Origin of the sequence: Arachnia propionica (genome assembly GCF_037055325.1) — a bacterium.
Classification (GTDB): domain Bacteria; phylum Actinomycetota; class Actinomycetes; order Propionibacteriales; family Propionibacteriaceae; genus Arachnia.
Window position 1 is genome coordinate 1778538 of record NZ_CP146373.1, and the last position, 57671, is coordinate 1836208.

Consider the following 57671-nt stretch of genomic DNA (forward strand, 5'->3'; position numbering starts at 1 on the left):
TTGCCGAACTCGCTGGCGTTGACGATCTCGATGGCCTCCGCGTAGTTCTTGGCGTCGACGATGCACAGCACCGGGCCGAAGATCTCTTCCTTGTAGGCGGGGGCGTCGAGCGGGACGTGGGTGAGGACGGTGGGGCCGAGCCAGAAGCCGCCCTCGTAGCCCTCGACCTTCAGGCCGCGACCGTCGAGCGCCACCTTCGCTCCACGCTTCTCGGCGTCGTCGATGAGCCCGACGATGCGGTCGCGGGCCTTGGCGGTGATGACCGGACCCATCTGGACGCCCTCATCGAGACCGAAACCGACCTTGATCTTCGCGCCATTGGCGGCAACCAGTTCGGCGAGCTTGTCGGCAACACCACCGACCGCCACCACGACGGGCAGCGCCATGCAGCGTTCACCTGCCGCACCGAAGGCGGCGGCGGCGATGTGCTGGGCGGCGAATTCGAGGTCCGCGTCGGGCAGGACGATGGCGTGGTTGTTCGCGCCACCGAGAGCGTGGACGCGCTTGCCGTGGGCGACGCCCGTGTCCTGAATGACGTGCGCCACCGGGGTGGAGCCGACGAAGGAGATGGCGTCGATCCCGGGGTGGGTGAGGATGTTGGAGACCAGCTCGCGGTCACCGGCGAGGACGTTGAACACGCCGTCGGGCAGGCCGGCCTCCTTGTAGAGGCGGGCGATGATCAGCGATGCGGTGGGCGTCGGGGAGGCGGGCTTCAGGATGAAGGCGTTGCCGGTGGCCACGGCGATGGGGTGCATCCACATCGGCACCATGACGGGGAAGTTGAAGGGGCAGATGCCCGCGACCACGCCGACGGGCTGGCGGATGGTGTGGATGTCGACGCCGGTGGAGATGTCGTAGGAGTATTCGCCCTTCAGCGCGACGTTGATACCGCAGGCGAAGTCGAGGGTTTCGCGTCCGCGCTGGATCTCGCCGATGGCGTCGGAGTAGTCCTTGCCGTGTTCCTCGACGATCGCCTTGGCCAGCTCGTCCTGGTGGGCGAGCACCAGCTCGCGCATCTTGAACATGATGGCGGTGCGCTTGGCGAGGGAAACCTTGGCCCATTTCTTCTGGGCCGCCTTGGCGCTGGCGACGGCGTGGTCGAGGTCGGCTGGGCTGGCCGACATCAGCTCACCGATGACCTTGCCGGTGGCGGGGTTCTCGACGGGAATCATGTGGGAAGGCTGACCCTCGTAGGGGGCGCCGTCGATCCAGTGGGTGATTGTGGTCATGTACCTCTCCCTGGTTTCTGGGGCATTCAGGCTGGTCCGGCGGATTGCGTCGTCCCCACCGGCAGCAGTGCCGACTGCACCGCGTTCGGGTCCGTCCAGTCCGCTGGCCCGACGACCGGAGCCGCCGGGAGCTTTGTATACACAATAACCCTCCGACGCGGGATGCGCCACCTTGTATGCAGTCGGGATCGCCCGGGAAAGTCGGGTCCCGGCGAACCACCACCGCGGGTCGTGGAACTTTGTGCTGACAACCGGCGGGACGTTTCATGAGAACTTCCTCACGAAGATCTGCGCCATTCCTCATCCTCATGGGGTTCACTTGAATCATTCGGAAGGAGAAGCATGATGAAGTCGGAGCGAGACCGCCTCACCCTCACCCTGGTGGGCATAGGCGCTGCGGGACTGCTGACGGCTGGGCTGTTGTTCCAGCTCGCGCACCCGACGGAGCCCGAGAGCACCTCACCGGCAATTGTCGTCTCCCCCGCGACGGCCAGCCTCTCGCCGGAGCCTTCCCCCAGCGAGCCCCCGGCGCCGACGGAGAATTCCTCGCCCGAACCGACGGTCCCCGCCGCGACGGAGACCACCGCGGCCACGCCGCCTCCAGAAACGACTGGCGCCGCACCTCGGACCACGACCCGGGCCACGAGCGCCCCGTCCACCACGAGTCGCGCGAGGACCACCACGGTGGCCCCCGCACCCCCGAAGAAGGTCGGCGACGACGATGATGACGACGACAGGAAGACCACGACGAGGACGACCAAGAAGGACAGCGACGACGACGACCGCGACGACGACTGATCGCTGAGCCCGGTTCACCGGCCCCTGCCCCAGAGACCCACGTGGTCGCAGACAGGCTCCACGTCTCACCGGCCCCACCATTCTGTTGTCAGGGCAGCGCCGGGGGGAGCCAAGGATGTCGAAACGGTCCACGCGATCATTCGACCCCGGCACGTCGGTGTGGTGGTTGCTCTTGCCGCTCGTCGGGGCCATCGTGGGCGCCGCAATCCCCCTCCTTAGCCCCCTCGGCGGGGTGTGGAATGTGCTCGGTCCACTTCTGGGAGCCTTTGTGGGCGTTGTCGCGGATTTCACGCCGCAGGTTAGGGACTGGATCTCGACACGGGCGCGCAACAAATGGATCGCCGAGGTGTCTGGTGATTCCGGCCCGATCGGCAAGGCACATCTGGATTCGCTGCGCATTCACAGGTCTGACAGGGAGGTCGATGACTACGTCCGCCGCGATGTGCACGACAAGCTTCACGATTTTCTGAAAGACCGCGCCCCCGTCCTGGTGGAGGGCCCGTCGATGGCTGGCAAGACCCGCCTCGTGGTCCAGGTGCTCCGCGAGGAATGGCCCGACGCCCGTGTCCTGTTTCCCAAGAGCGAAGACGACGTGGAGAAGCTGCTGAAAAATTGGCGAAGGCCCATTCGCGGCGCCATCATTTTCCTCGACGAACTGGAACGCTTCCTGGGCAAAGAGGAGTTCACGCTCGGGGTCCTGAACACGTGGATCGATGATTCCTGCACCGTGGTGGCCACCACGACCCGCATGAACTACACCAGATGGCGTGCAGAGCTGGACAGCAAGTTCCCCGGCTGGGAGATCGTCAACAGATTCCACCCGCTTCCCCTCGAAGCCAAGCTGTCCGACGATGAACTGATTGCGGTGGGGAGCACGAGCTACGCCGGGGATCTGGCATCCATTGAGCAGCTCGGGCTCGGTCGCGTGCTCGGCAGGGCCGAGGACATACGCCGACGGTTCACGTCGGCACTCGACAGCCACCAGGGCCGGGCCGGCCTGGTGAAGGCCGCGGTGGACTGGAGCCGTGTCGGCCTGGGGTCCGCGAGCAAAGAGGCCCTCCTCACGCTGGCGAAAACCTACGACGACGATCTCTGGGAGGATCCCGACTGGGAGACAGAATGGTCCTGGGTGATCGGCAAAACCACCGATGCGCCACTCGTGCTGCGCACCGGAAAGGACGCCTGGGAAGCCCTGGACCTCATAGTGGAGGAGGCGGACTGGCCCCTAACCGAGACCACGCTGACGACCATGGCCACCTGCCCACACACAGCACGCCAAGCCGTGACGCTGGTTTTTGAAATGCACTCCAGAAACCTGCTGACAGGGGATACGGTGACGGAGAACCTCGTGCAAGAAGCAGCAGACCTGGTACAAGAAATCTCTTCCGCAAATCCCTCCGACGCCAATCTTCTCGGCATCTACGCGTCCTTCCTCAGCGCCATTCACCAGAAATATGACCGCGCCGAGGAAATCTACGAGCAAGCCATCAAAGCCGACCCCAACAACGTCAATATCCTAGGCATCTACGCCATCTTCCTCACCACCACTCGCCAGAAATATGACCGCGCCGAAGAAATCTACGAACAAGCCATCAAAGCCGACCCCAACAATGCCATTATCCTCCGGAATTATTCTCAGTTTCTGTTCTTAACGGGCCGGGATGAGAAAGGGATGGAGTTTGCCGAGCGCACGCCGAGACTTGCCAGGCAGGGTCAGGAAGCGCTGTGTGCGGAGTGTCACTTCTATTTGTTCATGCACTCCCCGCGGCACCGAATCACGTCGGGGAGGGCACTCAAGGCCCTGCTGGCCGATGGGGTCACAACCGGCGACTGGTCGTTTGAGGGAAACCTGGAACGCCTCAGACAGGAGGAAGACCCCCGGTATGAGCTCGCCCGGGCGGTCGCCGAGGCGCTGCGAACCGGCGATACGAGCGCGCTGAATGACTTCGAGGAATGGCGCGACCTCGATCTTCCGGACCGGGAGGAATAGCTCGGGCGGTTTCGGCACGGGCTTTCACCCAGGGGATCACGCCCGGCTCAACCGGCTTCATGCGGGCAGCCCGGAATGCCGGTCAGGTGGCGAGGATCCATGCCGCGGTGGCCCAGGCCTCGGTTTCCAGCGACCGCTCCGCCTCTGCTGGGGGCGGTTCCTCCCAGCCGGGCGGGGGTTCGGGTTCCCGGGGCCGGGGCGGCGGGGATGCGATGCGGATGGTTCCCTGCGCGGCGACCAGGTACTGGTATCCGGCCGGGGAGATCCAGTGGAAGATGCCCGGTTCGGGTTGGGTCAGGTGCCAGCCGCCGTGGGTTTTCACCCGGTGCGTGAATCTCGACAACGGCCCGAGGTTTCCCCACCTGGTCTGGCCCGGACCGCCGTCGTCGGCGTAGGGGATGGTGTGGTCCAGGTCGCAGCTCCGTGACGGCGTCGCCCCGTAGGGGAACACGTCGTGCGGCATGAGGGTTTCGACCGCCGTGCGCAGCGACACAGAAGGATGGTGTGGGGTCTCGGGGCTGATGGCCCAGGGATCCACGACGGGCCGGACCGTCACCCGCGAACCGGCCAGGAACTCGGGGATCCGAGCGGTCAGGAGAGCACCCCAGCGCTCCACCACGGCGGCACCCGATGCGACAGGACTCGAACCTGCGATCCCACCGGCCCCATCCGTCGGCTCCACGAGCCCGAGGGCGGGGTCGGTGGCGTTCACGTGCACCACCACGGTGGCCGCGGGCAGCGCGTCCTGACCGCTCACCCGCCGGGCCAGAACACCGACCGCGGCGGCGCGCCGCTGCCTCATGTCGCCCTCCTCGGCGGGCAAGGTCCGGGCGACGGCGGTGAGGGCGTGATCGAACGCGACGCCGTCGGCGGCGTCCACGATGCCCCAGATCGTGCAGTGCCCGTCGGTGATCCCGGAGACCTCCACGTCCCGGCGGTGGCGTTCCGCCTCGGCCCGCTCCGCGGCGACCGCGGGATCGGCCTCCACGATCCACCGATCAATGTGCTTGAGGATCCGCTGCCACGACCAGACCTTCATCGCCCAGGCGAGCTGCCGATCCAGCCACTCCACCGCCTTCACGCCCAGCACGGCGGCCCGGTTGGTGACGTCAACCACCTGCCACCACCGCAGCTCCCCGCCCAGGAAGGCCTCCCACAGCCGCGGGAACCTGAAGCGCACATCCAGCACGTCGGCGATCCTCTGCAGCGCCGAACCGGTGGAGATCCCGAGGATCCCGGCAATCTCGGCGGCGAGGAACTCCCCCACCCCGGGGGTGCCCGCGTGACCGGGAAAGATCACGCGCTCCATCCCCTCGAACACCGCTTCCTGATCAACCTCGTAGAGTTCGGCGGCCTTCGCCACGGCCACCACCGCGGCGACCTCGGCGGCCCGGGCATGGCGATTCGCCTCATCAAGCGCGGCAAAAGCCTCTGTCACACACCCGGGAACCATCTCGAACATACATACGATTATACCCAACCTCGCTCCCACGCAGAAGCTATGTTCGATAACCGTTCGATAACTTCTTCGCAAGGCTGGGCTGCGGTCGCCGTGGTTTCGACACGACCCGCTCGATACGCCACCAGGCCTTGTTCACGGGCGGCGTGCCTGTCAGCAAAATCCCTGGTCAAGAAACACTTGAAGATAGCTGTGAGTAAACCTGAACCATATTCCAGGTATCTCACTGCTGCCCACAAAACCATGTCAGTCCATTTTATTGTTGTTCGAGTGTGTTGGTGACCCAGTTGATCAGATGTTTCGTGTCCACGCGGGTGCCGGTGTTGTGGGTGCCGTTGGGGTCGTACCAGAGGGTGGTGTGTCCGCCGAGTGTTCGGGTGTGGAGTGTCCAGGTGAGTCCTTGGCGGGGGTTGACGCGGGTGTCTTTGGCGGAGATGGCTATCAGGGTTGGTGGTGGGGTGGTGGTGAGTTTGCGTAGGGGGGAGAGTTTCTCGAGGGTGTGTCGGTGGTGGGGGTTGTGTTGGGGGTCGCCCCATTCGTCGTGGTCGGCTTGTTCGGTGAGTGAGGGGTGGTGGAGGAGTGATTCGAGGGGGTCTATGTAGCCGTTGACGATCACGGCGGCGTCGATGTGTGTTGTGTGGTCGGCGAGGAGGGATGCGGTGAGGAATCCTCCGGCTGATGCGCCGATGACGCATATTGTGGTGGCGGTTGCTGCTCCTCGTCCGGAGCGTAGCCATTGAATTGCTGTGACGGTGTCGGTGAGGGAGCGGTCGCGTCTGTCTTGGGAGCCGGCGTGGTGGCGTTGGGGGTCTCCTCCTCCTCGGACGTGGGGGGTTGCTACGGCGTAGCCGCGGTTTAGCCAGTGACCGAGTTCCGGGTCGGCGTCGAGGTCGATGTCGAGTCCGTAGGCTCCGTAGACCATGACGATGACTGGTCCGTGGAAGGTGGCCGAGTCTCCGTGCCATCGGATGTCGAGGTCGAACTGGTATCCGTCGGGGGATGTGATGCGTTCTCGTGTGGCCTGGATGACTGGTCGGGGTTGCCGGTTCGTGGGGTTGAGTACTTGTCCGGTGCCGTCGAGGTACCAGGTGGTGGGGGGTGTTCCCACGATCATTTCGGCGATGACGAACCCGGTAGAGGTTGCGCCGGGGCTTGGGGTCAGCTGGAACATTCCTGGGGTAGTGAGCAGCCTGCGGGGCTCAGCGGTGGTTGCGGGTGTCAACGCTATCCACAGCAGGTCCTCGGTGTGACAGGTGCCCTGTGTCTGGCTGATACGCGCGAGTACGGCTTCATGGGCACCGATGAGGTGGTGGAGTTTTCCCTGCCCGGCCGCCACCCGCCACCGATTCTGTACCTGGCCGTCGCTGATGTGGCTGGCCTCGATACGCCACTGGTGAGCGTCATTGACCGCGTGGATGAGCACATACCCGTCCTCCAGGGGGGCGACATCGAACAGGTCGGGATCATGCACCGACTCTGGCATGGCAATGGGCTGCAGCTGCGGGGCGGTGAGGTCGAAGATCTGCCAGATTCTGTTACTGCGAACACCGTGACCGACTTTGACGAAACGCCGCACGGAACACGCTTTGATGCTGACCCCACCGGCGGGTCCCTCGGCAAGTACCCGCGGAGGATCATCCAGACGGGTCGTGGTGACCGGTAGCAGGCGGGCCCTGGCCCTGCCCGGCTCGTTGGGATGCGGTTCCACGAACACCACAACCGGTTTGTCTGCCTGACACAGCGCCACGTCAGGGTACAGTCCCACCAGTACGAGTTCGGGTTCTGGATCACCCCACCGGTGAACCGCCACCGCGTAGCGTTCCCGCTCAGGGTCGCCCAGAAGACGACACCACCACCCCAATTCCATCGACAGGTCACGCCTGCCCGTCACCCAGCCCGGCAGCTCCTCGATGTCGTTTTCCCCGGTAACCACAGGGGCACCAACCGGATGCTGCTCCACCGGATCCGAGATGAACTGCCCTACCAGGTCCCCACCATCCCCCGCGGCCAGACGTAACCAGCCCCCAGCCAACGGCACCACCTCACCACCAGCATCCCGCTGCTCACCCAAGTCGCGCCCACCCTCACCGTTCTGGTTCTCGAGTGTGGTGATGTCTTGGCCGTGTTCTTCCAACAACTGCATGAGTGTGGCGTCATCAACCTCCATCCACTGACTCCACGAAGAGGAAGAACCACCCACAACCCGGCCTACAGGAATATCCATCACTTCCCTCTCATACGTCACAACTCATCAACACATTCACCAGCAAACCCCATCGACCAGAACACATTCAAGAATACCCATGAACAAAGAAGCTTATTCACAGGCAACACCTCGACCAGCGAAACCACTAGTCAGACAACACTTGAGGACGGCTATGAATTAAGCCTCAAAACCCCTTCTGCCTGTTTGATGTTTCATCAGGCTGCGACGAGAGACCGGAACAGTGCGGAGCGTCGGTGTACCTCGGCGGGCGGCCCGAACTCAACCAACCGCCCCTTATCCAACACCAACACCAGGTCGGCGATGTTCATGCCGAAATGGCCGTGTCCGGCAGCGAAAGTGGTGATCCCACCCATCGTGGTTCGAATGAGGTTCATAATCTGTTCCCGGTTCACAACATCAAGACCCGAGGTAATCTCATCCAACAACAACATCCGAGGCTGACCAACAAGGGTCCTAGCTATCGCCAACCGCTGCCGCTCACCACCAGAAAACGCATACGCTGACTCCCCCACCGGGGTGTCCAACCCGCCCTCACGAGCACTGATCGTCTCACCCAAACCAACCTGATGAATGATCTCCCAACACCGATCATCATCAATATCACGCCCCAACAACAAATTGTCACGCACCGTCCCACTAAACAACGGACACGCCTGCTCGATGTAACCGACCTGACGCCGGTACTCATCATCATCATGCTCACCAAGCGGCACCCGATCCACCATGATCGCCCCCTCGGTGGGAACAATGAACTTCTCCAACAACGACAACACCGTCGACTTACCCGAACCCGACGAACCAGTCATCGCCACCCACGAACCAGCCGGAACACTGAACGTCACCCCCGCCAACGCATACTCACGATTCCCACCACCCGCCTGCGGGTACCGCACCGACACATCACGGAAACCAACCTCACCCACCAAACCAGCCCTCACAGGCACACCACCAACCTCGGCAACAACTGGCTGCTTAACCTGGACCCGAGAGGCAGGCTGATCCGTCACCGCACGCAAATCAATAATCCGCTGCAAAGCCCCCAAACACTCCGCCATGTCCATCACAGTTCCCGCGCTCCCAGTGATCGGAGTGATGATCAACATCATATACATGAAAAACGACACCAACTGCTCAACAGACAAAACCCCCGCCTGCACCCGCACCACCGCAATACACACAACCACCAACAACGTCGCCTGCACACAAATCGTGACCACCGGAGTCATGAAAGCATGCGCCCGATCCCCCCGATTCGACGCCTCGAGAAGCTCACCACTCGACTTATCCAAACGCCGCACAGCAAACCTATCAGCCACGAAAGCCCTCAACGTCAACACCGAATCCAACGCCCTGGTCACCTCCGCAACATACGCCCCCTGAGCCTCCTGACGATGAAACGAAAACGATGTCAACCTATTCGAAATGACAATAATGAAAACCAAACACACCACCGTCAACCCAACCGCAGAAATGGTGAGCACCGGATCCAACACAGCCATCTGGAACAACGCCCCCACCACCATCACAACCCCACCCAAAGCCTGCACAGGCCCCTGACTGAAAACCTTACTCAAATGCTCCGAATCAATACTGCACCGAGCAACCAAATCAGCCGTAGGATGCTGCACAAGCTTATCCGCAGGAACCCGCAAAGCAATCGCAGCAGACTCATCCCGGAAAGCACGCACCGTACGATTACCAGCCTTCGCACCCACAACATTCACAACAGCCGTAATCCCGGAAGCAAAAACAGCCAACCCAGCCAAAAACACCCCATACGGAAGCGCAGCCAAAAAACCCCCACTCTGCAACACCCCCACAATCGACCCCGCCAACAAAGGCTGCGCCAACGACACAAGAGACGACAAAACCGTACCAACAAAAATCAGAACCAACGCCCGCGGCTCCAACCGCAAAACCCTCACCAAACGACGAAGACCACCCCTCGGCGGATCAGCAAGAAAATTGGCGACCGGCTCACCGCCCCGAGAGCGACCGCGCGGCTCTCTGTCGGGAGCTGGATCCCAAGATTCTTCGGTCAATGGCATCCGAGACTCTGGCAGAGTCCGAGGAATTTCAGGCATAGCGCGTCGGGGAACCATGCCACGGCCGAACGAGTCTGCACGTAACGAGTCCAGCCGTTTCGCCAAGCCCGAAGCCACAGCAACTCCCCTGTCTCTACCCATTACTCCACCCTCAAGCCGGTTGGAAAATATCTAAAATATTTTTCACAATAAATACAGATGGATAACGACACACAACTCTCACCACAGCCCACCCATTCAACGGACATCTCCCTCAATTAATCAGCAAAGAAATAATTTTAAAAGCCGGGGAAACTCTTCAACTTTCACCAGATAGTCGTCTCCTTTGGACATCCTCGACGACATCGGTCTGAAGGTTCAAAACGTTGGCCATGGTTTTCACCTCCTCCCACACATTGCACTGACCAGACAATTGGGATATGCTCTCCAGCGCCGCCTAGTTCAAGAACCGACTCGAGCGGCACTCATCGAACCAGAGACGGACGGTTGGCGAACGGCGACACCCATCGCCAACCACCCGCCACATACGGGAAACCAGAGTCGAAACCCCGATCAAGGTCACCACTTCACCCATCCAGGCAAACCAGCTTCCTCGCTCCCCTGCTGCGTGGTACATGCTGAACTATCATCCCCAGCAAACCCACCGGCTGACCCAACTGGACCGCCTCTTGGTTTCCTGGGTCACCTCGACGACATCGGTCTGAAGATTCAAAACGTTAGCCATGATTTGTCACCTCCTCCCACACACTGCACTGACCAGACAATTGGGATATGCTCTCCAGCGCCGCCTAGTTCAAGAACCGACTCGAGCGGCACTCAACGAACCAGAGGACAGGTGGTTGGCGAACGGCGACACCCATCGCCAACCACCCGCCACATACGGGAAACCAGAGTCGAAACCCCGATCAAGGTCACCACTTCACCCATCCAGGCAAACCAGCTTCCTCGCTCCCCTGCTGCGTGGTACATGCTGAACTATCATCCCCAGCAAACCCACCGGCTGACCCAACTGGACCGCCTCTTGGTTTCCTGGGTCACCTCGACGACATCGGTCTGAAGATTCAAAACGTTAGCCATGATTTGTCACCTCCTCCCACACACTGCACTGACCAGACAATTGGGATATGCTCTCCAGCGCCGCCTAGTTCAAGAACCGACTCGAGCGGCACTCAACGAACCAGAGGACAGGTGGTTGGCGAACGGCGACACCCATCGCCAACCACCCGCCACATACGGGAAACCAGAGTCGAAACCCCGATCAAGGTCACCACTTCACCCATCCAGGCAAACCAGCTTCCTCGCTCCCCTGCTGCGTGGTACATGCTGAACTATCATCCCCAGCAAACCCACCGGCTGACCCAACTGGACCGCCTCTTGGTTTCCTGGGTCACCTCGACGACATCGGTCTGAAGATTCAAAACGTTAGCCATGATTTGTCACCTCCTCCCACACACTGCACTGACCAGACAATTGGGATATGCTCTCCAGCGCCGCCTAGTTCAAGAACCGACTCGAGCGGCACTCAACGAACCAGAGGACAGGTGGTTGGCGAACGGCGACACCCATCGCCAACCACCCGCCACATACGGGAAACCAGAGTCGAAACCCCGATCAAGGTCACCACTTCACCCATCCAGGCAAACCAGCTTCCTCGCTCCCCTGCTGCGTGGTACATGCTGAACTATCATCCCCAGCAAACCCACCGGCTGACCCAACTGGACCGCCTCTTGGTTTCCTGGGTCACCTCGACGACATCGGTCTGAAGATTCAAAACGTTAGCCATGATTTGTCACCTCCTCTCACTGGTTTTCAGTATTGGATTTGGGTAGCTCACCCACCGTCCCTCGTTGTTGAGGGGGGTTGGGGAGCTAGTGACTCGGTACGACCCCGATGAGGTCGCGTGTTTCCGAGCCAAGCTGTGAAATCGCCGGCTGCTGTAACAGCCCGGCCGTGCGGGCACTGATCGGCAAACCCACATAGGGTTGCCGGGATTGGTAGGCGTGCAGCGCCAGCGCGACCCCAGCAGCACCGGTACCCAGATCAGAACTGAGACGAATCAACCCCTCACCGACCACCAAGGCATGCTCGTCGTGGGTCAGGAGACTGTCGAGCAACAAACCCGCCTGCCGATCAGCCTCTACCCGGCATTGTTCTCCGGCGGCTGTCAGCGTGACCAGGATGCCAGCGCGACCGTGATCCAAACCCGGATAGATGTAAAACTCCGAGGAGCAGGCTTTGATGATCCCGTCACGTTCCTGCGATGTCAGTACCGGTTCACCCGTGACGCGTTCAAGCGCTGAAGCGATCAGCAACACACCAGCAGACCCCCACTCGGTGTAGGGAAGCACCCGATTCTTGGATGGGTCATCGATCATCACCTCACCAGTAGCCATGGTCACACACGCATCCAGATCCGCACGCAACCGAACCCTCGCCCTGACAAGAGGCTCCTCAGCGCCGGTGACGGCATGGGCAACCAGGTCCGTCAACGCAACCCCAGTCAATCCCCAGAACAAACCCCGACGACGACACAACACAGCCCACGCTGATCCATCCGGAGTGAGGCAGGCATCCAACCTGCGATACGCCGCAACCGCACGATCCATCAACCCCGAATCCCCGCTGGTTTTCGCCACCTCCAAAGCAGCCAAGATCACTCCCGCCTGACCCGCAGCCAGATCCAACCTACGACGCCCCAAAGCCGACTCAAGCGCCTTCCCGGCAGCAGCCACAGCATCCTGGTGGGCGTCCACCTCGCTGAGCGTCAACGCCACCCCGGCCACACCATTCAACAACCCCGGAGCCTCCCGCCCCGGCCACTCCCGAGCGGTCTTACGCAACGCCTCCACATCACCATCAGCAGGAACAACACCCACACGCTGCTGAGCCAGCACCACACCAGCACGCCCGGTCGTGATCACCTCATGAACACCCGCCGCCAGCTGGCTGATATCACCAGGAAACGCCCCATCCGGACCAAACTGCCGCGACCATTCAATCCCACTCAACAACCCAGCAATCCCAGAATCCACACTCAACCGCTGTGATGGCACACCCACAGTGACATCACTAGCCGTCACCGGACGAACACCAGCCGCATAGCGGCCCTCCACCAACGCCAACTGCTCAGCCGCCCGTTCGCCATACACCTCGCGAACCCTGTGGCGACACCGCTCCCAAAACGCCGGCGACACCGCCTCAATCTCAAAATCAGGACAATACAGCATCATGATGCAGCGAGCCACCGCAAACCAGTCAGCCTGCCTAGCATCCGCCGACTTGTCAGCACAATACTGAAACACCCTGACACCAGGCTCACGCGGCGAGTCCACCCTGCTGGCATCCTCCAAATCAAGCATCGTCACCGCCCCATCATCAGACACCAACACATTCCCAGGATGAAGATCACCAAACGCCCACCCACGCTGATGAATCCTTTCAACAACACCAATCAGCTGATCCACAATAGCCACCACCTGACGGGCATACTCCACCGGATCACTCTCCTGCAAACGGTCATTGTGTGACATCCACGACGTCAACGTCGCACCAGGGATGTAGTCCACCTCCAAATAGCGATGCTCCCACGCGGTGAACACCCCCCGAAGCTGCTGCACACCCTTCACACCAACAAGATCCCGCAGCACCTCCTCCTCAACTAACTGACGCTGCAACGCACACCGATTCCTACCATCCAACCCGGCATGCGGCCTAGCCTCCCGAAGAATCCTGACCTCACCATCAGGCAACTCCGCACGATACACCCCACCCGCATTACTGAAACTCAACGGCTTGATACTCACAAAATCATCCAACCGAGACTCACACGACTGCCGTGATGCCTCATACGCCGCCCGAAGAAACTCCGGAACCTCCACCCCATCAGGAATCACAACACGCGGATCACGATGATCCGGAATCAACCGCATATCACGAGGATCAACAATCGACTCAACCAGCTCATCATCCACATCAGGAGCCTGCATCCCCAGGAACGCCCCATACCGAACGAACACAGGAGCATCCGGAACATACCGAAGATCAGACAGAATATAAGGCCCCTCCTGACCCCTCAACACACCAGCCAAAACACCCAGCAACTCACCCAACTGGCCATCATCATCCGGATAAATCGTAATGAACTTACCCGCCGCACCACGAGCCTGATTCTTCGACGACGACTCCATCAACTCCGCCAACGTTGGCAAGAACTTAAACGAAACCCCAGCCTCCACACACACCCTCGTAGTCCGCGCCAACGTCTCCACAGCACACTCAGGAGTCGCCGACACATGAACCTTCCACCCCTGCAACCGAGGCTCCCAATCCCGAGGCGACCACCCCTCCCAACCGCCCCCACACTGCACCAACCACCCAGCCGGCAACTCCACCGACTGCAACCGCCGATCCAACGAACCACCCTGCACCTCAGCAAACGGCCTCGGCCGACCATAAAAAGGCGAACCCTTCACCGCACCCTGAAAATACTCAACACGCACAGCCATTTACTTCTTCCCCTTGTCTTCCAAACAGGTTTAATGATTTGCCGAGCATCGATCACTAATTTTCCTCGCATCCAAACGAAAAGAACGTTTGATCTTTCATACAACTAGCATGGCATCATCCCCGTTTTCTGCCCCTCGAAGAAAACCACATGTCGTAAAATTATATGCCCCCTCTTGAGAGCACAAAGATCGCTCTCCTGAGCCATTCAGAAACCTCGCGAGAGATTTCTATTTTGCTACACCCCCATTTCTGATGATTGACATCTCACTTGACTCCAACCCTAGCATGGGTCGAAATCGTAGCAACAGCTCCTAAAGGACAGGATTGCTAGCCAAAAGTTACTCCATCGAGCAAACCTCACGGAGCACCAACCGCAACGCACCCGGACGCCTTTCTATTCAGTTTCACATCTTCACATCAACACACTCTACAAGCCCATGTCAACCCCCACGAGGCCATCAAACCAAATTCACCCCGAGGTCACCCATGATTCACGGAAGATCCCCACCCAATTCACCCCATCCGCCGCACCTTATTCACGACCCTTAACAAACAATTGCCAACCCGAAGAATCTCCCCGACTAGGGGTTTCACTGACAACTAGACATCTTTTCGTTGAGGATTCATCAAATTGATTTGAGCAATCAATTTTTCAGTCAACTTGGCGATCGATTCTTCATCACACAGCGTGGGCATGATGCCGGAACATCACCCTCTGTCCTCAAGGCGGCTGTTCAGTTGAGTACGAAACACACGCAAGCACCTTAACGCTCGTTAACTAACCAAGGGTATTGCAACGAAATGGCACCAGTCCTTGAAGCTTATTCACGGACAACACCTCGGCCAGAGAAACCCCTAGTCAGACAATGTTTGAGGGCGGCTATGAATAAGCCTCCTTGGTCAAGGAAACCAGTTGCTGGCGCGACGGATCTGGCACTGCATGTCCCAGCCACCTCGACAGCGCGGCACACCAAAGGCCCTATCCGCACACCCGGAAACTATATCGAACTTACATACGTTTCTAATTGGTCTCGCTCATACATAGAGGCCGGCTCGGTAACTTCTTCGTGGGGTCGGAGGACTTGTGGTCAGGTCCCCAGACACGGTCACCATGGTTTTCGACACACCCAGCTCCTTCGTCGCCGGTCGGCTCAACCGGCTTCGAGACACGACATCCAGTCGACTTGGGGGACGACCCCCTCACACCAGGCGGTAGCCCATCCCCCGGACTGTTTCGAAGCGTTGCTTGCCCAGTTTGTTGCGCAGGTAGGAGACGTAGACGTCGACGACGTTCGAGCCGGGATCGAAATCGAAGCCCCACACGTTGCTGAGGAGCTGCTCACGGCTGAGCACCTGGCCCGGGTTGCGCAGGAACACCTCCGCCAGGGTGAACTCGCGGGCCGATAAATCCACCCACTGGCCGTCGACCTGGGCGCGACGGGTGCGGTAGTCCAGCACCAGGCCGCGATGCTCCAGGTGATTCGCGGATGTCCTGGCGGGTTCGGGTTCGGCCCTGAGCCGCAACCGGATCCGGGCCAGCAGCTCCTCAAAGGAGAAGGGTTTCGGCATGTAGTCGTCGGCGCCACCCTCTAGTCCCGCCACCCGGTCGGCCACCGACGAGCGGGCCGTGAGCATGATCACCGGTGTCGCCACGCCCTGCCCGCGGATGCGTTCCAGCACCTCGAACCCGTCGATGTCCGGCAGTCCGACGTCCAGAATGATCAACGCGAAGTCGCCGTGCACCGCCAGCGTGGCCCCCGTCTCACCGGAGGGTGTGGTCTCGGATGTGAATCCCGCCGACTTCAACCCCTTGGCTATGAATCCTGCGATCCTGGGTTCGTCCTCGATGATCAATATACTGCTCACTGCTGTGGTTCCCTCGATTCGGATGCGCCCTCCGGGAGTGGCCCGATGGGCGAGGCGTGGGGACTCGCGGGGTTCATCGGAACCCGCAGCGTGAACACCGATCCGCTCTTCGGTACGGATTCGATGTCCAGGTGCCCACCATGGGCCTCCACGATACTGTCGACGATGTTGAGCCCCAATCCTGACCCCGATGCCCGCTGCGCCGCAGCCGCCGTCCGGGCAAACCGTTGCCGCACCGTGGCAGTTTCCTCCGGTGTCATGCCGATGCCCTGGTCGCGCACCCACAGCAGCACCGACGTGTCTTCGACCCGGGACCCGATGCCGATCCGGGTTCCCTCGTCGGAGTATTTGACGGCGTTGGCGGCGAGTTGGAGCCACGCCTGGGTGATTCGCATCGGGTCCAGCACCGCCTGCACCATCGCGACGTGTTCCAGCTGCCAGTCGCGGTTCCCCAGCGCCTTCGACTTCTCCAACACCTGATCGGTCAGCTCGGCGACATCGCAGGTGACGGGGGTCACGAAATCACTCTGGGAGGCCTTCGCGAGCGTGAGGAGGTCATTGACGAGCACCCCCATGCGGTCGAGTTCATCGATGGCGAGTTCCCGGGTCTGGATGACGTCGGTGGGATCGTGCTGGTCGATCAACTCGAGGTGTCCGCGCACCACCGTGATGGGGGTGCGCAGTTCGTGCCCGACGTCGTCGAGGAGCCGACGCTGCCCCTCGACCGCGCCCTGCACCCGGTCCAGCATCCGGTTGACGGCCTTCGCCAGGGCGGTCAGGTCGTCGTGGCCGCGCACAGGAACGCGGGTGGTCAGGTCGTGTTCGTCAATCTGGTCGGTAGTCAGCCGGAGCTCCCCGATCGGTCGCAGGAGCCTGCCGACGACCAACCACGTGGGGGCGATGAGCAACGCCACCGTCAGCGCCGCCGCCCCCGCGTAGAACGCCATGGACTGCTGCAGCTGAGCCCTCGCCTGATCCATGTCAATGACGCGCAGCAGGGTGGCACGCTGGTTGCCGATGATCACGCTCGCCACGAGCACCCGGTAGCTCGTCCTGGACGTCCGGACGAATTTGATGACGTTGTCGCCCCCCGCCAGGTTGTCCTGGACGGCTGCCAGGAGCTCGGGGTCATCCTCGGGTTTGATCACATCCAGGGGGGTGATGAACTGGTGCACACCGTCGATGAACCCTGCCTCCCCGGAGTCGTGGCTGATGACGCTGCGGCTCATGAAGGTTTTCAGCACGTTGGGGGCGGAGGTAAACGGTTTCCCGGTTTCAGGATCCACCCCTTTCGTGGCCAGCGCCCTCAATTCACCCTGCACCCGCTCCAGCTGCTCCTTGGTGGTGTCCCAGAGGTGCCGGTTCTGAAGGATCCCGACGATCGTCCCGGAGATGGTCAGCGCAATCCCGGCCACCAGCACGAGGGCGACCATGAACCTAGTGCGAATGGTCGGTCCGCCGCGACGCAGAAACCTCCTCATCCCCTCATTCTTGCCCATTCACCATCCCCTGGAAGCCGGTCAAGCCGGGTCGCGGCGAACTTTTCCCCACCGGTCGGGCCGGCTCAACCGGATTCCAGGGCTGGTTCACCGTCCCAGGCCGTGGTAGTCCCAGCCCGAGGCGCGCCAGCGGGCCGGGTCGAGGGCGTTGCGACCGTCGATGATGGCGGGGCGACGCACCCAGGTCGCGACCTCGGACGGATCCAGCTCGACGTACTCGGCCCATTCGGTGAGCAGCAGCACCAGGTCGGCGTCTCGCAGCGCCTGGTGCGTGTCGGGTTCCGTGACGAGATCCGGATGCCGCCGGGCCGCGGCGTCGAGGGCCTTGGGGTCGGTGATGCTCACCTGCGCGCCGAGCATGTGCAGGCGGTGGGCGATGTCGAGGGCGGGCGAGTCGCGGATGTCGTCGCTGTTGGGTTTGAACGCGGCCCCAAGCACGGTGACCTTCGCCCCGGAGAGCTGGTCGCCGAGGCTGCGCAGCGCCAGATCGACCACCCGGTCGCGGCGACGCTGGTTGATGGCGTCAACCTCCCGCAGGAAGGAGACGGCGTCGTGGACACCAAGTTCCTGGGCGCGGGCGACGAAAGCGCGGATGTCCTTGGGCAGGCAGCCGCCACCGAACCCCACCCCGGCCCCCAGGAATCGCCGACCGATGCGCTCGTCGTGCCCGAGGGCATCCGCCAGGGCGGTGACATCGCCGCCGGTGGCCTCGCACAGCTCCGCCATCGCGTTGATGAAACTGATCTTGGTGGCCAGGAACGAGTTGGCGGCCACCTTCACCAGCTCCGCCGTCACGTAGTCGGTGACGATCTGCGGGATGCCGTCGACCAACAGCCGGGCGTAGACCTCGTCGAGCCGGGTTCGTCCCAGCTCCGCGCGTGCAGGATCAGCGGACAGACCGTAGACGATGCGGTCGGGGTGAAGGGTGTCGGCGACGGCGAAACCCTCACGCAGGAACTCGGGATTCCACACCAAGGCGATGTCTCGTTCCGCGAACCGATCCGCCAGGTGCACGGCTGTGCCGACGGGGACGGTGGACTTGCCCACCACCACCGATCCGGGTGCGGCCCCAGCCAGCAGGGTGGCGACGGCAGCGTCGACATAGCTGAGGTCCGCGGCCCCGGTGTCGGACTGGGGGGTGCCGACGGCGATGAAGTGCAGATCCACGTCTGCCAGGTCGTCGCCGGGGGTGGTGGTGAACCGCAGCCTGCCGGTGCCGAGGGCCCGGGTGAGCAGCTCCTCGAAACCGGGTTCGTAGAACGGCGCCCGGCCCGCGGACAACGCCGCCACCTTGGTGTCATCGACGTCGATGCCAAGCACGTCATGGCCGAGTTCGGCCATGCAGGCGGCGTGAACGGCCCCCAGGTATCCGCAACCAACAACCGAGATCTTCATGTGTTTCTCCTCATTTCACGGGTTCACGGGATGACAGGGCCGGAGAACGCGAGGGTTTCCTCCACCCAGCGGGGCAGCCAGCCGGCCGATGGTGGCCGGAAGGCGTAGACGAAGGCGAGCCGCAGCCGGGAGGCCCGGTGGTATACGGCGATGCGTCCGGGAGTGGTGGGCAGGGAGCCGGCCAGGTCGCCCAGCAGCAGATCGAGGATGCGGTCGCGATCCTGCTGGGTGAGACGTCCCTGAATGTGTCGCAGCTCGACGTGGGCCCACAGATTCCCCAGGTCCAAGGCGGCCTCGCCGCGGGCCGCGGTATCGAAATCCAGCAGACCGAGGCTGTCGTCGTCCCACAGGAGTTGCTTGTCGTGGAGGTCGCGGTGGGTGAGCACGCGGGTGCCGTCGTCGCCGGTTCTGAGGTGCTGGCAGGTTTCCACGACCTCGGCGCCAAGCTGATCCAGCAGCGGCAGCGCCCGGTGTTCCCGGGCGCGTTCGAACCACCGCCACAACACGTTCGCCTCGTCGTCTCCGGTGTGTTCCGGCAGCCCGGCGGGGCGCACGACCAGACCGGGCCAGGTCTCGACGAAACGTCGCCACCCGGGTAGCGCGTCACCGCCGAGGTCGTAAAAGGTGCGACCGGGCAGGAGCCCCAGCTCCACCCGTGACGGCGAGTGGGTCAGCACCCGGGCCGCGGTGATTCCGGAGCCGTTGCACAACTCCGCGACCTGCGAGGACTGCACCGCGACGGTGTTGGCGCGGCCCTGACGGGTGAACTTGATCGCCCGGTCGTCGGTCAGGACCACGGCCCGGCGGTGGAGTCGGTGCACCACGAGCCTGCCCACGATGCTGGGGGTCAGTTCCGGAAGTTTCGCATCGCAGGCGTGGCTGGTGATCCACACCTCGCCGTTCCGGTTGATCTTTCCCGCGCGGAGTGTTCCCGCGGAGGCGGCCATCTCAAAGGTGATCGAGCCGCCGCTACCGGGCCAGGCGCGCCGTACACCGTTGAGCGCACGGACTGTTGTCAGGGCTTTCACGTCGCAACCTCCCGTATCCGATCGAGATTCGCCGAGACCTGCTGTTTCCAGTCGCGGGAGGCGCGTCTCAGCGGGTCGGCGACCCGCAGAATCAAGGAGGCCGCGACCGCCCGTCGCAGCTGATCCTCGGGCGGCACCTGCCCGCCACCGTCGCGGTAGCCGTCGAGGAAGGCGGCATCGTCCAGGACCGCGAGGAAGGACCCCAGATCGACGGCGCGGGGCGCCAGGCAGGCGCGGTCGAAGTCGGTGAGCCACACCGTGTCGCCGGCGTGGGTGGTGAGCACCTGGTCGGGCGACAGGTCGCCGTGGGACAGCACCGGCATCGCGGAGGCGGCCCCGGGAAGTTCCGCGACCACCCGGCGCATCCGCTCCGCCAGGTCCGGGGCCAGTTCGTCGAGCAGGGCGGCGTGGGCCAGTCCTTGGGCGACGGGGTCGGCGGTGCGGGCGGCGAGCGAACGGGCCAGGTCGCCGGGAACCTCGGCGGCGTGAAGCCGGGCGAGCATCGCCCCGGCAGCGCGAACGGGATCGGAGGCGCCGTGGACGGGCTCGCGGTCAGCCTCGGGTGGGTTTCCGTCGAGGAGGTCGGCCAGGTCCAGGTCGCCGGTGAACGCGTGGACGCTGACGCCGTCCAGGGTGCCGTCGTCGAGACGGCGGGGAGTTTCGACCACCCCCGCCATGAAACGGTCGAAGGCCACCCCCCTGTCCCGACTGGTCGCGACCCGCACCACGCGCCTCCCGTCGCGCACCACCATCCTGCGCAGCGGGTTGTAGCGCAGCACCTGCGACGCCTCCCAGCTCCCGAGTTTCCCGGACGCGGTGGCGGCTGCGATGCGCGTCAACAGTTTCGGGTCGGCGGGCAGCGAGCCGGTCTGCACCAGCAGCTCCCCGAGTTCGTGTTCACTGGTTTCCAAGCCCAGTTCACCGGCTTCCCGGCTGGTCTGGGCGGCTTTGTTGTGGCTGATGGGCCACAGGAAACGCAGCCATCCGACCGGGTGGCCGGAGGCGTCGTCGAGGCCGACGACCAGCGATGTGCGGGGTTTGATCCGCAGCCGAGCGGCCCGGACACGACGTCCTGCCTGGTCGCTGAGCCAGCCGGGATCGAGCACGCGGGCGACGAGTTGTTCGGTGTTCATCGCGGGCTTCCTATCCTGATGGAGTCCATGTCGCGGCCGCTGGCCTGCACCCAAGCCCGGAACACGTCGCTGGTGGCGATGAGTTCCTCCGGGGAGGCGTCGAGCCGGATGCGTCCGTCCTCGATCCACACCACCCGCGTCGCCCTGAGCGCCACCTCGGCGTCGTGGGTGACGGCCAGGGTGGTGCGCCCCGCGGCGAGCCGGTCGATGGCGTCCAGAACCAGGCTCGCGGCCTCCGGGTCGAGGCCGGTGGTGGCCTCGTCGAGCACCACGACGGGTGAGCGGCGCAGCAACGCCCGGGCGATCGCGATCCGCTGCCGCTGTCCGCCGGAGAGGGTGCCGCCGCGTTCCCCCACGACGGTGTCGTAGCCATTGGGTTGTTCCATGATGAAGTCGTGGGCGTTGGCGGCGCGGGCGGCGGCCTCCACCTCCGCGTCGGTGGCGTTGCCGCGACCCATGCGGATGTTCTCGCGGATGGTGCCGGTGAACAGCACCGCCTCCTGATGCAGCAGGGAGATGCTGGCGCGCAACTGGGTCAGGTCGAGGTCGGTCAGGCGGTACCCGTCGAGCCGGACGCACCCGGAGACGGGGTCGATGGCCCGCACCAGCAGCGACACGAGGGTGGACTTGCCCGCCCCGGACGGCCCGATGATCGCGACCCGCTCGCCGGGCCGGATGTTCAGGTCGAGACCGCGCAGCACCTGGACACCGTCGTATTCGGTGACCACGCGGTCGAACTGCACCGCGCCCACCACGACGTTCGGTCGCACCGGCATGTCGGGGGTGACGACGTCGGGGGTGATCTCCATCAGGTCAGCGACCCGCTCCCCGGATGCGCTGGCCCGGGCAATGCGACCCGTGTACTTGGCCATGTCACGCAGCGGTTTCATGGTGGTGCGCAGGTAGGTGGTGAACAGCACCAGGTCGCCGGGGCTCATCGCGCCCTGCATCACCCGCAACCCGCCGCCGACCAGCACGATCGCGGTCGCCAGGCCGACGATGACGTCGGTGGTGCGTTCCAGTCTGGCGGCGTAGCGACGCGACCGCACCCCCTCCCGCAGCGACGTTCGGTTCGCGGAGGTGAAGTTCTTCTCCACCATGTTTTCCAGACCGTAGGCCTGCACCACGCGGATCGACGCGAGGGATTCCTGGGCGGTGTTGGCCAGATGCCCCTCGCCCTTACGGGTCTGCCGGGACGCGTCGGTGATCTTCCGCGACGTCGGACCCGACGTCACCGCGAAGGCCACGATCGCCACCAGCACGACGCTGGCGAGCAACGGGTCGAGGACGAACATCACCACGACCATCACCAGCAGGGTTGCGACATTGGCCAGCAGCGGCATGCCTGCGGTGATCGCGACCTCCTGCATCCGGGCGACGTCACCGACGATCCGCTGCACGGTGTCGGCGCTGCGGTTGCGGGCGTGAAACTGCTGGGACAGGCCCTGGACGTGCCGGAACACGCGGGCCCGCAACGACGTGGCGGCCCGGGAACCGACCAGCGCGAAGCAGATGGTGGCCAGATAGTTACTGAGGGCACGCAACCCCACAATCAACAACAGCGCGACACCGCACCCGATCAGCAGCTCAACACTCGCGGGCTGGTGGGAAACCTTCGCACCCCGGAACGCCGTGACCGCATCGACGACGATCTTCAGGGGCCACGGCTCCAGCACCCGGAAGGCCACCTCCATCAGCAACGCGAGCACCCCGAACAGGATGAGCGCGCGATGTGGGGCGATGTCGGGTGCGACCAGCTTCAGGCTGCGCCGCATCGAGGGTTTGTCGCGATCAGCCATCGGCCCTCCCGGCCAGGTCGAGAATGTGGTCGACGGCACCGGCCCAGCTGTGTTTCTCCTCGGCCTGCACCCGTCCCCGCCACCCCAGTTCTCCGCGCAGCACGGGGTCGGCGGCGAGGTCGTCGATGGCGGCGGCCAGCGCGGCCGGGTCGGAGGGCGGCACCAGGGTGCCCAGCTCGCCGAGGATCTGCGGCAGCTGTCCGACGGCGGAGGCCACCACCGGCAGTCCAGCCGCCAGGTATTCGTAGACCTTCAGAGGCGAGAAATACTGCTGCTGCTCGCCACCAAGATCGGGGTAGGGGGCCACGCCGATGGCGGATCCGGCAAGCTGCCCCGGCATGTCGGCGGGGGCGACGGCACCGCGGAAGTCCACCTCGATCCCGAGGCCCGCGGCCTGCTCCTCCAGGGCGGCCCGTTCAGGCCCGTCGCCGATGATCCGCAGCTTCCAGGGCCGCTTGGCGAGGGCCGCGGCGGCCAGCAGGTCAGCGACACCGTGCCACGGTTTGAGGGTTCCGACGAAGGTCACCACCGGGTCGCCAATCTCCTCGGGCCGCGGCACGATGCGGGTGATGCTGACGCCGTTGGGAACGGTGTGGACGCGATCCGAGCCGGTGCGTTCCCGCACCCAGTCGCGGACAGGATCGGAGACCGCGATGGTGGCGGTGGCTGCGGTCACCTGCCGGGCCAGCGCGTTCCCGGCGGCCTCCTCGTCGACGAGCACGCGGTGGGTGCGCTGCTCCTCGATGAGAGGAGCATTGACCTCCAGAACCCCGACTGCTCCGATGGCGTCGGACACCTCGGCGAGCGCGGTGCTGAACAGCGAGTAGCGCTCGTAGACCAGGTCGGCGCCATCGGCGATGATGCGCGCCGCAATCTGTGCGGAAACCTCCTGCTGGGCGCGTTCCCTGGCCGCAGGGTCGTCGGCTTCGATGCGGGTCTCGATCACCTTCAGGCCGACCAGGTCATCGGGAATGTCGCGCCCGGCACGGGTGGTGTGGACGGTGACGTCGTGTCCGCGACGGATCAACTCCCGCACCACCTCCTGAATGTGCACGGAGGCACCCTTCGTGCCGAAGACGGGGATTCCGGGATCGACGGTGACATAGGCGATACGCATCAGTGTTCTCCCTCCCACGCGGAGAGCGTGGCCGCCTGGCGGCGGCTGTTGAACTGTTCCTCGATGAGGGCCCGGGCATTGCGGGCGAGGGTGACCACGGGCACCTGTCCGGCGGCCAGCTCGGCCAGGGAACGGGTCAGGGCGGCGACATCTCCGGGTTCGATGAGGATGCCGGTGAGGTCGTTGCGCACCACCTCGGGCAGGCCGCTGACGGAGGTCGCGACCACCGGGGTGCCGAGGGCCATGGCCTCCAGCACCACCGTCGGCAGACCGTCGATGTTGCCGTCGTCGGCGGGAATGCAGGGGGCAGCGAAGACGTGGGAGCCGCGAATCAGTTCCGAGACCTCGTTCTGGGTGAGCGGACCCACCAGGCGGACGCGATCCCCCAGGTCGAGGCGTTCGATCTGAGCGGCGAGCTCGTCGCGCAGCTCACCGTCACCCGCGATATCCAGTTCGACGGGGACATCGAGGGCCGCGACGGCGTCGATGAGGTCGGCGAAACCCTTCTTCGGGACGAGCCGCCCGACGGTGGCGATCCGCAGCGGAAAGCTCGGTTGGATCGGGTCGCGGTAGGGGAAACGCTCCAGCTCGAGGGCGTTGTACTGCAGGGAGATCCTCGCCCCGGTGCCGTCGAGGACCTCGTTCAGGTAGCGCTCGTTGAAACGGCTGATCGCGATCACTCGGTCGGCGTCACCGCAGATCCGCCGCAGCCAGTCGCGGTCCACGGACTCGTGGTAGATGTCCTTGGCGTGCGTGGTGATGGTGTAGGGCACCCCCGTCAACCGGGACGCGAGCCACGCCATCCGGCCCGCCAGGGAAGCGAAGTGGGCGTGGAGGTGGTCGATGCCGTCGTCAATCACGGACGCCGCCAGGGAGATTCCCTGCGCCACCTCGTCGGCGGGCATGTCGGCGATGTCGGGCGCGAGCTCGGCGAATCGACGTCGCAGGTCCTCGTGACGCAGGGAGTTGCTGAGCTGGGCCCAGAAGTCGCTGGCCTTCGCGGGGCGCGGCACCCACGAGACCTGGGCACGCACCCGCGCGATCTCCGGGTGGAAGCGGGCATCGGTGGTGGGACGCAGCGCGTAGATGCGCAGGTCGTCGCCGTGGGCCTCGCGGGCCAGGATCTCGGTGACGATGAAGGTCTCAGAGAAACGCGGGTACACCTTGAGGACGTATCCGATGCGGGTCATGCCACGACCTCCTGGGCGGCGAGATTGGCGTCGTTCAGCAGGTCGGCGGCGAAATCGGCGGTGGTCGCCAGGCCGTCGCGGGCGATGTGGGAGCGGTCGACGTGGCGCGTCACGGCGTCGGCCACCCAGTCGCCGAGGGCCTCGGCGGTGACCTGCGGGGTGCGCATCACGTCGAGGGCGCGGGCGTCGCAGAGGGCCTCAGCGCGGATCAGCTGCTCCAGTCGCGGGGTTTCGCGGGGCACGATCAGCGCGGGGGTGTCGGTGGCGAGGATCTCGCAGACGGTGTTGTACCCGCCCATGGAGATCACGGCAGCGGCCTCAGCGATCTGGCTGCCCAGTCCCGGCCAGGAGCGGTGCACCTGCGTGCCGGGGGCGGCCTGCGAGGCGATGGCCTCGAAACTGGCGTCGTCGAGCTGCGGCCCGGTGACAACGATGTTCTCGTACCCGTCCGGGACGCGCATCGCGACGGCGGCGCGCAGCAGTTCGTGACCGTCGGAACCGCCGCCCGCGGTGGTGAGCACGAACGGTTTGGGTTCGATCGGTTCGCCGTGGTCGCTGACGCGACGGTCGTGGGCGAGGTAGCCGGTGAAGCGGATGCGGTCGGCCAGAGCGGGCGGGGCCTCTCCGGTGGCGATGGGGTCGTGGACGGCGGGGTCGCCGTAGACCCACACCTCGTCGACGAGGTCGCGCAGCCGGTCGGGGTCGCCGAGACGTTCCCACTCCGCAGCGGCGACGTGGGGTTCGTCGAGGACCTCGCGCAACCCGAGCACCACCCGCACGCTCGGGTGGTGCTCACGCAACCACATGAGGGGCTCCCGCAGCTCGGACCAGACGCCGTAGATGTGGCGGTCGATGATGACCAGGTCGGGCTTGAAACCGAGCAGGGCGGCCTGCAGCAGCCGCGAACGGAGCTTGATCAGGTCGCCGGTGGCGCCGGACAGGTTGCGCGGCTGGTAGCCGTCACGACCCTTGGAGACGCCCGGGATGGTGACCCAGTCGAAGCCCTCGGGCAGGGGGAAGCGTGATGCGGGTGCCAGCCCGGTGACCAGGAGCCCCGCGACGTCGGCGTCGACGGCTCCCGGCAGACGCCGGGCCAAGTTGTGAGCGATGGCCAGGTTGCGCCGCACGTGCCCCAGGCCTTGGGAGTCGTGGCTGTACAGCAGCACCCGGTAGGTTTCCGCCATGATCGTTGCCTTTCTCTCCAGCCCCGTTGTCCGGGACTGGAGAAAGCATTGCAACCAAAATGAAGCAAGGGATGAGGCCGACGTGAGAGCTTTCTCATCTTGTTGAAATAGCTCTCATCAGCGCCTCTCGCCCGCTGCTCCCCGCACCTCACCCCTCCCCCTATTTTGCTGGCCTTACCCCCTGTTTGCTGGCCCTAATGCCGGTTTGCTGGCCTTGTTCATGTTCGCTGGCCTCACAGCGCAGGCAAACGTGAACAAGGCCAGCAAAACAGGAACAAGGCCAGCGAACCGGGGAGAGCGGGAGGGGGATGGGCGACAATGAGGACATGCTGAGCGTCCTGTCCCCCGCAAAGTCACTCGACTTCGACTCACCGATCACCGCCACCGGGCACACCGAACCGCGGTTGATCGACGAGACCGAGGGGTTGATCGAGATCATGCGCACCACATCACCTAGCGACATCGCGAAACTGATGCGCATCTCCGAGGACCTGGCCCATCTCAACGCGACGCGCTACCGCGAGTTCACCACCCCGCACACCCCCGACAACTCGCGCCCGGCGGTGCTGGCCTTCAACGGCGACGTCTACCAGGGGCTGCGCGCCCGCGACTTCGATGCTCGCGACCTCACCGAGGCGCAGAAGAGCCTGCGGATCCTGTCAGGGCTCTACGGGCTGCTGCGTCCCCTCGACCTGATCCAGCCGCACCGCCTGGAGATGGGCACCCGCCTGGCCACCGACCGTGGCCGCAACCTCCGCGACTGGTGGGGCGGGCGCATCACCGACCTGCTGCGTGAGGACCTGGCCGCGTCCCCGGGGGAGAAAGTGCTGGTCAACCTGGCGTCGCAGGAGTACTTTGCTGCCGTCGACGCCGACCGCCTCGATGCGCGGATCGTCACCCCGCGTTTCGAGGACCGCGATCGGAACGGCACCGCCCGCGTGGTCAGTTTCCATGCCAAACGCGCCCGAGGCGCCATGGCCGGCTGGCTGGTCCGTAACCGGATCCGCTCCACTGCCGGGCTCCCCGACTTCACCGAGAACGGTTACGCCTACGACGACCAGCGCTCGACACCCGATGCCCCCACCTTCGTCCGCTGACCGGATTGCGGAGCCCAGGCGTCACGGCCCCAGCAGTGCCAGGGGAACCACCGCCACCCCGTCTTCCCGACGGTAGGCCGTCGGGAAGCTCATCCAGCTCCTTGTCACTCGCCCTTTCCGAGTATTCCACCGCGCCAATGCGACAAATTCGCAGGTCGAAACGCTACAGATTCGCAGGTTGAAACGCTACAGATTCGCAGGTCGAGCGCCGAAAGAAGCGGTCCCGATCGGGGGCGTCACGGCCCGGCGCGGTGAAGGGACAAGACGGGCGAGTCAGCACACGAACGCCAGCGAACGTGCTGGTTCAACCGGGTTCCGGAAAGAACCTCGTCCCCGCGACCCCAATTTTTCGGGTTTCCCCACGCCGCCCGGGAATCGGGTCTAGCGTGTGTGGGCAACGGCCAGACAATGAGGAGTCCCCGATGGAGTTGACCGGTTGCTGCTTTGCCCTCGACGTACCCCCTGCCTGGAGGATGGAGACGAACGACGGGGTGGTCATCGCCACCTCGGATGAATCGTTCGCGGGTTTCACCCCGAACGTCGTGCTGCGGGAATCACGGTTGAGGCGCCCGGAACCCACCTCCCTGGCAGCCGCGTCGCAGGCCAACCTCGCAGTGCTGTCGACCCAGATCCCTGGTTCTTTCTTCTTCCACGTGGAGGCGCTCCCCGACGCCAATGCCGCGCCGGGGCCGGCGGAACGCCGTCGGCTGTGGGCGTTCTCGACGCTGAAGATCCCGGAGGCGCACGGGAACGCTCTGTGCCTGGTGATGGTCCAGGACCTCCTCGTGGTGGGCGACGTGATCGCCGAGGTGACCGCGACCGTGCCGCTGATGGCCTGGCATCGCGGCAGCGTGTACGAATCCATCCTGGACAGCCTCCGTCCCCTGCCACCCAGGGCTCGCCGGGTCCCCCACACCGACTCGGACGTCTTCACGGTCGATCTTGACGACTGGGCCAGCAACCGTGACGGCGTTCCCCGGGAGAAATTGGACGTCCAGCCGGATCCCGTTCCGGCGCTGGCCGGGGAGATCGCCACACTCTCGGAGGGGGCATTCACCGCCCTCGACGACCTGGCCCTGCTCGAGTACTCGAAGAAGACCGCGAAGTTCTCGGCCCCCGGTCGGGAACTTCGCCGGGCGGGACTGATCGACGATCCCGGCACACTCACGGAAACAGGCGAATGGGTGGCCGTTCACCTGCGAGAGGGGAATCGTATAACAGCCCTAGCGGATACCTCACCACCCCAATTGCTGACCTTCTGGATCAATGACATGACCTCTTTGGTCGTGATTCCTGTGATCGACGATTCTTCGGGACAGGCCAACTACCTGCTAGGTAACTGCTTGGTGGATGACATATCCAGATTTCTGTTCCTGTGGGCAGGTGTTCTTCCGAGTTGGCCCATGGAATTTGAATACAATTTCCCTCAGCCCGAACTCATCGCGAAGCTACTCGCGGACACACCCCCCAGATCCGCGACCGGGAGGGACGCCATCGAGTTCTCTCATCAGCCATGGACCACCATTTCTCTCAATGGCCCAGACGAAGAAGAACCGGGCATCGCCTGGGTCACGACGTCGCAGCGAGGCGCGGGGGTTTTGTACGAAAAAGATGCGGAGGACAGGGTCACCATCACCAGAAATTCTACAGAACCGCTATGGCAGATCTTAGGGGGAATGGTAAGAGAATTCACGCAAGGAGGAAAACAATGACATATTACAAAGTAGACCCAGCTGCCTGCAAGGCCATCTTCAGCCAGACGGAAGGGGAGATCTCCACTGGGAAATCAACTCATTCTAATCTGCGCGGAGAGGTCGAGGAACTTGGCTCCTTGTGCGCCAGACAGGGGGTCGGCAAAGTCGGTTTAGGTGGTTGTTTGGGTGAGTAGCTTGATGGCGCGTTTTGGTTGTCGTGATAGGGACCTGGTGGTTGAGGCGATGGCGGCTTGGACGCCGTAGGCCAGTCGGATGAGGCTGATGGCCAGGTTGCGCAGGGCGGCCATGATCTCGGGGCCGTTAGCGGTGCGCAGCTGGTGGTGGTCCTCGTCGAAGACCATGTCTCTGACCCAGTGGAGCCGGTTCTCGATTCCCCAGTGCCCTTGGATCCAGGCGGTGACGGTCTCGGGCTGGGCATCAGTCATGGGTAGAGAGCAGACCAGGTAGACCACCTCCACAGTCGTCGTCTTGGCGCTACCGCTGCTGTTCTTGCCTGTGTTCCTGCGATTCTTGGTGGTTCGGGTGCGCCGGACCTGGATCACCTGAGCCGCCCCGGGGAAGTCCACCCAGGCGGGAGCCTCGACCGCTTTGACGGTACGCCGCACCCGCCGCCCACGCGAAGTGTCAACGCTTGAGATTGACGGAACGTTCTTCCAGGGCAGCTTCTTGAGCGTCCTACGTACACCGGGCTGGTTGTTCTTGACAGTGAGAAGATAGTGACCACCCTGATCGTGGATCCAGTGAGCGGTGTCTACCTGGGTGTGCATGGCGTCGGCGGTGACCACCGCCCCGTCCAGGTCCAACGGTTCGAGAAGCTCCCTGAGCGCCGGGATCTCGTTGGTCTTGTCCGCCACCCGCGCCTGGGTCAGGACCGTGCCGGTGGCGTGATCCAGGGCTGAGAGGAGATGAGGCGCCGGGTCCTTGCTGGTACGGGCCCCACGCATGGTCTTGCCGTCCACCGCGATCACCCTTCGACCGGCGACGGTGCCGGTACGTGTACAGAACCAGGACCTCAAATGGGTGTTGAGGTCTGCGGGGTCCAGGTCCTGGAGCACCCTGCGGATGGTGGACTCCGACGGCAGGGCCTGGCCCGCCTCCAGGTCGGTGGCGGTCAGATCGGTGGTGTGCTCCCATATCGCCGTCAGGCTGCGACACCCGGCCATCACTCCGGTCACGGCCAGTGACAGCACCGTGAACAGGCTGTGGCGTACTCCCCGCCGATCACGCGGGTCGTCCACGTTCTTAAGAACCTCGACCAGGGGCTGGCGTGACAGAACGGTCGTGGTGGAAGATGACATCAGCGCGGGCTCCCAGGACGAAAGGGATGACTAGACACCACTCATCGTCCCTACGGGGCCCGCGCCCCACCTCAACGACACGCCACCCCTGTCAACGCTCAGCCGCCCTCACCCACCCACTTTGCCGACCCCCTGGTGCGCCAGAGGGGAAGCAGCTCAGATCGCTTCAGCACTGTGCGGGGTTTACAACCGTGTCCTGACTCGAAACATGACCGCGGCAGAACAGAAGGCCTCCAAGGCCGTTGCAGGTGGACGCGGGGCGGTCGCTGCGATCCAGCAGGGCGACCAGGAAATGGCGCGCAGGACCGAGCTCGACGCCAGAAATGCCGGAGAAATCAAAATCATGGATGGAATGGAAATATGACAGTCAACTACGAAGTTCTTCTGGACTGGCCCGACGCCGCCTCAATAGGTTCAGCAGCCGAGAGGTTGGCGCAATATGGAACTTCATTCTCCGACACGTTCAGTAGCGCAAATAGCATCTGGGGCAGGCTGGGGAGCTGTTACGAGACCCCTCACCAAGGTTACCTATTAACGGCGTTTGAACCCGCGGTACGAGACGCCGAATCCGCCGCAAAGGGCAGCGCGGTGGCGGCGACAGAAATGGGGGCATTTGCAACCGTTCTGGAAGAATACGAACCGAGAAGAAAACAGCTCGTCGCCGAGGCAGAGGCATTCAATTTAAAGGGTTGTCCGCTAGACGAGGTTGCGGCAGAGGAGCAACGCAAAGAGGGGGAAGCTCTCCAAAGGCAGATAAATGAACTGGGGGAGCTGTACAGAAAAACAGTTACCGAATGCGTCCAGGGCCTGTCGAAAATTGAAGGCAATGGTGAACTTTCAGATCCCGACTCGAAGGCCTGGCTTCAATTTGTTGGCGAGCAGGCGCTGGGACTCGGGGGTGCAGTCGCGGATTCAATCCGCCTGAGAACCAAAACTTCCATAGGCCACTGGACGTTCTGGATCAAGCCTGGAAACAACTTCCTGGTTCGCATAATGGCTCGATTGGGGAAGAACTGCGAGTGGATACAGAAACTGGCGAGCTGGTCGGCTGTCTGGAACGGGAAACCGTACACCAAGTCCAAGACCAGGCTGGCCGTGAAGGCATTCAGTTACCCAGCAGGAAAAACATGGTGGCAAAGATTCGGTTACATGTTCCGCGAGTCGCTCTTCGGCCCCAAGAGCAATGTGGCACTTGGCCCGGTGACCACGAAGACTGCGCCGGGAAGAACCAGCCTCGGAGTGGGCAGGAACCAAACATCGACTGTCAGATTCAGGATACCCACAACAGCCGCCAATGTCGGGAGGGGCCTAGGATGGCTCGGAACCGGGCTGACCTTCGCAAGTGAATACAGTCGAGCACAGGAGCGCTACACCACACAGGAACCGCATCTCAGCGAATCCGAACGCGCACTGAAATCCACCGAAACCGCTACGGTTCGCACAGCAGGCCAAGCAGGCACTTCCGCAATTGCAGGAGCGTTTGCAGCCGGTGCCACTGGAGCAGCATTTGGATCAACCGTACCCGTGGCCGGCACCGCCGTTGGTTTCGCCGTCGGCCTCGGCGTCGGCTTGGCCCAGATGATCAAGCTTGGCGACGGCAAGACCGTCGGAGAGCACATCGGCGACGGAGTCGAGGGATTCTGGAATGGCCTCAAGGGAGGCATAGAGCGCATCGGAGGCCTGTTCGGATGACTCTTCTGGACGCCATGCCCCCCGGAGCAATAGTAGCGAGAGCGATTTTTCTGGTCACCGGTATCGCAGGACTATGGGTGGGACTCTCAATAAGAAACGAATCAACACCTCAATTTGTCGTCAATTATCGAGGAGGACCCTCACGGGCCCTGGGACTACCTTTCGGAGGAGTTGGCATGCTCTCCCTATTCTTGGGGGACTACTTCAAATACCTCCCTCCCCTACTCGTGGTCTTCATTGGCGGAACAGGAGTCCTATGCATACTGGTCTGGCTTTCGAGTTTTTTGATCATGTTCCCCAGATTCCTCACCCCCTCCTGGTACCGACGGGCCCTAAAAGCCGGGGTCCCACGACACGACCCCCACCTCATGGGAAAATTCAAGGCACTCCCCAAGGAAACCCAGAAACAGCTGGTCCTACTCCGACGAGAACACGAGGCCGCACCGAACGAAACCCCAGGAACCGAAACGTCATGAACCCCACCCTGACCGGCACCTGCTTCGCCTTCGACGTGCCCGCCGCCTGGACGGCGGAGGCGAACGACGGGCTGGTCACCGCTACCTCGGACGAGTCGGTCGCGGGCTTCACCCCGAACGTCGTGCTGCGGGAGTGGCGGGTGAAACGTCCCGTCCGATCCTCCTTGGCGCGGGCATCGTGGGCGAACCTCCGGGAGATCTCCTGGAAGCAGACCGTCCTCCACGTGGAGGCGATTCCCGATCGAAAGGCCAACGGGGACATCCGGGAGCGCCGCCGGTTGTGGGCGTTCTCCGCTCCGGACGCTGCCGGAGGTGACGCCGAATCGCCTGGTTTGTTGACGATCCGCGACCTGCTGATAAGCGGAAAAGCGCTGGCGGAGCTGAAAGTGACCGCGCCCTGGCGCTCCTGGCATCGCGGCGATATGCACGAGACGATCCTGAACAGCCTCCGCCCCCTACCTCGCAAGGAACGCGGGATTCCTCGCGAGGAACTGACCGCCGACGCGCTCCTCTGCGACGAGTGGGCGGAGCGGCGCGACGACGCGCCCCGGGAAAACCTGGAGATCCTCGAACCGCCCGAACTTCAGCCGGTCATACCTTATTCCCCGTGGCGAGCCGAACCCGTCGACACCGCCCCTGTCATTCCCTGCCTCTCCACCGAGGTCGTCGAGCTCCCCGAGAAAGCCTTCAAGGCCTTCAACGACCTGGCATTACTCGACCGCTCTGCGAAGAAAACAATGCTGACCTACACCGGCTGGAAGCTGGTGCGGGCAGGGTTGACGGGCTGGGACGGTGTGTTCACAGAGCTGGGGGCGCGGGTGGCTCGGCACCTACGAAACGGACGGCACCTGACATTGCAGGTGAAGGGCTCTTCACCGAGGCTGCTGACCTTCTGGATCGACGGCCCGACCGCCCTGGCTGTCTTGTCCTTCATCTGCCCATACACCACTTCCGACAGGAGCGCCCTCGGTTTCTGCCCCACGGAGCGGATTCCCCGGGTCCTACTGGAGCTGATTGGATTCCATCCCGTCTGGAACATGCGTTTCCGCTACACCGTGACGCGATACGAGCTGCTGGCAAAGCTGCTGGCCGACATCCCACCCAGCACCGCGACCCGGAGGGATGCCGTCGCATTCTCCGCGCAGCCTTGGGTTCCGATGTCCCTGCTCGGTCCGGACGGGGAACCGGCGCTCACCTGGGTGATGACCCCACACCGCGGGGCCGCGATCCTGAGGAACCGGGCGGATGAGGACGAGATCACCGTGACCAGCAACCCACGACGACCCTTCTGGGAGCTCCTCCTGGATGCCTCAATGCGACTCGCCCGGCAGGGATCCAACTCATGATCCTGCTTGATTCCGCACAGCGCGGCACCACATCCCCCGTGTCCTTGGGCATCTTCCTGGTTGTCCTCGGAATCCTGGCGCTCTGGGGAGGGATACGCATGCGGAATGCGCGGATCCCGAATTTCGTCACGACCTACAACGGAAGATCCTCAGGAACCCTGGCCCTGCCCTACACGGGGATCTGTCTGATCTGTTTGGGCGTCGCGGATTCACTTCCCGTGTGGGCGAAAGGACTGATCGGCCTGATCTTCTTCCCCACCGGGGCCATCGCGCTGCTGGGGATGCTTTTCTGGTTCCCACGTTTCCTGCTGCCCGCCTGGTACCGCAGAGCGATCAAGGCCGGAATTCCCCGCAACGACCGCCATCTCATGGGCTGGTTCAAAGAACTCTCCGAGAACGGCCAAGAGGAGCTGATCCGATTGCGTGAGGAACACGAAACCCGAACCTCCGCCACTGATTGACCCCACGACCCACAGAAGATAACGTCGTTACCCAACATTGTCGTCGCAACTGCGCGGAGGGGTCGTGAGTCGCAGCTCGGAACTGACGAGACAACGCATCCTGGAGGCAGCCTCGGAGGAGTTCCAGGCCCACGGCTTCCAGGAGGCCAGCATGCGGCGCATCGCGCACGTCGCGGAAACCACAACGGGTGCGATCTACCACTACTTCCCCAGCAAGGAGTTGCTCTTCGACGCACTCGTGCACGAACCCACCGAGCAGCTGTTCGAGCTGTGGGTCACTCTCCACGAGTCACCGGAAACCAACGCCTTCGAGGCCCACGACCGTTCCGCCGACTGCACCGCCGCAGTCCTCACCTTCGTCTACGACCACATCGACGCGTTCCGGTTGGTTTTCTGCCACGCAGCCGGGACGAAGTACGAGGACTATCCTGAACGGCTGATCGCCGTCGAGGAGGTGATCTACCGTCTTCTCCCCGGGCTCGACAATTCCCCTGCGGACGAGCTCTTCCTCCGCACCGTCGCAGCCTCGGGCATCGAGGCGTTGCGCAAAGCGGTTGAGCACGGCCTTTCCCGCAAAGAGGCCCACAAATACATGAATAAAACCCGAGAGTTCCGCCTGAACGGCTGGAGCGCTCTGGCCGCCGCCTGAAACACGAACCACGAGCAACCACGCAACGCCCCGGAGGGCACAATGATATTCGAGACGACGTTCGGCAGGGTGACCTCGGAGGGGGTTGGGGTATCCAGAAGCGGAAAACCCATCCAGCGTTTCCTGGGAATCCCCTACGCCCGGGCCGAGCGATTCCAGGATCCCGAACCCATCGCCCCCATCAAGGGTCAGGACGTCAATTCAGGAAAAGGACACTGCTTCCCCCAGCACATGCCCTCCACATTCATGAATTTCCTCCTGAAGAACATCCAGCCTCGACGGGAATGGCAACCGCGGGAGGACATCCAGGGCGAGGACTCCCTGCGCATCAACGTCTGGACCTCCGATCTGGAGACCCAGAAACCGGTGCTCGTCTTCCTCCACGGCGGCGACTGCGGATCCGGCACAACCCCCATCTACGACGGCGCCCACCTCGCCGAACAAGACATCGTCGTGGTCACGATCAACTACCGGATCGGGCTGTTCGGACACCTCCACGTGGTCGACGGGGACCGGATCAGCTGTGACCGCGCCCTCCTTGACCAACAGCTGGCCCTGCGCTGGATCCGAACCCACATCGCGGAACTCGGCGGAGACCCCGACAACATCACCCTGATGGGACACTGCAGCGGCGCGTTCTACGCCCTGCACCAAATCCTCAACCCCTACAACCGGGACCTTTTCCATCGCCTGATCCTGTGCAGCGGACAGGGCATCACACCCAATCCCCTGATCCCGGAAAAGGAACGCGAAGCATTTCAGGATTTCCTCTCCAAGAATCGCCTATCCAGCTATTCCGAACTTCTTTCCTTACCCCCGGAGAAGATTCTCAAACTCAAACCTCCGCAGACCTTCTTGTCCACCACCGTGGATGAAACATTCTTCCTGGGAGATCCCCTCGAATCACTGGAGGAGGGGTATTTCCCACGCATCCCCGTCATCATCGGTTCGGCCTCCGACGAGCTGTCCATGCTCAAAGTTCCCATGCAGTACAAGCGCTTGGGAATCGCAACCAGCAAATCCAAGTTCCCGTCCGCCGTCGAGAAGATGTTCGGTCCCCGGGCAGGAGAAATCGCGGAAGCGTTGCGCCCGGAGGCGGACGACGTCGCCGACCTCCAGATCAAGATGATGGAGCTGGTGATGTTCCACGGTCCCGCCCTCAACCTGATGGACAGGTTCTCACGGTTCACCGACATCTACGGGTACCGCTTCGAGTACATCCCGCAGCTCTACCACGGGTTGCGCGGTGCCTTCCACGGCGCGGAGGTCGCGATGTTCTTCGACAACCTGGACAGACTGAACGTCCCGATCAACGACGAGAACAACTTCGGCATCACCACGATCCAGCAGGATTGGTTGTCGTTCCTCTACGAGGGAGTCATCCGCGAACGCTCCTACTTCGACTCGGAGGACACCATCACCCATTACCGGGGTCAGCCCAAGGACATCGACTTCCCGCATGCCGATCTCCTGCGGGATCTGGAGGGAAACGACCTCGCAAATCAGCTGTTCAACACCTTCATGCGTCACCGCTGAGTACCGCTGCCGCGGGCACACTCCCGCCGTGGTTTCGGCACGACCCGCTCGCTGACGTCCGCAGGCCGGAGCCAACCCTCAGGAAGAAGTCTCCCCGTGGAGCACCGGGTAGTCGGTGTATCCGCTGGCCCCACCGCCGTAGACCGTCTCCTGGATCGGGGTGTTCTCCGGTGCGCCGGTGCGCCAGCGCTCCACCAGGTCCGGATTGGCCAGCGCAGGCCTGCCCACCCCCACCGCCTCGGCCACGCCGTCGGCGACGAGGGCGGCTGCTTCCTCCCGGTCCGTCACGGTCTCGAAACCCCGATTCGCCACCAGCGGGGCACCGACGGTACGTCGGATCCCCTGCACCAGATCGCCGTCGGGGGCTGTGTGGAGGATGTCGATGAACCCCAACCCCAGCGAGGTGAGTTCCCGGGCGAGGTGCTGGTAGGTGGCCTCGACGTCAACGGGATCGGTTTCCTCGATGCCCTGAATGTTGTGCTCGGGCGACAACCGGATGGAGGTGCGCTGCCCGCCGATCTCGGCGGCGACCGCCCGCGTCACCTCGAGGGCCAGGCGTGCTCGCCGATGCGGATCGCCGCCCCATTCATCGTCGCGCATGTTGGTGTTGGGCGCGAGGAACTGATGGATCAGGTAGCCGTTGGCACCGTGGATCTGAACGCCGTCCATTCCGGCATCGACGGCGTTGCGGGCTGCCCGCACCCAGGATTCGATGATTCGTTCGATCTCGGGTCCGGTGAGGGCTTCGGCCTGGACGTAGTCGACGCGTCCCGACTGATTGTGCGTGTATCCGGGGGCCGTCGTTGCACTGGCCGAGACCACCCGACCGGTTCCGTTGATCGTCGGATGGCTGAGCCGTCCGGCGTGCATGATCTGCATGACGATGGTGCCACCGTGTGCGTGCACCGCGTCGGTCACCTTCTGCCACCCCGTCACCTGTCCGGCTGTCTCAATGCCCGGTTGCCCCAGCCAGGTGCGCGCCGCCAGGTCGGGAAACGCTCCCTCCGTCACGATCAGCCCCATCGATGCACGCTGCGCGTAGTACTCGGCGACCATGTCGCTGGGGACACCGTCCCGACCGCAGCGGAGCCGGGTCATCGGCGCCATGACGAGCCGGTTGCGTACACGGTAGGGGCCGAGGTCACAGGGGGAGAAAAGATCCATGGGGACCATCCTCACCCCAACAGTCGGTTCGGGCAACAACCCACGTCGCACAGTCCCCTACATTGTCGGGTTTCGATGATCTCGATGACCTTCGCAAGGACATTTCCCCTTGGCCCACTCCCCATCGTCAGGTTACAAACCAGCCTCAACCATGCACTGGATCGCACGTGAGCAGCCCGAGCCGTTCGAGGAGACGCGGAACCGCGGTCGACGGACTCGCTCCCTGCTCATTCGCCCCGGGAATGGTCGCCCCTGTCAGGCAGCATCGTCGCACCGCATCTGGGAAGGCGTCGTAGGGAAAATCCTTCGGGAGGTTCTTAGCCGCCGCCCCAGTGAGTCCGGTCAGCCGCATGTAATGCCTCTTGGCATCCTCTTGGTCCCGGTATTTCTGCACCCTTTCGTAGTGCGCGTTCAACCACACCTCGAAACACGGAGTGGAGACGATGCCGACCATCCGTGTCCCACGCACCCTCCGGCAGGCCTCGAGGAAGCCCTGCCGATCCTTTCCGTCGTGGTCGACGACGATCCAGACCTCGTCGTACTCGTCCAGTCCTCCCTGGCTCCTCGTGAGGTTTCTGACGATGGTCTCTGGCTCCTTGCCGTTTTCTCCCCTGACCGTGATGGAAAGGTTGGCACCACGCGGTACGCGGCGGCGGATTCCCTCCAGATAGCTCTTCTCGGTCTTCTCCCCATTGGTGACGAGCAGGATCGTCGTCCGGGTCGCGCGGAGCGCGGTTCGGCGTCGAAGTTTTCCACTCATTTCCGGTCATTCCGCAGCACTGGTGGATGCCGCGAGGGCCTCCGGCAAGTCGAAAAGTTTCGACAGATCGAGAGTGGGCAAAGCACCGAAACGACCGGCCAGATAACGTTTCTGTTCGTTGTTTCCGGGGCGCGAATCGAAATCAGCGAGCGAGTAGAGTTCACTGGCGCCATTTTGTCCCTTTTCCGTGAACCAGATCTCGCCGGCTTCCAGGCAGCGTTCTGGATGGTTTCCCATGAGTGAGGTGTCATGGGTAGAGAAGAGGATCTGGGCCCCAGTCCGGTTGATGTCGGGGTCCTTGAACATGGTCACCAGGGCCGCCGCCAGAAGTGGGTGCAGGCTGGCGTCGAGTTCATCGATGACAAGAAGCGCGCCACGCGCCAGGACGTCGACAGCGGGGGCAGCAGTGGCGAGCCACGTGATTGTGCCATCGCTCTGGGCGCCGAGGCCGAGCTCAAATTCCTCGCCATCGAGGCCACCGTGGGTGAACACGAGTGATCTCATGACTGGGTCGATGGCATCTCTGGGAATTTCTCCCGGTTCGTCCACCGCCGCGGCGAGCATGGCGCGGATTCGCGCCAGCACGTTCGGGGGAACCTGTTGCTCCTGAACCTCGACTCCGACAATTCCCAAGTCGGCGACGGCTGCGAGCGCGTCGATGATTTCTTTCCAGCCAGCCGGCGCCTCCACCATCCGCGACATGACCCATTGCAGCCGTTGCTGCTCGTTGTCGCTCTCCCGGCGGACGGGAAGAAGAGCCGTGCCTCTTCTCAGACCTCTTGCTATGGGCTGAAAAGTGGCGTGGCGATAGCGTGCGGCAACCGCGAGCATGAGATCGCCGGGTGTGAGTATGCGCCTCACCTCAGCGGTGGGGCCCTTGACCGATGCACCCACTCGCATCTCCATCTCGGTGTCGGGGCCGTGTTGCTCTCGGGCGAACAGAAGGCGTCGAACGCCTTTGGGGTAGGCGATCAGAGACTCTGAGCGCACGCCCCAGGGAACGGCCTCGACGACGTAGCGGTATCGCACGTCGTCAGTCACGAAGTTGGCCTCGTACACGGTGGGGTGTTCCGGAGAAACCGCAGCGTGAGGCCGATAGAGGGGCGTTCCCGGTTCAGCCACTGCGGCGCCCAGACGAGCCAGGGCTGCCAAGAGAGTCGACTTGCCCGATGCGTTCGCCCCGTAGAGCGCCGCCACGCGGTAGGTGACGTCCTCCCAGGTCTGTGGCGCCTTCGGGGTCTGGGTACGCAGGCTCGGGCGCACGAAGGACAGCTGGGCCGACTCCGTGAAGCACTGGTAGTTGGAGACGGTGAAGTCGAGCAGCATGACCGCAACACTACCAGCAGATCGCAGATTTGAGTCATTTTCGGAAAAATTTTCCCAGATCAGCGCTTTTTCAAGGATTCACTTGGCGATTTCCCGCCTTTTGGGCAGCTCACATCAACGCCGGTGAGCTCGTCACGCAGGGACGACGGCGAGTCTTCTCAGCCGGCCAGGTCCTTGATCATGATGAGCTCGTCGCCCTCCTCGCGATACTCGACGAAGCCGGCGCGCCGGTACAGACGCAGGGCGGGATTCGCCTTCTGCACGGACAGGGATGCCCGCCGATGGCCGAGGGTTCGCAGGTGATCGAGCAACCGATCCATCAGGACCGTGCCAATGCCCTGGCCCCGGTGTTCGGGCAGCAGCGAGATCGACAGCAATGGGGTGGCATCGTCGACGTGGCCGTACGTCCTGACGATGCGAGCCCACGCCGCCCCGACCACCGCACCCTCGACCTCCGCCACCAGGCAGTGATCGTCGGGGAGGGTACCGAAACCCTCGATGAACGCGGCGAGCTCGGGTTCACGGATGATCGAACGTGGAATCTCGCCATCGAAGTCCTCGGGGATGAAAATCGCCTCGTACAGGAAGTCCTCGAGTAGCGGGTACTCCGCCTCCCGCATCTGCCGGATCACGGTTCCCGTGGGCACGGTTGTCTCCCTTCACGTCGGATGGCCTCACCCCAGTTCTACGCATCCGGTCCCGCGACAATATCGCAGGATCAGCATCAATGGCTATCGCATGCGCTTACTCTGCCGCATCGATCATCTCGTCAAGAATGGCAAGATCACGCCGCATAGAAAGGCTCCGCTTCGGCCAGCACATGGTCACGCATCCGACGATGAATGGCTCGACGAGAGACGAGGTCCACTCTCCGCCCAAGAATTTCGGACAGTCCCTCCGTAAGATCCTCGATCTCCCACCCCAAACGCACACCAGGTTTCAGAGAAAACAGGAGATCAATGTCGCTATCAGGGCCGGCGTCCCCACGCGCCACGGAGCCGAAAATTTCAAGGCTCGCGATCCCGTAGCGTTCACACAATTCGCGCAAACGTTCGTGGTCCACGACTTGGATCGTCATGTTCAAAGTCTAGATGCCACCCAACCCATCCCCCGCCAGCGGTTCACCGGCCTCCCCTGAGTTGCGGCGCAGACATCCCGTCGCCCCGCGGTTCGCTGGCCTTACCGGTGAACGCCTGCCTTACAGGCAAACGCCAGCGCTACAGCGCAAGCAAACGACCATAAGACAAGCGAGCCCTGGGGCGACACCGGAGGACGGCGGCTTCTACGTGGTGAAGTAGACCGCGATCGTTTGTTTGTCGGCCTCCACCGCGGATTGTTCGATGAGGGAACTGGCCTGGTCGGTGAGGACCTTGGCGCGGGCGTCGAGGATGGTCTGGGCCACACCTGAGGTGTAGAGCTCCTGCTTGAGGCGGTCGCGTTCCGCCGACACCTTGGTCTCGCCGTCCATGAGCGAGTTGAACCGGTCCACCAGGGCATTCGCCCTCGTTCCGCGTCCGCCACCGTCACCGGGTTGCTGTCTGGCATCCGGGGGCTGCTGGCCTCCGGCGCCACCCGGGGGCTGGCCATTCGACGGTGCACTCCCGTCCCCCGATGGCTGGCCGCCCCCACCGGGGGGTTGGCCGCCGTCGCCGTGCCACCGCTGCCCGACCCCGGCTCCAGGTTTGAGGCCGAAGGCGCAGTTGTGGTCCCATGCGACCACAGTCATCTGGTTTGCCTGCTCCGCCCACCACAGGAAGGAGTTGTTGCCGGGTCCGGTGATGTCGTCGAAGTTGTCGATAACATCCTCGAAGGCCAGGTAGGTGACCATCTTGTCGACGTCGACCCGCTGCGCTAGCCCCGACTGGAAATCGGCATCGCTGGACTCGTTGATAAACTGCAGGAACTCGATCAGCGGGGTGAGATTCGCCTCCCCGGTTTCCTGGTCGAAGACGTCCTTGTAGGCAGACTCGTCGGTGCCGCGGTAGGTGTAGTCGCCGGTGGATTCCGCCTTGTACAGCAGCCCCGCGACGTCGAAATTCTGCGCCACCCAGGATTCGTCGAGATCCTGGCAGGTCAGCCGCAGCACCGGGTCGGAGCCGTTGACACTGAGGCTGATGTGGGCAGCCTTCTCGCTGGCCAGCCCGGTTGTGGCGAGCAGATCGAGGGCCACCGCCTCATTCAGGGCGGAGGTCGTCGCACCGGCGCGGATCACCATGCGGGTCATACCCTCGTGGTTCGCGCCGTCGACGAACTTGTCGAATCGCACCAGCCACGGCAACTGCTGTGGTGCGGTGTCGGCGGAGACTCCCTGCAGGGACGAGTTTCCCTTCAACTTCAGCCCGGCTTTTTCGTGCGCGACCCCATCGACGGTGACCGTTGCCTCGATCCAGTTCTTGGTCTGGTTCGACGTGTAGGCGGTGATCATTTCCTGATAGGCGCTCTGGTCGACGGTGATCTCCACCGAGTGGAGCGAATCCGCGGCGAGATAGCCGTTGGTCACACCGCCCGCCGATGCGCTCGATGTTCCCTGCGACCCCACGGCCTGGAGCGACGCGCATCCAGTCAGGGCGACGGTCCCGACCGCCCCCACACCCAGTGCGGCGAGAACACCGCGACGAGATATCCGTTTCATGAATCCTCCTGATGCTGTTCGGAGATTCTATGGAACCGAGGGGTCCTGAGCCGCGGCCCAGCCGACGCTGTGCTCCCGCTGTCAATTCGTCGACCCGCACAGAGACCTACCGTTCACGGACAAGAACCTGGCCTGGGGATCGAGCAGAGTTCGAGACCCGGACCGGTATGTCCGGAAGTGTTCCCGCGAGCCGATCCTCCAGAGCGGCTGCGCGACCCCTGAGAAAATCGCACCATAAGCACCAGGAATACCTTTGGATGCGGTATGCGAAATCCTGACTTCAGAGAGGAAGATACACGATTTACATTTCTTCAGAAATTCACCTGACCACCAGCGAACGTCTCGAGATCACCAAGATACATTTCACCACCACTTCGAGGATTTCTTGATGTCCCATGCATCCTGACGTATCGATGAATCCCTGCCTCTCACCTCCCTGGACCTGAATTCTAGCCCCGAGGAGGATCTCACCCCCCAGGATGGGCTGTGGTGGTCGAGGGGCTCCGGGTCCACCTGGCCGAACACATCGTCGTCCACCACCACGCCCATGGTGACCACGCCTGGCTGGAATTGCAGCGGGGTTGCCGGGACAACCCGAACCGCCCCATCCCGGAATTGTTCCTCGAGGAACAGCCCACGATGCGCTTAGACTGTCAGGTTCCAGGAGGCTCCACCAGGCCCACCTCGAATGCCCGCAAAGCCACAGCGAGTCGTGAATCAACCCCGAGCTTTTCCATGATGGTCGACAAGTAGGACTTCACCGTTGCCTCGGACAGGTGCAGAGAGCGAGCAATCTGCCGATTGGAGGATGCACGGCACACCTCTCGCACCACGGTAATCTCCCTCTCGGTCAACCCCAGATCCAGCGGCGGGGATGGCGTGGCCTGCTCGTCCTCATAGTTCGCCATCACACGCTCGAGAAGCCGCTGAGTCGGCTTCGGCGCCACGACGCGACCGCCACCGGCCGCCACCCTGATGGAATCGATCAGGGCCTGCGGATCGATGTCCTTGAGAAGAAAACCGGAGGCTCCGGCCGCCAGCGCACCGAGCAGATAGGAATCCTCATCAAAGGTCGTCAGAACGAGTACGGGCAGATCCGGCGACACCTCCTTGATGCGCGCAGTGGCCTCGATGCCGTCCAGGCCCGGCATGTGAACATCCATGATCACAAGATCCAGCTCCCCTGCTTCCACCGCGCGGATCACCTGGGATGCGTCATCGGTGGACAGGACGATCTGCAGATCCGGAGCCGTCATGAGATAGTTTGTCAGCGCCGAACGCACCATCAGATCGTCATCAACCAAAGCAAGTCGTAAAACACCGGTCATAATCACGGCCTCCCTCCCTAGGCACCCATACCCGAGCAATATAAAATTTCAATCACTTGAAAGTTTCCGTGGACAGCTGTCACCTGTCTCAGCTATTCACAGTTAACCGTAGCGCCTTGGTTGATCGAGCGGTATTACCGCACCCGCTGGGCACTGTGCAGCAGGATACGTGATTAGCGACGCCGATTGTCGCGGTGCCGCACATCAGAGTGGTTGGCGGGAATAGTGGCCAAATCCAGATCGGCGCACTGACACTGGGTGAAGCATCTGCAATTTCGATGGAGCTGGAGCATCCGGATCGTATTGAACGTGCCGGCTGACCACACAGACGTTCTCCACTCCGCGCTCAGCAACCTCCCCCTACCAATCGAAATCCACCCCGCAGCTCGAACTCTTCATGCGTCGAGGCGGGAGAGCTGGTTTCCCGTCGTGGGAATACTAACATGCGTGACCCAATGGGCACCCATAGCACGGGCCGTCAACGTGCCCCCCTGGCTCTCGGTGAGTTCCGACATGCCGACGACACCGAGCCGGACTCGCTCCCGATCAGGTTCTGCCTCACCCAGCAAGTTGGAGCACATCAGGTTGATGGTCGACCCGCTGTTCTCAAGCATGAGGGTGACCTCAGATCCCGGCTTGCCGTGACGCAGGACATTGTTGACAATCTCGACAACGAGACGCCCCAAAGTGGCCAGTACTTGTGGAGAAACGTCGGTCAGCATGACATCGGTCGTGGAGCGAACTGCGAACCCGGCCTGCTCCAAGCGAATCTGTTCCCCGTTGAGTCTTGCTCGGAACCATGCCGCATCGACCGACGGCGCCTCCGGAAGCAGGTCATTCTCCCGGAGTGAGGTCAGCGTTTTTCGAAGAGTTCGCGTCGCTTCTCTTCCGGTGTCGGCGATGAACTGGAAATCTTGCCGAGACTGCTCATCGAGCCCCTCCCGCAGCAATGCCTGGTTGGCCCGCATCACCATGCTCGTGGTGGCGTGTACGGCCGTGTCATGGAGGTCCCGGCTGAGCGCACGACGGAACAACTCATTCTTGGCCTTCATTTCCTCCTTGACGCGTATCGCAGCTCCCCAGTAACGCCCCGCAAGCATTCCGACAAATCCGGGGGCCCCGAACAGTACGAGCAGAATAGGCACTCGTCCGCAGAGAGCAAGTGGCCTCAGCAAGCCCACGCGCCACTCCAGCAAGAGCGCCAAAGAGAGCTGCCCGAGCACCACCCATACGAGAGGGCGCAACCCGAGTTGCGCACCCACCGTGACCGGAATCCACAGCAGGAGCACATAGAGGCCGGATACCACGTTGTCCGGGGAAACAGCATTCAGCAGCAAGGCCGCCACGATGAAACCAGCTGCTACCACGGGGTATCGCACCGAAACGATCGCTGCCACCGCAGCCAAAACCACGGCCAAACCCCCGTATACATCGACGATGCTCGTGTTGCCGCCCATGAAGATGGCCAGGAAAAGGAGCATCACGGCCCAGCCCAACCACACTGGCATGAAAGCAGGCAACCGCGCGGGGAAGAGGAGACGCATGACGACATGCTACACCCCCAAAAGTTGGGGCTGATTCCTATCTTTATTGGGGGGTGCACCAAGTCGCGAGCTCACGTAATATGCCAATGTCAAAAGGACTCCGGAAACGGAAGCACCGCGCCACCGCGAAAGGCAAAACGAATGAAAAAAAGCATCATAGTCGCCACCGCCATGCTCGCCATGAACCCCCTCGGATATCAAGCTCCACAGGAGACCACCCACAACCCGGACAACAGCATCGCGATGAGCACAGCGAAAAACAAGTCCCAGAGGATTTTGTGCACACTTTTCCCTTGCAAATTGTGGTGGTGGTGAAAACGGTACTGCACTCGCGCTGCGACCGACTCCTTCAATGAGTCGGCCGCTTTCTCATGTACAGCGCACCATCTACTTTCTATGGGACCCACCACCGCCTTTCTCCGGCGACAACAACCATCCATCGACGGTTTGCGAACACCCTCCGACCTCCTAGGTTCGAAACATCGAGGAAATACCTCGAAATATCATCCGGAAGGAACGGAAATGACCAACGATCGCAAGAAGGATCTCTTCTCCGCCGACATCCCGCTCGCCTCCGAACTGTCCGAGTCCGGCATCAATCAGACCGCCGGCGGCAAGGCTGACGCATTTTACTCCAAGATCCGCACCGCAGGGTGGGTTTGCACCGTCAGCAGGGAATGCTGGCTCTGTTGGCGGTGAGCCGAGAGGGAGCGCTCGCAGCCGAAACGCCGAGAAAGAGACTTTTCTCGCCCCGCGAACGTCGAACCGCGAGCATTCCCACGTCCGATGATTGAAACAAGCTGGCGGCAGGTCACACTCCTGTTGACCTGCCGCCAGTCTCGGCGCTCATGATTATTCACAAAGGAGCACACTCCCATGACCGCACTCCCTACACCAACCACCACGAATACGCAGGACTCGATGCTGTTTCAGCCGATTCTCCAGGGCTGGCGCCGGGGCCACGACCTATCCGTCGAGACACACGGCCACTTCGCGCCCGGCGTTGCCGAGGCCACGTTGGAGCGCTGGCAGCTCGAGGCACTGTTCAGGCTGCACCTGCGGGCGCTGGTCTGTCACATAGGACTGCTCTCACGTGAGTCCGCTTTGCCGGGCGCCACCCCTGAGGAACGCTATCGCTCCTACTGCGACGCTTTCTTCGCGAATCACAGTTCCGAGTTCGATGACTGCTTCGCACCACTGGTATCGCTGCGTCCGGTGGTCCTGGACCAGCACACCGCAGCGCTGGAAGAGTTGGGTGCCGCGCTGAGCGCCGATCGGAACGACCTGGAACGGCATTTCGGCATTCCACGCACTTCCATGGTGACGCACGTGGACAGTGGGGGCGACACCCATGACGGTGCACGTCGGGTCTGCATTCTCACATTCGACAACGGACAGCGATTGGTCTACAAACCTCGTCCGGTGAGCGGCGAAACAGGATGGGAAAAGCTGGCCGCATGGTTGGGTCAGGAATCACCTTTTGCGCTGCCCGCCGCTCATGCACTCAATCGCGGCGCCCACGGCTGGGTGGAATACGTACCCGCTCTACCTTCCGCGCAGGAGGGAAAGCTGCTGAACAAGCCCGATTTTCTGCACCGCTGCGGGATCCTGGTCGCAATCATGCACGCCTTGAACGCCAAGGACATGCACCGCGAGAACCTCCGCATCACCGAGACCGGTCCATTGCCCGTTGACCTGGAGACCATTCTGCATGTCTCGCAGCCTGCTGGATCCACCCGCACCGCCGATGACGCATGGGTGGAGCTGGGCGCCTCCGTCAGCTCCAACGGGCTACTGCCGACCGCCATAGCCAACCCGGCCGCTGCGGGCGAGGGCTGGACCGATATCGGTTTCCTCGCCACCGAGGCCGGGGGAGGAAGTTCCCACCGTTTTCTCGCGGTGCTGAATCCCTTCCGGGACGACATGCGCCTGTCATTCGAGTCCGAGGAAAATTGGGAACACCCCTACGAGAATCGCAGCAAGGAGGACGCGGTCGCAGCCGCAGCGGCCGTGGCAAACGGTTTCGAGGAGGCTTACCGGTGGCTCACCGCGCATCGCGAGGAATTTACGAAAGCCGTCACTGAGGCCTTCGCTGGCGCACGTCTTCGGTATCTGAACGGGCACACCCAGGACTACACAAACGTGCTTCGGCTGTCCTGCGCGGCCGAGGCAATGGCCGATGTCACCGCGCGAACCGACCGTCTCAAGCAGATCACGAACCTCGCCGAAAACCCTGATGCACTGCTCACGGAAGCCGAGATCTCACAACTGTGGTTCGGTCACATCCCCATGTTCATGATGGACGTCGAAGCCACCACTGTGTTGAGCGCCGAGGGACATACGCTGACGAATGCGGCACACAGCCCGCTGGACGCAGCCCGAAACAAGATAGCTGCACTGGGTGATGATGATCTACGCCAACAGCTCGACCTGATCTGGGCATCCTTCGTCGCGCTGCACCCCGACAATCACCTTGCGCAATCCCTCACGACATCAGCGCCACTGCTCCGGAAACCAGGTGGGCTGCACCAGCTTGCGCACGACCTCGCGGACGATCTCGTCCGCCGGGTTCGTCTTGATGGCGCCTCAGATCGTGCCCCCAGCTGGGTCGGCCCGGTGCCGTCCGCCGGCACGGTGCGTCCCTGGGCCGCCGGAGTGCTCGGATTCGATCTGTACAGCGGGCGCACCGGAGTCGGACTCGCCTTGGCCCAGGCTGCGGTGGTGCTGGATCATCCCGGTGCCCGGCGCGTTGCTGAACAGATCTTCGAGGCGTGCGCAACATCACTGGCGACCGAACCAGAGGTCCTGACAGACATCATGGGGGCCGGTTGCTGGCTCGGGTCGGCAGGTCTGCCGTTCGCGCTGGCCCGGGCAGGGATGCTCCTTGGACGCGAGGACTGGCGAAGAATGGCCCAGGAATTCGTGACACATCTCCCGGTTCTGGAAGGGCTCGGCATCATCGACGGACTTGCCGGTGACCTGCTGGCCCGCGCCGGGTCACATGCCCTCGAGGCGACGGACGGAACCCGTTTGCTCCACGCGGTACTCACGGCCCCAGCCGACGATGCGACCCTGACGCACAGCGGCTACGCCCATGGTGTCGCCGGCACCCTCCACGCACTTGCCGTTTCTCTGCTCCCCGACACCGAGATCGCCCCCGCGGTAACCCGCCTGCTGGAGTGCCTTGAGGCTCTGCGCACCCCAGATTCACAGGCCTGGCTCTCGTCGACCTTCCCAGACTCGGGCGTCGCGACTGCGTGGTGCCACGGGGGAGCAGGCATCGCTCTTGGTGTCGCGGCTGCTCACGCTGCCCGACCCGGTCTGATACCCACGACACTCGTCGACGCGGCCGTGGCCACCATGGCCTCGGACGGGTTCGGGCGCAACCTCACCTTGTGCCACGGCGATTCGGGCAACTGGGCCATCGCCTCGTGGATCGCCTGACATCTTGGCCATGAACGGGCAGCCGACGCAGTTGCCGACGGGGAGAAGGCCCTCACAGCGGACGTCCTGCGTGCCCAACTCGGCGATCGCCGAAACCGCAACTCGTTGAATGACTCCCTGATGGTCGGGCGTTCCGGGGTCCTGCTTCACCTGACCACCCGGCTCGACCCCACACTGGGATCGGAACCCCTCACCCCGCCATCCCCACTCGCCCTTGGAGATCCGCGATGAAACGACGTGTTCCCGTCACGACCCAGGTGGCGTCCACCGAATGCGGCGTCTGCTGCGTGGCATCGCTGCTGGCCGTTTACGGTCGCCAGGAATCCATAACCGAGCTGCGCACGGACCTCGAGGTCGGGCGCGACGGCGCAACGGTTGGCCAGCTCGCCGAACTGCTGGGCAAACGCGGCATGCAGGTGCGCATGCTCGAGGCAGTCAGCGTCGAGCCGCTGAAGGTGTTCGATGTTCCTGTCATCATCTTCTGGCAGGGCTACCACTTCGTGGTGCTGGAACGCATCACCCGAAGTGGAGCCATCCTGATGGATCCGGCCATGGGGCGTCGCAGAATCAGCTGGGACGAACTCGAAGAGGGTTTCAGTGGAATCATCCTGTTGGCCGCCCCGGGAGATGATTTTCAACCCCAACGGCGCGCCCTGCTGTCCGAATGGCGCAGTTTCCCCTTGATACCACAAGGGGTTGGCCGCACCCTGACGTTCTCCGTGGTCTTGGCCGTCATCGGATACCTCGTCACGGCGACAATGCCATTCGCCACCCAATGGGTGGTCGACAGCGTCGCTCAGCCGAACGCGGGCGACCGACTCTGGAGCATGCTGGCCGCGGCACCGGCAGCAGTTCTGCTCTACTTCGGTCTTCAAACACTACGAACGCTCTTGCTGTCCCGCACCATGATGCTCGTAGGCGGCCACCTGATGGAAACCGTCTTCCGTCACTTGTTGCGGCTGCCCTACAAGTTCTTCTCCACCCGCCAGGTCGGCGACCTGCTCTACCGGATGGGAAGCGTCAACTCCGTGCGCGATCTGCTGTCGACACGCATCGTCAGTGGGGTGCTCGATATGGGTATCGCCACCGTCATGATCGGCTACGTGTTCTGGGTTTCTCCCCTGCTCGGCGGCATCACCGCGGGAGCGTTCACTCTCTGCCTGCTGCTTCTCATGGCCACGCAGCGACCTCTGTCCGAGGCCATGGACACCGAGATCGCGCATCTCAGCAAGAGCCAGACCATCGAGTACGACGCGATCTCCTCGATAGCCGCCATCAAAATGGGCGGATACCACGATGAGTTCTTCGCCCGTTGGAAAGAAAGCTATGACGCCTCCCTGTCGGCCATGCGCCGTCGCATGCTGCTGCAGGATGGCCTCATCGGCGGCGCACTGGGTGCCACGCAGGTTTTCGGACCACTCGCGCTGGTGACCGTCGGCATGGTCCTTACACTGGATGGTGTCGTCAGCATAGGTGCGGCCGTCGCAGTCCAAGGAGTAGGTGCTTTATTGCTCGGCCTGAGCACCACGATTTCCGGCAGTTGGAACGAATTCATCCAGGCATGCCGCCTGATGCGTCGCGTACTCGACATCACCAAGACCGCTCCGGAGAAGTCCGGTGAACGGGCGGATGAACTGATACTGCCCACCATAGACATCGAAAGCGTTGACTTCGCATATCAGGGGGCCACCGAACGAGTGCTCAAGGACGTAACCCTGCACGTAGCGCCCGGCGAGAAAGTGGCGATCGTGGGAGCTTCCGGCTCGGGCAAGAGCAGCCTCGCGCTGCTGATGGCGGCCCTGCATTCACCGACTGGAGGGCACATCAAGGTTGGCGGCACCGATGTGAGCGAGTGGGACCTCGACCGGCTGCGTCAACACATCGGGTATGTGCCGCAGGACGTACGACTTCATGACGCCTCCATCGTCGACAACCTGCGTCTGGGTACGCAACTCAGCAAAGAAGAGACCATCGAACGATGCCGGCGCCTGTCATTCCTCGATTTCCTCAAAAAATTACCGATGGGTTTCGAGACGATGGTCAGCGAGCAAGGAGCCAATTTTTCAGGCGGCCAGCGTCAACGCATCGCCATCGCACGGGCATTGCTGCGCAACCCGAGGATCGTCGTGTTCGACGAGGCCACCAGTGCCCTCGACACGGTGACCGAACAGGTCGTCACCGAGCATCTCTCCCGCTTGGGGTGCACGCAGATCATTCTGGCCCACCGGCTCACCACCATCCGTGCCTGCGACCGCATCCACGTCCTCGACAACGGACAAATTGTCGAATCAGGCACCCACGACGACCTGATCAGGGCGGGAGGGCACTTCGCTGCTCTCTACAACGCCGATCAGCAGGACGACACCACCCAACAGGGGAAAGCCCCCCATGCCGCATAACGACCATCCCTGACCCTGGCCGACACCCCACCTCACCTCAGGTGACCAGATCGTCTACACACCACGTTCCCTCGTTCTCACTGAGCGGCTCGACACAGATCTTCCGCACGCCTTGGCCGGGCGCGTGCGTGCCGCTCTCCGCATCGCGTGACGGCCACAGCGGACAGGCGCATGACCCTGCAAGGCCGACCTCGGCCGTGCGGACTGCACACACTTCTGCGCCACCGGAGACGACCGGAAGACAAGCGTTTTGACGGGGTGGTGCCAGGGTGTGCCCCGACCACGGTTCAGGTCAGTTCCACGACTGCCGGGCCCGGGCGGTCCTCGGCGCAGGTCAGGGTCCCCCCATCCTCCAAAGATGCCCACTCCGGGGTCAGCAGTCTCCCTGCCGGGATGGCGACGGGGACATCGGCGTCGATGAACAGCAGGCGCGAGTCCCCGGCGCGGCCCAGCCGCGTCCAGGCGCCCTCGACCTCCAGTTCGCCGTCGGCGACGAAGTCGGGCAGCCACCTGCCCGCGACCCGCATCCAGCGCCCGATGCCACGGAGGATCTCCGACTGCCATCCAGGCAGCGTCCCATCGGCCTTCGGCCCCACGCCCAGCAGCATCCGACCGCCCCGCCACACGATGTCGACGAGGTGTTTCATCAGCTCCAGCGAGGTCATGGCGTGTTCGGGGCCCTCGACGGAGTTGTACCCGAAGGACAACCCCACCCCTCGGCAGTGCTCCCACACCGCGGCGTTCTCGCACTGCTGGAGGTGTTTGTACTCGCTGGTGGCGTAGTCCTGGTGGGGCACCTGCCAGCGGTCGTTGACCAGGCCCTCCGGGTTGGCGGCGTAGTACTCCTCGAACACGGTGCCGACGCCGTCGGGTCCGAAGTCCTTGCCGGCGTCCGGCCAGTTGATGTCGTTCCACAGCACGTCGGGGTTGTAGCGGGCGATGAGGTCCCGCAGGTGCCCGGCGGCATAGGACGCGTAGCCCTGGTCGACGGGACGTTCGGTCAGGTCCCAGTCGTCGCGCAGCCCGATCGGCTCCGTCGGTGCGGCGTGCCAGTCCAGGCCACCCGAGTAGTAGGCACCGAAACGCATCCCGGCGCGCCGCGCGGCATCGGCCCACTCCCCCACCAGGTCACGCCCGGGTCCGCGGCGCACGGTGTTGCGGTCCCCGGTGCCGGGCGCGTCCCACAGACACACGCCATCGTGGTGTTTCGTGGTGACCATCACATAAGATCCCCCAGCCGCCACCAGCTCGGCGACGACCGCGTCGGCGTCAAACCTCTCGGCCCGCCAGGCGTCGAGGAAGTCGTCGTAGTCGCAGCCGCCGTGCACCTCGGCGTGGTGCCGCTGCGCGGGACTTCCCTCCAGCCGGATGGTGTTGTGGTACCACTCGGCGTAGGGGTTGTGCCGGAACCACTCAGTCGGCGGGATCTCGCCGAGTTCCGCGACGGGCTCCCCCCACGCGGGCACCGAGTACGGCCCCCAGTGGATGAAGAATCCGAGCTTGGCGCGCCGGAACCACTCCGGGGTGGGGCGTGCGAGCGCCTTCCAGCGTTCGGCGTCGCGTTCGAATCGTGCCTCCAGGTCAGCGACCACCGAATCCTCCTATGTTGAGGCCCTTCGCCAGTTGTTTCTGCATCGCCACCACGATCACGAGGCTGGCGAGCACCGCGATCGTGGACGCCGCCATCAGCGGCCCCCAGTCCGTGCCGCGTTCACCGGTGAACATGGACAGGCCGAGCTGCAGCGGAGCCTTGTCCGTGCTGTTGATGATGATCAGCGGCCACAAGAAGGCGTTCCAGTAGTCGATGAAAGCGAACGCCGCCACCACCGCGATGGGGCCGCGCAGCAGCGGGATGATCACGTGGAACAGGATCTTCACCTGGCCCGCACCGTCGATCCGGGCTGCCTCCTCGTAGTCGCCGGGAAGCGACAGCAGGAACTGCCGCAGCATGAAGGTGCCGAAGGCCCCGAAGGCGAAGGGCAGGACGATCGCCGGGTAGGAGTCGACGAGCCCAAAGGCGTCGGCCCCCAGGAACAGGGGAATGACGAGCACCTCGATGGGCAGCACCAGGGTGGCGATGAACACCGAGAACAGGGCGGAGCGCCCGGGAAACTCCAGGCGCGCGAAGGCGTAGGCGTTCAGCACGGAGACCACCACAGTGATGAGAGTCCCGACGAGCGCGTAGGCGAAGGTGTTGACCAGGATCTGTCCGAACGGGATGGAGCTGAAGGCCTCCGCGAAGTTGTCCCAGCGCACCACGTCGCCGAGCAGGGCGGCCCCGGTGGACAGCACCTGGTTGCTCGGTTTCAGTGCGGAGAAGAGCATCCACACGAAGGGCGAGACGAACGCCACGGCCACGACCACCAGCAGCGTCTTCGAGACGATCTTCCCCCAGCGGCGGGGGCGGTTCTTCTCAGGAGTCATAGTTCACCCACCTCTTCTGGCCAACGAACTGCAGCGCCGTGACCAGCATCACCAGCACGAACAGCACCCACGCCAGCGAGGACGCCAGACCGAGTTTGTCGTAGGAGAAGGCGCTGCGGTACAGGTACAGCACCAGGGTGTTGGTGGATTCGCCCGGACCGCCCCTGGTCAGCATGAACGGCTGGGTGAACACCTTGAAGGCCCCGATCACCGTCATCACGGAGGCGAAGAACAGCGATGGCGAGAGCATCGGGAAGGTGACCCGCCAGAACCGGCTCCACGCGGTGGTGCCGTCGATCTTGGAGGCCTCCATGATCGCGGGGTTGATGTTGTTCAGGCCCGCGGCCAGCACGACGATGTTGTAGCCGACCGCCTGCCACAGCGACATCATGATCAGCGAGACCATCGCCCAGGTCGGGTGCCCCAGCCAGGAGGGTCCCGTGATGCCGATGGCCGCCAACATCCCGTTGATCACGCCCTGGTCGTCGAGCATGACCCGCCAGATGAGGGCGTTGGCCACCATGGGGGTGACGACGGGGATGAAAAACAGCACCCGGAAGAACGGGGCCCAGTCGGGCAGCGAATGCAACCAGACCGCGATGCCCGTCGAGACCACGAGGTTCACGGCTGTGTAACCGATCGCGAACACCAGGGTGTTGCCCAGCACCGTGTAGAACGCCGGGTCCTCACCGGAGAGCAACCGCGCGTAGTTTTCCACACCGACGAACTCGGGGTCCCCGTAGAGGGGCCAGTTGTGGAGGCTGATCGCGATGGAGGCGATCAGCGGTACCACAATGAAGATCAGGAAGCCGCTCATGCCCGGAGCGAGGTGGAAGAAGGCCAGCAACCGCTGGTTGACGCCGGGTTTGCGGGCCTTCCTCACCGTGCTTCGGGGCGACGGCGTGGCCGTCGTCGTCATGGGGTCAGTTCACCGACTTCTCGATGGTTCCCAGGATGTCCTCGGCGGTGCGGGTGCCTCGGGCACCCTCCGGGGAGTACTGGGTGAACTGGGTCACCACCTGATTCCAGGTGGAGGTGGTCACCAGCGGCTGCCCATCGGCGAGGAGAGTCTTCATGACCTCGGCGTCCTGGGCGGGCTTGCCCTCGGCCCAGCCCGACAGCGCGGAGTCGATGGAGGGGACGGTGCCGCGGTGCTTGCCGACGTAGGCCACGACCTCGGGGGTGGTCATCTTCACGATGTTCTGGAAGGCGGCCTTCTTGTCAGGACATTTCGCGGAGATGCCGAAACCGGAGCCCTGAATCATGCCGACGGGTTTGCCGCTCTTCGAGGGGACGACGGCCACCCCGACCTCGTTCTCCATTCCTTCGCGGATCGTCGAGTAGAACCAGGGGCCCTCGATCACCATGGCAACCTTCTTGGCCTGGAATCCCTGCATGGGCACATCGGTGGTGTCGGCGGGGTTGGGGGCGGCGGCGACGTTCTCCTTGCCGACCAGGTCGAAGGTCTGCTGGATGTCAGCGACGAAGCCTGGGGCGGTGATGTTCAGTTTGCCGTCCTTGACGGGCACGTTGCCGTTGGCGAAGGCGAACGGCAGGTAGGGGTAGCTGATGTCAGGGGCGACGGCGAAGCCCTGCACACCATCCTTGGTCAGCGCCTTAGCGTCGGAGAGGAACTGCTCGTAGGTGTAGTCAACGCCCGGTTCCTTCAACCCGGCCTGGGCAAACATGGTCTTGTTGTAGAACAGCACCATCGGTTCGGCGTCGTAGGGGATGGCGCGGACCTTCCCGTCGACCGTCATGCCCTGCATCATGGCCTGGTTGTACCGGGTCAGGTCGAGGCCGGCTTCCTTGGCGAGATCGTCGAGCGGGGTGAGGAGTTCACCGAGCTCCTGGGCGCGGGCGGCCTGTGTGGTGACGATGCAGGGCGCATCAGCCGACGACATGCGGGTCTTGATCTTGGTCCAGTAGTCCTGGAAGCTGGGGCCCTCGATGTCGAGCTTGAAGTTGGAATCGGTTTCCTGGACGCCCTTGACGAAGGTATCCCACTGGGCGCGGTCGGATTCGTTGGACACCCAGGTGTACATCTTGCTCGCCTGCGCACTCTTGTCCTTGGAGCCTCCTGAGCAGGCCCCGAGCCCGAGGGCCAGGGTGGCACACAGCAGCGCGGCTGCTGCACGGCGGTACTTCATACGAACTCCTTTGTCGTAATCGCTCGGTCTCCGGAACGGCAGGCTGCTGCGTCTCGTCCGAGTGCCCGAAGTTAGCGTTAACATCAGAGATTGTAGGCTCCCTTGGGGGATTTGTCACGACTTTTTTCGACGCACTCTGGCAGCACAGTGGTCATCGATCTCGTACCACGGACCTCGATGAACTGAACCGCAGCCGCCACCCGGGAGACAGACCACACCACGACCCCACAGTTTCGCCTATCCATTCACGCTCGCAGGTCCGTCCCGCCCGCTTCGAAGCGGCCCCTTTTTTTTCACTGAAACCCCTCCTACCCCGTCCCTGGAGACCGTAGGCTGGAGACCTCGCAGCACTGCCGGAAAGGCTCCAACGATGGAGAAGAACGAACAACCGACAAGCACCGGTCCAGAACCCGAGCCGAGCCTGCGCGACGTGATCAAGGCCATCGACGGCCTGACCCTCAGGATGGACGTGATCATCTCCCACCTGGACACACCAGACGCCCTGCCCGAGGCGCCACGGCAACGCACCAACACCTACCGGGAGCAGCAGAAACCAGCCACACCGCCGCCACCGCAACCGCCCCACCGCCCCACCGCGACCGGGCCGACCCCGTTGCAGATATCGATCCCCGCCCCCACACGGCGGGCTCCTGCGGCGCCCACGCCCCCGCCTCCCCGGACGATCCCGGTGTCACTTCCTTCACCACCGGTGGCGAAGAAGCCTCAGCCGCTCACGCGGGACACGGACGTCACGACATCGTCGCCCGGGAGCCCGGACGAGGTTCCCCTCGGCGACTTCTTCCACTCCCCGGAACCCAAACACCCGCTCCTGGACTCGATCAGGAAACGCGCAGGCGAAGCCGCCCTGGGCAAATACCTGCTGTCAGCCGCCGCGGCAGTGCTGGTCTTCCTGGCCGCGGCCAGTCTCATCGCGCTGCTGTGGAACTCGATACCGGACATCGTCAAGGTCGGGGCCGTCGGGGTGACAGCCGTCACGTTGACCGCCGTCGGGATGGGCATGGTCTCCAGGGCCACGACGAACCGGCTGCCGGCGGCGACGATCACCGGCATCGGAGGCGGACTGGGATTCGTCTGTCTGGTCGGCGCGGTCCTGTTGGGATTGTTGCCCCCGCTGTCCGCCTTCCTCGCGCTCACCGGGTGGACGATCATCCTGATCCTGGTCGCCGCGCGCACCCGCCTGCCCTACATCACGATCATCACGGCGCTGGGAGGGTTGTCGACCATCGGACTGGCCGCAGCGCAATCCCGCATCCATCCCGAGCAGTCCTTCCTGGGACTGATGATGACGGTGGGTTACGTGGCAGCCATCACCCTGACCACCGCCATGACTGCACGGAAGGCTGTCGAACAGTCCCGCTTCAGGCCCCTGTACCTGCTGTCGGCCAGCGCAATCGGGCTTCCCGCGTTATTCATGGCACCCGTCGGGAAGGCACGGGAGATCACCGAGGCCGGCACCCTCGTGGCCATGCTCGTTCTCGTGGCGCTCCTGTTCGCCCAACTCATCCTGGTCGTGAGGGCGGGCGAAGTACCTGAGGACGAAATCCCCGAGGACGAGACCCCCGAGACCACACCGGAGTCACCTATCGGGACCCCGACGAACCCCTGGGCACTGGCCTGGCTGACCGCCCCGCTGCTGATAGCCATCTCGACGCTGCGACTCAGGCCAGTGCCACCGCCGAGAGCCGACCTGGACTGGTTCCAACACCAGGACTTCACCCTGCTGGCCGTGGCGCACCTGATCGTC

At 63.3% G+C, this 57671-nt stretch carries 42 protein-coding genes (2 of these 42 cut by a window edge); 15 read left to right on the forward strand and 27 right to left on the reverse strand.

The window, feature by feature from the left end; genetic code table 11:
* Positions 1-1229, reverse strand: the 5' portion of a protein-coding gene (locus V7R84_RS08255; protein ID WP_338567883.1) for a CoA-acylating methylmalonate-semialdehyde dehydrogenase. Its footprint begins 268 nt before the window's first position; the window shows 1229 of its 1497 coding nt (coding positions 1-1229); it begins with the start codon at positions 1227-1229; the stop codon falls past the left edge of the window.
* Positions 1230-1571: 342 nt separating this feature from the next.
* Here V7R84_RS08255 and V7R84_RS08260 point away from each other — a divergent pair, with 342 nt between their 5' ends.
* The gene (locus tag V7R84_RS08260; RefSeq protein WP_338567885.1) at positions 1572-2027 is read left to right on the forward strand and encodes a hypothetical protein; all 456 of its coding nucleotides are present in this window, start codon (positions 1572-1574) and stop codon (positions 2025-2027) included.
* A gap of 115 nt (positions 2028-2142) precedes the next feature.
* Positions 2143-4017 (forward strand): tetratricopeptide repeat protein, encoded by a 1875-nt coding sequence (locus V7R84_RS08265; protein WP_338567887.1) that lies wholly within the window; start codon positions 2143-2145, stop codon positions 4015-4017.
* 82 nt (positions 4018-4099) lie between these two features.
* Here V7R84_RS08265 and V7R84_RS08270 read toward each other — a convergent pair whose 3' ends face one another.
* The 13 genes from V7R84_RS08270 to V7R84_RS08330 form a co-directional block, all read right to left on the reverse strand.
* On the reverse strand, positions 4100-5479 hold the full coding sequence (locus V7R84_RS08270) for a DUF222 domain-containing protein (RefSeq protein ID WP_338567889.1): 1380 nt from the start codon (positions 5477-5479) through the stop codon (positions 4100-4102).
* Positions 5480-5732: 253 nt separating this feature from the next.
* A complete protein-coding gene (locus V7R84_RS08275; protein ID WP_338567891.1) occupies positions 5733-7643 on the reverse strand; it encodes an alpha/beta hydrolase family protein in 1911 nt (636 codons plus the stop codon).
* A gap of 254 nt (positions 7644-7897) precedes the next feature.
* Entirely contained in the window at positions 7898-9598 is a 1701-nt protein-coding gene (locus tag V7R84_RS08280) for an ABC transporter ATP-binding protein (RefSeq protein WP_338567893.1), read from the reverse strand.
* Positions 9599-11616: 2018 nt separating this feature from the next.
* Positions 11617-14253 (reverse strand): class III lanthionine synthetase LanKC, encoded by a 2637-nt coding sequence (gene lanKC / locus V7R84_RS08285; RefSeq protein WP_338567894.1) that lies wholly within the window; start codon positions 14251-14253, stop codon positions 11617-11619.
* A gap of 1201 nt (positions 14254-15454) precedes the next feature.
* A complete protein-coding gene (locus V7R84_RS08290) occupies positions 15455-16120 on the reverse strand; it encodes a response regulator transcription factor (protein ID WP_338567895.1) in 666 nt (221 codons plus the stop codon).
* Complete coding sequence (locus V7R84_RS08295; protein ID WP_338567897.1) at positions 16117-17601, reverse strand: HAMP domain-containing sensor histidine kinase; 1485 nt, start codon at positions 17599-17601, stop codon at positions 16117-16119. The genes V7R84_RS08290 and V7R84_RS08295 overlap by 4 nt, the downstream gene beginning before the upstream one ends.
* Before the next feature lie 105 nt (positions 17602-17706).
* Complete coding sequence (locus V7R84_RS08300; RefSeq protein ID WP_338567899.1) at positions 17707-19014, reverse strand: UDP-glucose/GDP-mannose dehydrogenase family protein; 1308 nt, start codon at positions 19012-19014, stop codon at positions 17707-17709.
* A 23-nt stretch (positions 19015-19037) separates the two neighbouring features.
* Positions 19038-20042, reverse strand: a complete 1005-nt coding sequence (locus V7R84_RS08305; RefSeq protein ID WP_338567901.1) for a phosphotransferase family protein — start codon at positions 20040-20042, stop codon at positions 19038-19040.
* Complete coding sequence (locus V7R84_RS08310) at positions 20039-21175, reverse strand: aminoglycoside phosphotransferase family protein (protein WP_338567903.1); 1137 nt, start codon at positions 21173-21175, stop codon at positions 20039-20041. Before V7R84_RS08310 ends, V7R84_RS08305 begins: the two co-directional genes overlap by 4 nt.
* Positions 21172-22974, reverse strand: coding sequence for an ABC transporter ATP-binding protein (locus V7R84_RS08315; protein WP_338567905.1), 1803 nt, complete (start codon positions 22972-22974; stop codon positions 21172-21174). Before V7R84_RS08315 ends, V7R84_RS08310 begins: the two co-directional genes overlap by 4 nt.
* Positions 22967-24091, reverse strand: coding sequence for a glycosyltransferase family 4 protein (locus V7R84_RS08320; RefSeq protein ID WP_338567907.1), 1125 nt, complete (start codon positions 24089-24091; stop codon positions 22967-22969). The genes V7R84_RS08315 and V7R84_RS08320 overlap by 8 nt, the downstream gene beginning before the upstream one ends.
* A complete protein-coding gene (locus V7R84_RS08325) occupies positions 24091-25281 on the reverse strand; it encodes a glycosyltransferase (RefSeq protein ID WP_338567909.1) in 1191 nt (396 codons plus the stop codon). Before V7R84_RS08325 ends, V7R84_RS08320 begins: the two co-directional genes overlap by 1 nt.
* On the reverse strand, positions 25278-26465 hold the full coding sequence (locus V7R84_RS08330) for a glycosyltransferase family protein (protein WP_338567911.1): 1188 nt from the start codon (positions 26463-26465) through the stop codon (positions 25278-25280). Before V7R84_RS08330 ends, V7R84_RS08325 begins: the two co-directional genes overlap by 4 nt.
* A 326-nt stretch (positions 26466-26791) precedes the next feature.
* Here V7R84_RS08330 and yaaA point away from each other — a divergent pair, with 326 nt between their 5' ends.
* Both yaaA and V7R84_RS08340 read left to right on the forward strand, forming a co-directional pair.
* Positions 26792-27562 carry a peroxide stress protein YaaA gene (gene yaaA, locus V7R84_RS08335; RefSeq protein ID WP_338567913.1) on the forward strand — a complete coding sequence of 257 codons (771 nt, stop codon included), beginning with the start codon at positions 26792-26794 and terminating at the stop codon, positions 27560-27562.
* Positions 27563-27984: 422 nt separating this feature from the next.
* The gene (locus V7R84_RS08340) at positions 27985-29274 is read left to right on the forward strand and encodes a hypothetical protein (protein ID WP_338567915.1); all 1290 of its coding nucleotides are present in this window, start codon (positions 27985-27987) and stop codon (positions 29272-29274) included.
* A 152-nt stretch (positions 29275-29426) separates the two neighbouring features.
* Here V7R84_RS08340 and V7R84_RS08345 read toward each other — a convergent pair whose 3' ends face one another.
* The gene (locus tag V7R84_RS08345; RefSeq protein WP_338567917.1) at positions 29427-30575 is read right to left on the reverse strand and encodes an ISAs1 family transposase; all 1149 of its coding nucleotides are present in this window, start codon (positions 30573-30575) and stop codon (positions 29427-29429) included.
* Between the two features lie 121 nt (positions 30576-30696).
* Between V7R84_RS08345 and V7R84_RS08350 the strand changes: the two genes are divergently transcribed.
* The 7 genes from V7R84_RS08350 (at position 30697) to V7R84_RS08380 (ending at position 36735) form a co-directional block, all read left to right on the forward strand.
* Positions 30697-30939: a DUF6507 family protein gene (locus V7R84_RS08350; protein WP_338567918.1), complete on the forward strand. Its 243-nt coding sequence runs from the start codon at positions 30697-30699 to the stop codon at positions 30937-30939.
* Positions 30936-32267: a hypothetical protein gene (locus tag V7R84_RS08355; protein ID WP_338567919.1), complete on the forward strand. Its 1332-nt coding sequence runs from the start codon at positions 30936-30938 to the stop codon at positions 32265-32267. Before V7R84_RS08350 ends, V7R84_RS08355 begins: the two co-directional genes overlap by 4 nt.
* Entirely contained in the window at positions 32264-32743 is a 480-nt protein-coding gene (locus V7R84_RS08360) for a hypothetical protein (protein ID WP_338567920.1), read from the forward strand. Before V7R84_RS08355 ends, V7R84_RS08360 begins: the two co-directional genes overlap by 4 nt.
* Positions 32740-34089: a hypothetical protein gene (locus V7R84_RS08365; protein ID WP_338567922.1), complete on the forward strand. Its 1350-nt coding sequence runs from the start codon at positions 32740-32742 to the stop codon at positions 34087-34089. Before V7R84_RS08360 ends, V7R84_RS08365 begins: the two co-directional genes overlap by 4 nt.
* Positions 34086-34550: a hypothetical protein gene (locus tag V7R84_RS08370; protein ID WP_338567924.1), complete on the forward strand. Its 465-nt coding sequence runs from the start codon at positions 34086-34088 to the stop codon at positions 34548-34550. The genes V7R84_RS08365 and V7R84_RS08370 overlap by 4 nt, the downstream gene beginning before the upstream one ends.
* A gap of 64 nt (positions 34551-34614) precedes the next feature.
* Positions 34615-35199 carry a helix-turn-helix domain-containing protein gene (locus V7R84_RS08375; RefSeq protein ID WP_338567926.1) on the forward strand — a complete coding sequence of 195 codons (585 nt, stop codon included), beginning with the start codon at positions 34615-34617 and terminating at the stop codon, positions 35197-35199.
* Between the two features lie 42 nt (positions 35200-35241).
* Positions 35242-36735 carry an alpha/beta fold hydrolase gene (locus tag V7R84_RS08380; RefSeq protein ID WP_338567927.1) on the forward strand — a complete coding sequence of 498 codons (1494 nt, stop codon included), beginning with the start codon at positions 35242-35244 and terminating at the stop codon, positions 36733-36735.
* A 78-nt stretch (positions 36736-36813) separates the two neighbouring features.
* Here V7R84_RS08380 and V7R84_RS08385 read toward each other — a convergent pair whose 3' ends face one another.
* From V7R84_RS08385 to V7R84_RS08420, 8 genes are all read right to left on the reverse strand, one after another.
* Entirely contained in the window at positions 36814-37899 is a 1086-nt protein-coding gene (locus V7R84_RS08385) for an alkene reductase (RefSeq protein ID WP_338567928.1), read from the reverse strand.
* Between the two features lie 145 nt (positions 37900-38044).
* The gene (locus tag V7R84_RS08390; protein ID WP_338567929.1) at positions 38045-38659 is read right to left on the reverse strand and encodes an RloB family protein; all 615 of its coding nucleotides are present in this window, start codon (positions 38657-38659) and stop codon (positions 38045-38047) included.
* Between the two features lie 6 nt (positions 38660-38665).
* Positions 38666-39985 (reverse strand): ATP-binding protein, encoded by a 1320-nt coding sequence (locus V7R84_RS08395; protein WP_338567930.1) that lies wholly within the window; start codon positions 39983-39985, stop codon positions 38666-38668.
* A 158-nt stretch (positions 39986-40143) separates the two neighbouring features.
* Positions 40144-40632, reverse strand: a complete 489-nt coding sequence (locus V7R84_RS08400; RefSeq protein WP_338567932.1) for a GNAT family N-acetyltransferase — start codon at positions 40630-40632, stop codon at positions 40144-40146.
* Between the two features lie 137 nt (positions 40633-40769).
* The gene (locus V7R84_RS08405; protein ID WP_338567934.1) at positions 40770-41063 is read right to left on the reverse strand and encodes a nucleotidyltransferase family protein; all 294 of its coding nucleotides are present in this window, start codon (positions 41061-41063) and stop codon (positions 40770-40772) included.
* 204 nt (positions 41064-41267) lie between these two features.
* Positions 41268-42617, reverse strand: a complete 1350-nt coding sequence (locus tag V7R84_RS08410) for a CotH kinase family protein (RefSeq protein ID WP_338567935.1) — start codon at positions 42615-42617, stop codon at positions 41268-41270.
* Between the two features lie 653 nt (positions 42618-43270).
* Positions 43271-43945, reverse strand: coding sequence for a response regulator transcription factor (locus V7R84_RS08415; RefSeq protein ID WP_338567937.1), 675 nt, complete (start codon positions 43943-43945; stop codon positions 43271-43273).
* 395 nt (positions 43946-44340) lie between these two features.
* Positions 44341-45489, reverse strand: a complete 1149-nt coding sequence (locus V7R84_RS08420) for a sensor histidine kinase (protein WP_338567939.1) — start codon at positions 45487-45489, stop codon at positions 44341-44343.
* A gap of 522 nt (positions 45490-46011) precedes the next feature.
* Here V7R84_RS08420 and V7R84_RS08425 point away from each other — a divergent pair.
* The 3 genes from V7R84_RS08425 (at position 46012) to V7R84_RS08435 (ending at position 51332) form a co-directional block, all read left to right on the forward strand.
* On the forward strand, positions 46012-46188 hold the full coding sequence (locus V7R84_RS08425; RefSeq protein ID WP_338567941.1) for a hypothetical protein: 177 nt from the start codon (positions 46012-46014) through the stop codon (positions 46186-46188).
* A 177-nt stretch (positions 46189-46365) separates the two neighbouring features.
* Positions 46366-48933 carry a type 2 lanthipeptide synthetase LanM gene (lanM, locus tag V7R84_RS08430; protein WP_338567943.1) on the forward strand — a complete coding sequence of 856 codons (2568 nt, stop codon included), beginning with the start codon at positions 46366-46368 and terminating at the stop codon, positions 48931-48933.
* Between the two features lie 227 nt (positions 48934-49160).
* Positions 49161-51332 (forward strand): peptidase domain-containing ABC transporter, encoded by a 2172-nt coding sequence (locus V7R84_RS08435; RefSeq protein ID WP_338567945.1) that lies wholly within the window; start codon positions 49161-49163, stop codon positions 51330-51332.
* A gap of 287 nt (positions 51333-51619) precedes the next feature.
* Here the strand turns inward: V7R84_RS08435 and V7R84_RS08440 are convergent, their stop codons facing one another.
* From V7R84_RS08440 to V7R84_RS08455, 4 genes are read right to left on the reverse strand one after another with little or no spacing between them, the layout of a single operon-like run.
* A complete protein-coding gene (locus V7R84_RS08440) occupies positions 51620-52924 on the reverse strand; it encodes an alpha-L-fucosidase (protein ID WP_338567947.1) in 1305 nt (434 codons plus the stop codon).
* Positions 52914-53756, reverse strand: a complete 843-nt coding sequence (locus V7R84_RS08445; protein ID WP_338567949.1) for a carbohydrate ABC transporter permease — start codon at positions 53754-53756, stop codon at positions 52914-52916. The genes V7R84_RS08440 and V7R84_RS08445 overlap by 11 nt, the downstream gene beginning before the upstream one ends.
* The gene (locus tag V7R84_RS08450) at positions 53746-54675 is read right to left on the reverse strand and encodes a carbohydrate ABC transporter permease (RefSeq protein WP_207302515.1); all 930 of its coding nucleotides are present in this window, start codon (positions 54673-54675) and stop codon (positions 53746-53748) included. The genes V7R84_RS08445 and V7R84_RS08450 overlap by 11 nt, the downstream gene beginning before the upstream one ends.
* 4 nt (positions 54676-54679) lie before the next feature.
* Positions 54680-55906, reverse strand: a complete 1227-nt coding sequence (locus V7R84_RS08455) for a sugar ABC transporter substrate-binding protein (protein ID WP_338567954.1) — start codon at positions 55904-55906, stop codon at positions 54680-54682.
* 370 nt (positions 55907-56276) lie between these two features.
* Between V7R84_RS08455 and V7R84_RS08460 the strand changes: the two genes are divergently transcribed.
* A protein-coding gene (locus tag V7R84_RS08460) for a DUF2339 domain-containing protein (RefSeq protein ID WP_338567956.1) crosses the window boundary here: on the forward strand, positions 56277-57671 show its 5' portion. 1188 nt of this gene lie beyond the right edge of the window; 1395 of the gene's 2583 nt are visible here — the first part of the coding sequence; the start codon lies at positions 56277-56279; its stop codon lies beyond the right edge, outside the window.

Coding starts and splice junctions, on each gene's coding strand:
- V7R84_RS08260 (WP_338567885.1), top strand. CDS start 1,572: ATGATGAAGTCGGAGCGAGACCGCCTCACCCTCACCCTGGTGGGCATA.
- V7R84_RS08265 (WP_338567887.1), top strand. CDS start 2,143: ATGTCGAAACGGTCCACGCGATCATTCGACCCCGGCACGTCGGTGTGG.
- V7R84_RS08270 (WP_338567889.1), bottom strand. CDS start 5,479: ATGTTCGAGATGGTTCCCGGGTGTGTGACAGAGGCTTTTGCCGCGCTT.
- V7R84_RS08275 (WP_338567891.1), bottom strand. CDS start 7,643: ATGGAGGTTGATGACGCCACACTCATGCAGTTGTTGGAAGAACACGGC.
- lanKC (WP_338567894.1), bottom strand. CDS start 14,253: ATGGCTGTGCGTGTTGAGTATTTTCAGGGTGCGGTGAAGGGTTCGCCT.
- V7R84_RS08295 (WP_338567897.1), bottom strand. CDS start 17,601: ATGAGGAGGTTTCTGCGTCGCGGCGGACCGACCATTCGCACTAGGTTC.
- V7R84_RS08300 (WP_338567899.1), bottom strand. CDS start 19,014: ATGAAGATCTCGGTTGTTGGTTGCGGATACCTGGGGGCCGTTCACGCC.
- V7R84_RS08310 (WP_338567903.1), bottom strand. CDS start 21,175: ATGAACACCGAACAACTCGTCGCCCGCGTGCTCGATCCCGGCTGGCTC.
- V7R84_RS08315 (WP_338567905.1), bottom strand. CDS start 22,974: ATGGCTGATCGCGACAAACCCTCGATGCGGCGCAGCCTGAAGCTGGTC.
- V7R84_RS08320 (WP_338567907.1), bottom strand. CDS start 24,091: ATGCGTATCGCCTATGTCACCGTCGATCCCGGAATCCCCGTCTTCGGC.
- V7R84_RS08325 (WP_338567909.1), bottom strand. CDS start 25,281: ATGACCCGCATCGGATACGTCCTCAAGGTGTACCCGCGTTTCTCTGAG.
- V7R84_RS08330 (WP_338567911.1), bottom strand. CDS start 26,465: ATGGCGGAAACCTACCGGGTGCTGCTGTACAGCCACGACTCCCAAGGC.
- yaaA (WP_338567913.1), top strand. CDS start 26,792: ATGCTGAGCGTCCTGTCCCCCGCAAAGTCACTCGACTTCGACTCACCG.
- V7R84_RS08340 (WP_338567915.1), top strand. CDS start 27,985: ATGGAGTTGACCGGTTGCTGCTTTGCCCTCGACGTACCCCCTGCCTGG.
- V7R84_RS08345 (WP_338567917.1), bottom strand. CDS start 30,575: ATGTCATCTTCCACCACGACCGTTCTGTCACGCCAGCCCCTGGTCGAG.
- V7R84_RS08355 (WP_338567919.1), top strand. CDS start 30,936: ATGACAGTCAACTACGAAGTTCTTCTGGACTGGCCCGACGCCGCCTCA.
- V7R84_RS08360 (WP_338567920.1), top strand. CDS start 32,264: ATGACTCTTCTGGACGCCATGCCCCCCGGAGCAATAGTAGCGAGAGCG.
- V7R84_RS08365 (WP_338567922.1), top strand. CDS start 32,740: ATGAACCCCACCCTGACCGGCACCTGCTTCGCCTTCGACGTGCCCGCC.
- V7R84_RS08370 (WP_338567924.1), top strand. CDS start 34,086: ATGATCCTGCTTGATTCCGCACAGCGCGGCACCACATCCCCCGTGTCC.
- V7R84_RS08380 (WP_338567927.1), top strand. CDS start 35,242: ATGATATTCGAGACGACGTTCGGCAGGGTGACCTCGGAGGGGGTTGGG.
- V7R84_RS08385 (WP_338567928.1), bottom strand. CDS start 37,899: ATGGATCTTTTCTCCCCCTGTGACCTCGGCCCCTACCGTGTACGCAAC.
- V7R84_RS08390 (WP_338567929.1), bottom strand. CDS start 38,659: ATGAGTGGAAAACTTCGACGCCGAACCGCGCTCCGCGCGACCCGGACG.
- V7R84_RS08395 (WP_338567930.1), bottom strand. CDS start 39,985: ATGCTGCTCGACTTCACCGTCTCCAACTACCAGTGCTTCACGGAGTCG.
- V7R84_RS08405 (WP_338567934.1), bottom strand. CDS start 41,063: ATGACGATCCAAGTCGTGGACCACGAACGTTTGCGCGAATTGTGTGAA.
- V7R84_RS08410 (WP_338567935.1), bottom strand. CDS start 42,617: ATGAAACGGATATCTCGTCGCGGTGTTCTCGCCGCACTGGGTGTGGGG.
- V7R84_RS08415 (WP_338567937.1), bottom strand. CDS start 43,945: ATGACCGGTGTTTTACGACTTGCTTTGGTTGATGACGATCTGATGGTG.
- V7R84_RS08420 (WP_338567939.1), bottom strand. CDS start 45,489: ATGCGTCTCCTCTTCCCCGCGCGGTTGCCTGCTTTCATGCCAGTGTGG.
- V7R84_RS08425 (WP_338567941.1), top strand. CDS start 46,012: ATGACCAACGATCGCAAGAAGGATCTCTTCTCCGCCGACATCCCGCTC.
- lanM (WP_338567943.1), top strand. CDS start 46,366: ATGACCGCACTCCCTACACCAACCACCACGAATACGCAGGACTCGATG.
- V7R84_RS08435 (WP_338567945.1), top strand. CDS start 49,161: ATGAAACGACGTGTTCCCGTCACGACCCAGGTGGCGTCCACCGAATGC.
- V7R84_RS08445 (WP_338567949.1), bottom strand. CDS start 53,756: ATGACTCCTGAGAAGAACCGCCCCCGCCGCTGGGGGAAGATCGTCTCG.
- V7R84_RS08450 (WP_207302515.1), bottom strand. CDS start 54,675: ATGACGACGACGGCCACGCCGTCGCCCCGAAGCACGGTGAGGAAGGCC.
- V7R84_RS08455 (WP_338567954.1), bottom strand. CDS start 55,906: ATGAAGTACCGCCGTGCAGCAGCCGCGCTGCTGTGTGCCACCCTGGCC.